The 56,928-nt window shown below is 41.2% G+C and carries 61 protein-coding genes, 2 pseudogenes and 2 other annotated features (1 of these 65 running past the window's edge); of the genes and pseudogenes, 19 read left to right on the plus strand and 44 right to left on the minus strand.

From position 1 onward, the window contains the following. A protein-coding gene (locus tag ACFX4H_RS07805) for a YlaF family protein (protein WP_034314013.1) crosses the window boundary here: on the plus strand, window positions 1–67 show its final stretch. Its footprint begins 116 nt before the window's first position; 67 of the gene's 183 nt are visible here — the last part of the coding sequence; its start codon lies off the left edge, out of view; it ends in the stop codon at window positions 65–67. A gap of 89 nt (window positions 68–156) precedes the next feature. Here ACFX4H_RS07805 and ACFX4H_RS07810 read toward each other — a convergent pair whose 3' ends face one another. Beyond that, complete coding sequence (locus tag ACFX4H_RS07810; RefSeq protein ID WP_034314016.1) at window positions 157–960, minus strand: inositol monophosphatase family protein; 804 nt, start codon at window positions 958–960, stop codon at window positions 157–159. Between the two features lie 394 nt (window positions 961–1,354). Continuing rightward, window positions 1,355–1,552 carry a hypothetical protein gene (locus ACFX4H_RS07815; RefSeq protein WP_034314018.1) on the minus strand — a complete coding sequence of 66 codons (198 nt, stop codon included), beginning with the start codon at window positions 1,550–1,552 and terminating at the stop codon, window positions 1,355–1,357. Window positions 1,553–1,746: 194 nt separating this feature from the next. Here ACFX4H_RS07815 and ACFX4H_RS07820 point away from each other — a divergent pair, with 194 nt between their 5' ends. Continuing rightward, entirely contained in the window at window positions 1,747–2,367 is a 621-nt protein-coding gene (locus tag ACFX4H_RS07820; protein ID WP_096338294.1) for a YktB family protein, read from the plus strand. Window positions 2,368–2,681: 314 nt separating this feature from the next. On the opposite strand, the gene trpA is transcribed toward ACFX4H_RS07820, so the two are convergent. From trpA to ACFX4H_RS07865, 9 genes are all read right to left on the minus strand, one after another. Beyond that, the gene (trpA, locus tag ACFX4H_RS07825) at window positions 2,682–3,461 is read right to left on the minus strand and encodes a tryptophan synthase subunit alpha (RefSeq protein WP_377434867.1); all 780 of its coding nucleotides are present in this window, start codon (window positions 3,459–3,461) and stop codon (window positions 2,682–2,684) included. After that, window positions 3,454–4,659: a tryptophan synthase subunit beta gene (gene trpB / locus ACFX4H_RS07830; RefSeq protein WP_249597853.1), complete on the minus strand. Its 1,206-nt coding sequence runs from the start codon at window positions 4,657–4,659 to the stop codon at window positions 3,454–3,456. Before trpB ends, trpA begins: the two co-directional genes overlap by 8 nt. A 4-nt stretch (window positions 4,660–4,663) precedes the next feature. After that, the gene (locus ACFX4H_RS07835; RefSeq protein ID WP_034314026.1) at window positions 4,664–5,278 is read right to left on the minus strand and encodes a phosphoribosylanthranilate isomerase; all 615 of its coding nucleotides are present in this window, start codon (window positions 5,276–5,278) and stop codon (window positions 4,664–4,666) included. A gap of 10 nt (window positions 5,279–5,288) precedes the next feature. After that, window positions 5,289–6,065 carry an indole-3-glycerol phosphate synthase TrpC gene (gene trpC / locus ACFX4H_RS07840; protein WP_034314029.1) on the minus strand — a complete coding sequence of 259 codons (777 nt, stop codon included), beginning with the start codon at window positions 6,063–6,065 and terminating at the stop codon, window positions 5,289–5,291. Next, the gene (gene trpD, locus ACFX4H_RS07845; RefSeq protein WP_034314032.1) at window positions 6,065–7,087 is read right to left on the minus strand and encodes an anthranilate phosphoribosyltransferase; all 1,023 of its coding nucleotides are present in this window, start codon (window positions 7,085–7,087) and stop codon (window positions 6,065–6,067) included. Before trpD ends, trpC begins: the two co-directional genes overlap by 1 nt. 27 nt (window positions 7,088–7,114) lie before the next feature. Next, window positions 7,115–7,720 (minus strand): anthranilate synthase component II, encoded by a 606-nt coding sequence (locus tag ACFX4H_RS07850; protein WP_241637079.1) that lies wholly within the window; start codon window positions 7,718–7,720, stop codon window positions 7,115–7,117. After that, window positions 7,717–9,111, minus strand: a complete 1,395-nt coding sequence (trpE, locus tag ACFX4H_RS07855) for an anthranilate synthase component I (protein WP_241637080.1) — start codon at window positions 9,109–9,111, stop codon at window positions 7,717–7,719. The genes ACFX4H_RS07850 and trpE overlap by 4 nt, the downstream gene beginning before the upstream one ends. Before the next feature lie 163 nt (window positions 9,112–9,274). Further along, window positions 9,275–9,510, minus strand: a binding site (T-box leader). Between the two features lie 35 nt (window positions 9,511–9,545). Beyond that, window positions 9,546–9,776, minus strand: a binding site (T-box leader). A gap of 69 nt (window positions 9,777–9,845) precedes the next feature. Further along, window positions 9,846–10,121, minus strand: coding sequence for a UPF0223 family protein (locus ACFX4H_RS07860; protein WP_048687073.1), 276 nt, complete (start codon window positions 10,119–10,121; stop codon window positions 9,846–9,848). A gap of 57 nt (window positions 10,122–10,178) precedes the next feature. After that, on the minus strand, window positions 10,179–11,138 hold the full coding sequence (locus ACFX4H_RS07865) for an NAD(P)H-dependent flavin oxidoreductase (protein ID WP_063591715.1): 960 nt from the start codon (window positions 11,136–11,138) through the stop codon (window positions 10,179–10,181). A 411-nt stretch (window positions 11,139–11,549) separates the two neighbouring features. Between ACFX4H_RS07865 and ACFX4H_RS07870 the strand changes: the two genes are divergently transcribed. Then, the gene (locus ACFX4H_RS07870) at window positions 11,550–13,007 is read left to right on the plus strand and encodes an aminotransferase class I/II-fold pyridoxal phosphate-dependent enzyme (RefSeq protein ID WP_063576939.1); all 1,458 of its coding nucleotides are present in this window, start codon (window positions 11,550–11,552) and stop codon (window positions 13,005–13,007) included. A gap of 142 nt (window positions 13,008–13,149) precedes the next feature. Here the strand turns inward: ACFX4H_RS07870 and ACFX4H_RS07875 are convergent, their stop codons facing one another. Then, window positions 13,150–13,275 (minus strand): GapA-binding peptide SR1P, encoded by a 126-nt coding sequence (locus ACFX4H_RS07875; protein ID WP_081108747.1) that lies wholly within the window; start codon window positions 13,273–13,275, stop codon window positions 13,150–13,152. A gap of 589 nt (window positions 13,276–13,864) precedes the next feature. On the opposite strand from ACFX4H_RS07875, the gene ACFX4H_RS07880 reads away from it, so the two are divergent. Then, window positions 13,865–14,299, plus strand: a complete 435-nt coding sequence (locus ACFX4H_RS07880; RefSeq protein ID WP_095389975.1) for a DUF1885 family protein — start codon at window positions 13,865–13,867, stop codon at window positions 14,297–14,299. Window positions 14,300–14,325: 26 nt separating this feature from the next. Here ACFX4H_RS07880 and ACFX4H_RS07885 read toward each other — a convergent pair whose 3' ends face one another. From ACFX4H_RS07885 to ACFX4H_RS07915, 7 genes are all read right to left on the minus strand, one after another. Beyond that, entirely contained in the window at window positions 14,326–15,153 is an 828-nt protein-coding gene (locus ACFX4H_RS07885) for a polysaccharide deacetylase family protein (RefSeq protein WP_034314052.1), read from the minus strand. 44 nt (window positions 15,154–15,197) lie between these two features. After that, window positions 15,198–15,455, minus strand: coding sequence for a hypothetical protein (locus tag ACFX4H_RS07890; protein WP_377434869.1), 258 nt, complete (start codon window positions 15,453–15,455; stop codon window positions 15,198–15,200). Window positions 15,456–15,727: 272 nt separating this feature from the next. Further along, window positions 15,728–17,140, minus strand: coding sequence for a dihydrolipoyl dehydrogenase (gene lpdA, locus ACFX4H_RS07895; RefSeq protein WP_053534295.1), 1,413 nt, complete (start codon window positions 17,138–17,140; stop codon window positions 15,728–15,730). Window positions 17,141–17,143: 3 nt separating this feature from the next. Then, window positions 17,144–18,502 carry a dihydrolipoamide acetyltransferase family protein gene (locus ACFX4H_RS07900; RefSeq protein ID WP_249597856.1) on the minus strand — a complete coding sequence of 453 codons (1,359 nt, stop codon included), beginning with the start codon at window positions 18,500–18,502 and terminating at the stop codon, window positions 17,144–17,146. Window positions 18,503–18,622: 120 nt separating this feature from the next. Beyond that, window positions 18,623–19,600 carry an alpha-ketoacid dehydrogenase subunit beta gene (locus ACFX4H_RS07905; RefSeq protein WP_034314063.1) on the minus strand — a complete coding sequence of 326 codons (978 nt, stop codon included), beginning with the start codon at window positions 19,598–19,600 and terminating at the stop codon, window positions 18,623–18,625. 3 nt (window positions 19,601–19,603) lie between these two features. After that, window positions 19,604–20,719: a pyruvate dehydrogenase (acetyl-transferring) E1 component subunit alpha gene (pdhA, locus tag ACFX4H_RS07910; RefSeq protein WP_202317073.1), complete on the minus strand. Its 1,116-nt coding sequence runs from the start codon at window positions 20,717–20,719 to the stop codon at window positions 19,604–19,606. Window positions 20,720–21,364: 645 nt separating this feature from the next. After that, a complete protein-coding gene (locus ACFX4H_RS07915; RefSeq protein ID WP_034314066.1) occupies window positions 21,365–22,027 on the minus strand; it encodes a YkyA family protein in 663 nt (220 codons plus the stop codon). Between the two features lie 210 nt (window positions 22,028–22,237). Here ACFX4H_RS07915 and ACFX4H_RS07920 point away from each other — a divergent pair, with 210 nt between their 5' ends. Together ACFX4H_RS07920 and def are read left to right on the plus strand one after the other, a co-directional pair. Beyond that, the gene (locus tag ACFX4H_RS07920; protein ID WP_063576945.1) at window positions 22,238–22,393 is read left to right on the plus strand and encodes a YjcZ family sporulation protein; all 156 of its coding nucleotides are present in this window, start codon (window positions 22,238–22,240) and stop codon (window positions 22,391–22,393) included. 237 nt (window positions 22,394–22,630) lie between these two features. Further along, window positions 22,631–23,185 carry a peptide deformylase gene (gene def / locus ACFX4H_RS07925; RefSeq protein WP_034314067.1) on the plus strand — a complete coding sequence of 185 codons (555 nt, stop codon included), beginning with the start codon at window positions 22,631–22,633 and terminating at the stop codon, window positions 23,183–23,185. 47 nt (window positions 23,186–23,232) lie between these two features. Here the strand turns inward: def and ACFX4H_RS07930 are convergent, their stop codons facing one another. Continuing rightward, window positions 23,233–24,000, minus strand: coding sequence for a Cof-type HAD-IIB family hydrolase (locus tag ACFX4H_RS07930; RefSeq protein WP_034314068.1), 768 nt, complete (start codon window positions 23,998–24,000; stop codon window positions 23,233–23,235). 886 nt (window positions 24,001–24,886) lie between these two features. On the opposite strand from ACFX4H_RS07930, the gene ACFX4H_RS07935 reads away from it, so the two are divergent. Together ACFX4H_RS07935 and rnjA are read left to right on the plus strand one after the other, a co-directional pair. Further along, entirely contained in the window at window positions 24,887–25,096 is a 210-nt protein-coding gene (locus ACFX4H_RS07935) for a DNA-dependent RNA polymerase subunit epsilon (protein ID WP_034314070.1), read from the plus strand. A 3-nt stretch (window positions 25,097–25,099) separates the two neighbouring features. Next, window positions 25,100–26,770, plus strand: coding sequence for a ribonuclease J1 (gene rnjA, locus ACFX4H_RS07940; protein ID WP_034314071.1), 1,671 nt, complete (start codon window positions 25,100–25,102; stop codon window positions 26,768–26,770). Window positions 26,771–27,185: 415 nt separating this feature from the next. On the opposite strand, the gene ACFX4H_RS07945 is transcribed toward rnjA, so the two are convergent. From ACFX4H_RS07945 to ACFX4H_RS07960, 4 genes are all read right to left on the minus strand, one after another. Next, window positions 27,186–27,845, minus strand: coding sequence for a potassium channel family protein (locus ACFX4H_RS07945; RefSeq protein WP_034314073.1), 660 nt, complete (start codon window positions 27,843–27,845; stop codon window positions 27,186–27,188). 61 nt (window positions 27,846–27,906) lie between these two features. Then, window positions 27,907–29,031, minus strand: a complete 1,125-nt coding sequence (locus ACFX4H_RS07950; protein WP_377435283.1) for an N-acetyldiaminopimelate deacetylase — start codon at window positions 29,029–29,031, stop codon at window positions 27,907–27,909. A gap of 75 nt (window positions 29,032–29,106) precedes the next feature. After that, on the minus strand, window positions 29,107–29,817 hold the full coding sequence (dapD, locus tag ACFX4H_RS07955; protein WP_191928534.1) for a 2,3,4,5-tetrahydropyridine-2,6-dicarboxylate N-acetyltransferase: 711 nt from the start codon (window positions 29,815–29,817) through the stop codon (window positions 29,107–29,109). A gap of 124 nt (window positions 29,818–29,941) precedes the next feature. After that, complete coding sequence (locus ACFX4H_RS07960; RefSeq protein WP_034314080.1) at window positions 29,942–30,826, minus strand: transcriptional regulator CcpC; 885 nt, start codon at window positions 30,824–30,826, stop codon at window positions 29,942–29,944. Between the two features lie 113 nt (window positions 30,827–30,939). Between ACFX4H_RS07960 and ACFX4H_RS07965 the strand changes: the two genes are divergently transcribed. Both ACFX4H_RS07965 and ACFX4H_RS07970 read left to right on the plus strand, forming a co-directional pair. Then, window positions 30,940–31,230, plus strand: a complete 291-nt coding sequence (locus ACFX4H_RS07965; protein WP_377434870.1) for a TSUP family transporter — start codon at window positions 30,940–30,942, stop codon at window positions 31,228–31,230. Continuing rightward, window positions 31,227–31,490: a hypothetical protein gene (locus ACFX4H_RS07970; protein WP_377434871.1), complete on the plus strand. Its 264-nt coding sequence runs from the start codon at window positions 31,227–31,229 to the stop codon at window positions 31,488–31,490. The genes ACFX4H_RS07965 and ACFX4H_RS07970 overlap by 4 nt, the downstream gene beginning before the upstream one ends. A 213-nt stretch (window positions 31,491–31,703) precedes the next feature. Here ACFX4H_RS07970 and ACFX4H_RS07975 read toward each other — a convergent pair whose 3' ends face one another. The 4 genes from ACFX4H_RS07975 to ACFX4H_RS07990 all read right to left on the minus strand — a co-directional run bounded on the left by ACFX4H_RS07975 (window position 31,704) and on the right by ACFX4H_RS07990 (window position 34,402). Continuing rightward, window positions 31,704–33,218: an MDR family MFS transporter gene (locus ACFX4H_RS07975; RefSeq protein ID WP_377434872.1), complete on the minus strand. Its 1,515-nt coding sequence runs from the start codon at window positions 33,216–33,218 to the stop codon at window positions 31,704–31,706. A gap of 120 nt (window positions 33,219–33,338) precedes the next feature. Then, on the minus strand, window positions 33,339–33,779 hold the full coding sequence (gene cbpB / locus ACFX4H_RS07980; protein ID WP_034314084.1) for a cyclic-di-AMP-binding protein CbpB: 441 nt from the start codon (window positions 33,777–33,779) through the stop codon (window positions 33,339–33,341). 120 nt (window positions 33,780–33,899) lie between these two features. After that, complete coding sequence (locus ACFX4H_RS07985) at window positions 33,900–34,046, minus strand: hypothetical protein (RefSeq protein WP_094246583.1); 147 nt, start codon at window positions 34,044–34,046, stop codon at window positions 33,900–33,902. A 116-nt stretch (window positions 34,047–34,162) separates the two neighbouring features. Then, window positions 34,163–34,402, minus strand: coding sequence for a YkuJ family protein (locus tag ACFX4H_RS07990; protein WP_034314086.1), 240 nt, complete (start codon window positions 34,400–34,402; stop codon window positions 34,163–34,165). Window positions 34,403–34,585: 183 nt separating this feature from the next. On the opposite strand from ACFX4H_RS07990, the gene ACFX4H_RS07995 reads away from it, so the two are divergent. Beyond that, window positions 34,586–35,545, plus strand: a complete 960-nt coding sequence (locus tag ACFX4H_RS07995) for an MBL fold metallo-hydrolase (RefSeq protein ID WP_377434874.1) — start codon at window positions 34,586–34,588, stop codon at window positions 35,543–35,545. 89 nt (window positions 35,546–35,634) lie between these two features. After that, a complete protein-coding gene (locus ACFX4H_RS08000) occupies window positions 35,635–35,868 on the plus strand; it encodes a glutaredoxin family protein (RefSeq protein ID WP_034314090.1) in 234 nt (77 codons plus the stop codon). Window positions 35,869–35,938: 70 nt separating this feature from the next. On the opposite strand, the gene ACFX4H_RS08005 is transcribed toward ACFX4H_RS08000, so the two are convergent. The 3 genes from ACFX4H_RS08005 to ACFX4H_RS08015 all read right to left on the minus strand — a co-directional run bounded on the left by ACFX4H_RS08005 (window position 35,939) and on the right by ACFX4H_RS08015 (window position 38,109). Beyond that, a complete protein-coding gene (locus tag ACFX4H_RS08005) occupies window positions 35,939–36,418 on the minus strand; it encodes a DUF3993 domain-containing protein (protein WP_249597861.1) in 480 nt (159 codons plus the stop codon). Between the two features lie 183 nt (window positions 36,419–36,601). Beyond that, the gene (locus tag ACFX4H_RS08010) at window positions 36,602–36,829 is read right to left on the minus strand and encodes a hypothetical protein (protein ID WP_034314096.1); all 228 of its coding nucleotides are present in this window, start codon (window positions 36,827–36,829) and stop codon (window positions 36,602–36,604) included. A 74-nt stretch (window positions 36,830–36,903) separates the two neighbouring features. Further along, the gene (locus tag ACFX4H_RS08015; protein ID WP_241637086.1) at window positions 36,904–38,109 is read right to left on the minus strand and encodes an EAL domain-containing protein; all 1,206 of its coding nucleotides are present in this window, start codon (window positions 38,107–38,109) and stop codon (window positions 36,904–36,906) included. Between the two features lie 465 nt (window positions 38,110–38,574). Here ACFX4H_RS08015 and ACFX4H_RS08020 point away from each other — a divergent pair. After that, a pseudogene (locus tag ACFX4H_RS08020) lies at window positions 38,575–38,705 on the plus strand (transposase); the annotation flags it as partial. 41 nt (window positions 38,706–38,746) lie between these two features. Here ACFX4H_RS08020 and ACFX4H_RS08025 read toward each other — a convergent pair. Then, on the minus strand, window positions 38,747–40,606 hold the full coding sequence (locus tag ACFX4H_RS08025; protein WP_052137473.1) for an SLC13 family permease: 1,860 nt from the start codon (window positions 40,604–40,606) through the stop codon (window positions 38,747–38,749). A gap of 160 nt (window positions 40,607–40,766) precedes the next feature. Here ACFX4H_RS08025 and ACFX4H_RS08030 point away from each other — a divergent pair, with 160 nt between their 5' ends. Beyond that, on the plus strand, window positions 40,767–41,630 hold the full coding sequence (locus ACFX4H_RS08030; RefSeq protein ID WP_034314103.1) for a metallophosphoesterase: 864 nt from the start codon (window positions 40,767–40,769) through the stop codon (window positions 41,628–41,630). Between the two features lie 171 nt (window positions 41,631–41,801). On the opposite strand, the gene crcB is transcribed toward ACFX4H_RS08030, so the two are convergent. Both crcB and ACFX4H_RS08040 read right to left on the minus strand, forming a co-directional pair. Then, window positions 41,802–42,164, minus strand: a complete 363-nt coding sequence (gene crcB, locus ACFX4H_RS08035) for a fluoride efflux transporter CrcB (protein ID WP_084737991.1) — start codon at window positions 42,162–42,164, stop codon at window positions 41,802–41,804. Then, a complete protein-coding gene (locus tag ACFX4H_RS08040; protein ID WP_034314107.1) occupies window positions 42,161–42,541 on the minus strand; it encodes a fluoride efflux transporter FluC in 381 nt (126 codons plus the stop codon). Before ACFX4H_RS08040 ends, crcB begins: the two co-directional genes overlap by 4 nt. A gap of 162 nt (window positions 42,542–42,703) precedes the next feature. Between ACFX4H_RS08040 and ACFX4H_RS08045 the strand changes: the two genes are divergently transcribed. Continuing rightward, window positions 42,704–43,015 (plus strand): hypothetical protein, encoded by a 312-nt coding sequence (locus ACFX4H_RS08045; protein WP_370028936.1) that lies wholly within the window; start codon window positions 42,704–42,706, stop codon window positions 43,013–43,015. A 291-nt stretch (window positions 43,016–43,306) separates the two neighbouring features. Then, window positions 43,307–43,813 (plus strand): YkyB family protein, encoded by a 507-nt coding sequence (locus tag ACFX4H_RS08050; protein WP_052137475.1) that lies wholly within the window; start codon window positions 43,307–43,309, stop codon window positions 43,811–43,813. Between the two features lie 55 nt (window positions 43,814–43,868). Here the strand turns inward: ACFX4H_RS08050 and ACFX4H_RS08055 are convergent, their stop codons facing one another. After that, a complete protein-coding gene (locus ACFX4H_RS08055) occupies window positions 43,869–44,774 on the minus strand; it encodes a chemotaxis protein (protein WP_241637087.1) in 906 nt (301 codons plus the stop codon). A gap of 552 nt (window positions 44,775–45,326) precedes the next feature. Next, window positions 45,327–46,310, minus strand: a complete 984-nt coding sequence (gene corA, locus ACFX4H_RS08060; protein WP_174878746.1) for a magnesium/cobalt transporter CorA — start codon at window positions 46,308–46,310, stop codon at window positions 45,327–45,329. 148 nt (window positions 46,311–46,458) lie between these two features. On the opposite strand from corA, the gene ACFX4H_RS08065 reads away from it, so the two are divergent. After that, window positions 46,459–47,607, plus strand: coding sequence for an aminotransferase A (locus ACFX4H_RS08065; protein ID WP_377434876.1), 1,149 nt, complete (start codon window positions 46,459–46,461; stop codon window positions 47,605–47,607). A gap of 100 nt (window positions 47,608–47,707) precedes the next feature. Here ACFX4H_RS08065 and ACFX4H_RS08070 read toward each other — a convergent pair whose 3' ends face one another. From ACFX4H_RS08070 to ACFX4H_RS08100, 7 genes and pseudogenes are all read right to left on the minus strand, one after another. After that, entirely contained in the window at window positions 47,708–48,073 is a 366-nt protein-coding gene (locus ACFX4H_RS08070; RefSeq protein WP_034314117.1) for a hypothetical protein, read from the minus strand. 65 nt (window positions 48,074–48,138) lie between these two features. Further along, a pseudogene (locus tag ACFX4H_RS08075) lies at window positions 48,139–49,026 on the minus strand (NAD(P)-dependent oxidoreductase); the annotation flags it as partial. A 22-nt stretch (window positions 49,027–49,048) separates the two neighbouring features. Continuing rightward, the gene (locus ACFX4H_RS08080; RefSeq protein WP_034314122.1) at window positions 49,049–49,834 is read right to left on the minus strand and encodes an SDR family oxidoreductase; all 786 of its coding nucleotides are present in this window, start codon (window positions 49,832–49,834) and stop codon (window positions 49,049–49,051) included. A gap of 308 nt (window positions 49,835–50,142) precedes the next feature. Further along, window positions 50,143–51,861 carry a phosphoenolpyruvate--protein phosphotransferase gene (gene ptsP / locus ACFX4H_RS08085; protein WP_048678209.1) on the minus strand — a complete coding sequence of 573 codons (1,719 nt, stop codon included), beginning with the start codon at window positions 51,859–51,861 and terminating at the stop codon, window positions 50,143–50,145. Next, on the minus strand, window positions 51,861–52,127 hold the full coding sequence (locus tag ACFX4H_RS08090; RefSeq protein ID WP_034314127.1) for a phosphocarrier protein HPr: 267 nt from the start codon (window positions 52,125–52,127) through the stop codon (window positions 51,861–51,863). Before ACFX4H_RS08090 ends, ptsP begins: the two co-directional genes overlap by 1 nt. A gap of 202 nt (window positions 52,128–52,329) precedes the next feature. Beyond that, window positions 52,330–53,115 (minus strand): ABC transporter permease, encoded by a 786-nt coding sequence (locus ACFX4H_RS08095; protein ID WP_249597868.1) that lies wholly within the window; start codon window positions 53,113–53,115, stop codon window positions 52,330–52,332. Beyond that, a complete protein-coding gene (locus tag ACFX4H_RS08100) occupies window positions 53,115–53,744 on the minus strand; it encodes an ABC transporter ATP-binding protein (RefSeq protein ID WP_377435285.1) in 630 nt (209 codons plus the stop codon). The genes ACFX4H_RS08095 and ACFX4H_RS08100 overlap by 1 nt, the downstream gene beginning before the upstream one ends. A 179-nt stretch (window positions 53,745–53,923) precedes the next feature. Here ACFX4H_RS08100 and ACFX4H_RS08105 point away from each other — a divergent pair, with 179 nt between their 5' ends. Next, complete coding sequence (locus ACFX4H_RS08105) at window positions 53,924–54,742, plus strand: thermonuclease family protein (RefSeq protein ID WP_328136976.1); 819 nt, start codon at window positions 53,924–53,926, stop codon at window positions 54,740–54,742. A 1,174-nt stretch (window positions 54,743–55,916) separates the two neighbouring features. Beyond that, complete coding sequence (locus tag ACFX4H_RS08110) at window positions 55,917–56,411, plus strand: sigma-70 family RNA polymerase sigma factor (RefSeq protein WP_034314136.1); 495 nt, start codon at window positions 55,917–55,919, stop codon at window positions 56,409–56,411. 47 nt (window positions 56,412–56,458) lie between these two features. Here the strand turns inward: ACFX4H_RS08110 and ACFX4H_RS08115 are convergent, their stop codons facing one another. Beyond that, the gene (locus ACFX4H_RS08115) at window positions 56,459–56,653 is read right to left on the minus strand and encodes a hypothetical protein (protein ID WP_241637093.1); all 195 of its coding nucleotides are present in this window, start codon (window positions 56,651–56,653) and stop codon (window positions 56,459–56,461) included. Between the last annotated feature and the right edge of the window lie 275 nt (window positions 56,654–56,928).

Consider the following 56,928-nt stretch of genomic DNA (forward strand, 5'->3'; position numbering starts at 1 on the left):
TCTTTGCGGAATCATGGGGTTCGGTTTCACCCAGAAGAAGAAATTACGTGAAGCCGGGAAGTTATAATATAAAAAACTCGCTGACAGACAGCGAGTTTTTTTTTGTTAATAATTTCTATCCGAGACTTTTATCATGGCCGCAATCAGTCCTTGATACTAACGGCTGGAGTTTCCTGATAAGTATTTGTCAAATACTTCTTTGTGTAGCCCTGGTTTTGATACGAAAAGCGAGTCGCCTTTTAAAAAATCCAATTTGTCACCTTTAACATTACTAACTTCCCCGCCCACTTCCTCGACCAGTAAAACTCCCCCGGCAAAGTCCCAAGGCATGAGTCTCATGGTTATGTATGCATCAATCCTTCCAGCGGCCACGAATGCCAGCTCCAACGCTGCCGAACCATAAGAACGTGTTCCTCGTGCATCCCGGACCAGCGGTGCCAAAAGACTAGGGTCGATCCTCCGGTTTTCCGTTACCCAGCTTGCATTAATGGAAATGATCGCTTTGTTTACCGATGCCTCTTCAAGAGATGGGAGCCTTTGATCATTCAGAAATGCTCCTTGTCCCTTAATCGCATGATATAATTCATCACTAAAAACATCATAAACCATGCCAATCTTTCCGATGCCATCCACATAAACCCCAAGAGAAATCGCAAAATTCCTCTGTTGATGAATGAAGTTCAAAGTTCCATCAATTGGATCGATGATCCACACCGTACCTTTTAGGTCTTTAATATCATTGCCCATTCCCTCTTCACCAAAAATGCGGTGTTCTGGAAAAGCTTCGCCGATTTTTTCGCAAAAAAACTTTTCTATCCCCTTATCCATATTAGTTACCAAATCATTCGGATTCGTTTTCATTTCAATATTCAACTTGGTTTTGAAGGACGCCCTTAGCCTATTACCGGCTTCTTTCATCCATAACTTCGCATATGTATCCATTTCCTTGACCGATGCCATTATAATATCCCCGTCCTTTATGATCAGAAACTACATTAAAATGATCCTCTTTTAAAGATTAAAGCAAATATAGCTTGCCTTCAAGCTTTTAACATCTTAAATTTTCCATTTTTTTAACTGATGAGGAAAGAAGTTTCCTTGACTGCCCATCCATTAATCGTAATCATGATTTAGCCAGCAAGAATATTCTCCTTTAATTGACGTTCCCCTTCCTTATTAAATGGACTCGAGACCAAATGAAATTCCACCTTATATATATTGGACATTTAATGAAAAACGGACACATTATTTTTTAATAAAATAAAGTGTCCGTTCATCTATAATAAAATTCCTTGTATTGAAATTGATTCATTTCCTTAATTCATTCTCCTTCAAGGTCTCTGCAGCCAATCATTTACAAGGCTTTCAGTTTCAACAATTCCAAGCGGATGCGTTCTAGTCTTTGCTTGCATTGTGACCTCTTTTGGTCATTCTCTTCACCGATTGCTTCAAAAAGGGTTGCTAATTCATAGTCCATTTCCATTCTTAACACTGCAGCTCTATGTCTTTCAACTTCTTTAGCTTTTAATGCTTGGTTCATGACTTGTTTCATAATTAACATTCTCCCTTCGTTAATTAACGTAATTTTCTGAATTTATATTATCATATGACTTCCTACCTCAAATAGCAACTAATTTGTGCTATAACCTATAAGGAATTTTACATTGCCAACCCGAATCGTATTTTTTAAATTTTACTTTTACTTATGCTACAATATGTGCAGATATTACGGTAGGAGAGATGAAAATGAATATAGCAAGTTTTACAGCAGATGATTTTGATGTTTTTAAAATTGATGGATTGGAACCGCGCATGGATGCTTTAAAAGAACGGATCCAGCCTAAATTACAAGCCCTAGGAGAGCACTTTTCTCAAAAGCTCTCAGTTATGACCGGCGATGAAATGCACCCTCACGTTGCAAAGCATGCTAGACGGACAGTGAATCCCCCTAATGATACATGGGTTGCTTTTGCTGCCAATAGCAGAGGTTATAAAATGATGCCGCATTTCCAAATCGGGTTATGGGAAACGCATATGTTCATCTGGTATGCCGTCATTTACGAAGCCCCTAATAAAATGGAAATCGGAAAGCATCTGGAGCAGCAGGCAGACCGATTGGTGAATAGCATTCCCTCCCATTATGTTTGGTCAATGGACCATACAAAACCTGATGTCATCCCTCATGATGGTCTTGGAGTAGATGATTTGAATTCAATGTTCACCCGTTTGCAAACGGTAAAGAAAGCCGAAATCCTATGCGGTATAAAAATTTCCCGTGATGACGCGATTAAGTTAAAAGATGATGATTTCATTGAAACCATTCAAGATGCGTTTGAACATCTTTTACCCTTATACCAATTAAATTAAACACATTGATTCCTATTCGGATCCAACAAAAACTGGATAATATAAAAGGAGAGCCTTAAAGCTCTCCTCAGACTGTAGACAAACTCGATCATCTATTGGGTTTGTCTACGGTTTTTTTAGGTTTTTAAAAATTTGTTGACCGTTGCCTCCAGGCACTCGCTTTCCACGAGCGATCCGGCGCTTTTGCACCTGCGGGGTCTCCACTGATACACGCTTTTCCGCCAAAGTCTCGTACACCCGCCCCAATCAACTATGTTTTAAGATAGAACTCCTTTTGCCTATAAACTAAGGGCAGCCTGGGAGTCTCTCCATCCCTATTTTTGCACTAAGCCTTTGCTTGCTTGAATCAAGTCTCTAATTCGGTCTTCCTTGCCTGTCTCGAAGCATTCGATTATCTTGCTGCCGACAATGACTCCATCGCAGTATTGTATGGCATCACAGACATGTTCTGGAGTCGATATGCCGAACCCGGCAAGAACGGGAACCGGACTTATCTCTTTCACCTTCTTTAAATAGCCTCCAAGTTCTTCTCCGAAGGCGTCACGGGCACCTGTGATGCCTTTGACTGTAACTGCGTAGATGAAGCCCTCCGCCCCTGCGGTTATCTCAGTGATACGCTCTTGCGAAGACGTGAGTGTCACAAGTCGGATAAGAACGATCCCTGCAGTTTTGATTGATGAAAAGATGGCTTCTTCTTCAAGCGGTAAATCGGGGATGATGCACCCGGAAATTCCTGCTTGAAGACAGTCAGTCGTAAACTCTTTAAGTCCATATGCCAGGATTGAATTCGTATATCCCATTAAAATAATGGGGATGTTCACATCATTTTTGATTTCCATTACTTTTTTCAGGACATCTTTTAAAGTTGTTCCATTTTTCAAAGAACGGATTCCAGCTTGTTGGATAACGGGTCCATCAGCGACAGGGTCAGAGAAAGGTATTCCTAGTTCAACGGCAGTTGCCCCGCTGTTTTCAAGGAAAAGAAGCTGGCTCTTTAACCGATCAAGACCTCCATCACCTGCCATGATATATGGTATGAATGCTTTTTCCTGCTTTGTTTGGCATTCTTCAAGCGCATTTGTTAATTTATTCATGTTCACTACCCCCCATCAATGATTGGACCGTTTCAACATCTTTATCACCACGGCCGGACAGGCAAATCACCAGTCCTGTTCCTTTCTCCATTTCTTTAGCAAGCTTTAAACCATAGGAAATGGCATGTGAACTTTCTAAAGCAGGGATGATCCCTTCCTCCCTTGACAGCATCGCTAGGGCTTCCAAGGCTTCATCATCGGTTACTGAAGTATATTCCACCCGATTCGTATCTTTTAAGTAACTATGTTCAGGCCCTACCCCTGGATAATCCAGCCCTGCCGAAATAGAATGTGCCTCCTGGATCTGACCGTCCTCGTTCTGCAAAACATACATGAATGCCCCGTGGAGCACCCCAGGTTTCCCTTTCGTCAAACTTGAAGCATGTAACGGTGTATTAAGTCCATGCCCTGCCGCTTCCACTCCGAATAATTTTACCGTTTCATCCTCAATGAAGGGATAAAACATCCCCATTGCATTACTTCCTCCGCCTATGCATGCGACTACTGCATCCGGTAGGGAATGAACCGCCTCAGAATATTGACGTTTAGTTTCATTCCCTATCACACTTTGAAAATCACGGACAATAACGGGGAATGGGTGAGGACCAAGAACTGATCCCATTATATAATGGGTGTCATCCACATTAGCCACCCAATATCGTAACGCTTCATTTACTGCATCCTTCAGTGTCCCGCTTCCTTGTGAAACAGATATGACTTTGGCTCCCAAAAGCTCCATCCTGAATACATTCAATTTCTGTCTCCTGATATCTTCTTCTCCCATAAAGATGATGCATTCTAACTTCAGCAAAGCACACACAGTCGCCGTTGCAACCCCGTGCTGTCCTGCACCCGTTTCGGCAATCACTTTTTTCTTGCCCATTTTCTGAGTAAGCAAAGCCTGGCCGATCGTATTATTTATTTTGTGGGCTCCGGTATGATTCAAGTCTTCGCGCTTCAGATAAATATCTGCACCGCCAGCCAGTTTCGTTAAGTTCTCCGCAAAATAAAGAGGTGTTTCCCGACCGATATATTGTTTCAGGTAATAACTTAGCTGCCTTTGGAATTCTGGATCATTTTTAGATTGTTCATATACTTCTTCAAGCTCCGTAATCGCCGCCATTAAAGTTTCTGGAACGAAGCGGCCTCCATATGCTCCAAAATGTCCAGTTTTATCAGGCTGTGTATAAGTGTTCATTTATTCATTCCTCTTTTCCGGCTGTATTTTTTGCCTCATTGATAAATGCTTTCATTTTTACAGCATCTTTTAATCCATTTGTTTCAACACCGCTTGCTACGTCAACTGCGAATGGTGAAACGGCATTAATCGCTTTTCCGACATTTTCCGGAGTCAGCCCACCTGCCAGAATTACCTTCTCGAGTGGCAGTTCCGCTTTTCGAATCATGTCCCAATCCAAAGTCAATCCCTTGCCCGATGCGCTCTTAGGAAGATCGACCAATAGATAATCCGCTGGGTATTCATGCAGGTTTTCAAGGTCTTTCTCTGAATGGACGGCAAAGGCCTTGATCACCGGCAGGGGCATTCTGCGGGCAAAGCTGGCAGACTCGTTACCATGAAGCTGTATATAATCCAATCCCGCAATTTCAGCACTTTTTATCACTTCTTGTTCAGTTTGATTGGCAAACACTCCGACCTTTTTAACATGACCAGCTAGATTCGCTCCGAAATCTCCTACTATCTCCGGCTCAACCTTCCTGCTGCTCTCGGCAAAAATGAAACCAATGAAGTCTGCCCCGGAACTAACAGCAGTCTGAGCAGCTGCCAAAGTCTTTATCCCACAGATTTTCACTAACATATTAATCTCCTTATATACTCATTTGCAGTTCGGCCATCTTGTGCGGAAGATTTGATGCAGTCATGAGTGTCTCCCCGACCAAAACCGCTTTTGCGCCAGCATCCTTCACACGCATCACGTCTTCTTTTGTTTTAATCCCACTTTCACTGATAATGATATGGCGTTTGGGATCAAGTAACTTCGCCAGTCGTTCCGTTACAGCCAAATCCACTTTGAAGGTCTTTAAATTCCGATTGTTAATCCCTATGAGCTCTGCATTCAGCTCTAGAGCACGTTCCAGTTCGGCTTCATCATGGACTTCCGTTAATACTTCAAGCCCTTTCTTTTTTGCATATTGATATAATTCATGAAGGCGTTCTTTAGAAAGTGCTGCCACAATCAATAGAATGATAGTCGCACCTGCTCTATGGGCCCGATCGATTTGGATTTCATCGATGATGAAATCTTTGCACAACCTGGGAATTTGTATAGCCTCGCTTACGTTTCTCAAATCTGCAATGGATCCTTTAAAGAAAACCTCATCCGTCAATACGGATATCGCTGCAGCTCCGCCACTTTCATATGAAAGGGCCTGCTCGATCGGATTTACATTGATTTTAATGTCCCCCTTTGAAGGGGAAGCCCGTTTTATTTCCGCGATGACCGCCATCGATTTAGCCGTTTTCAAATTTTCCACCAAAGATGGTCTGACTATGTTGATCATGACCGAATCATCTAAGGCCCTTTCTTTTAATTTTGCGACTTCCACCTTTTTCTGTTCGATGATTTTCGTTAAGATATTTTCCATTACATGACCACCTTATTTCTATTGCCATAAGCAATCAGATTTTCTAACTTTGCAAGAGCCGATCCGCTATCAATGCTTTCTTTGGCCATGGAGATTCCTTTTTTGATCGTTGCTGCCGTACCATGTGCGTATAATCCCAATCCGGCATTCAATAAAACGGTATCACGATATGCACCTTTTTCCCCTTTGAGAAGCCTAAGCATGATATCGGCATTTTGTTTGGCGTCACCGCCACGGATGGCATCATTTCCGTAAACAGGCAGATCCACTTCTTCAGGATGAAGCGTAAATCGGATAATATCACCTTGCTCCAAAAGGACGAGTGAGTTTTCACCCTGCAGGCTCGCTTCATCCATGAACCCGGCACCATTTATCACGACTGCGCGTTTCCTGCCCAATTTATGCAGGACTTCCGCAAAAAGCTCGAGCATATCGCGTCGATTGATTCCCATTAATTGCGTGTCGAGTTGGACTGGATTTGTCAGAGGACCGATAAGATTAAATATCGTCGGGATTTTCAGTTCTTTTCTCACTTTCATTATCCTTGCAATATTAGGGTGAACAGATGGGGCAAATAAGAATGTGATCCCATTTTCCTCCAACAGTTCCTTTAACATGTCAGGCTCCAAGTACAAATTAACGCCTAATGCTTCCAAGACATCCGCACTTCCCGTTTTGCTTGAAATGCTGCGATTTCCATGTTTGGCAACCTTGACACCGGCCCCAGCAAGCACGAAGGCCGATGCTGTGCTTATATTGAAGCTTTGTGACCCATCTCCTCCCGTTCCGCAATTATCCATTACATTAAGGGAGCTTGTTTGTACACTTCTTGCTTCTTTTCTCATGACTCTGACAAGGCTTGCTATTTCACCTGCCGTTTCCCCTTTGGCTTTTAAGGCAATGATGAATGCTGCCATCTCGCTTTCGGAGATATCTTTAGAAAATAACGATTGGGCTGCTCTGCTCATCTCTTCTTCCGTCAATGTTTGACGCTCTGCTAACTTCGCTAAATACTCCTTCACCGCTAACTCCCCCAGTCGTTTTTTGTTTTATAGAATGGATTGTTCCTTCTCTGATTGAAAGGTACCGGCAATCTCATAAAATCGATGTAATAATTCCTTGCCGATTTTCGTCCCTATTGATTCAGGGTGGAACTGTAAACCGTAGAGAGGGAATTCCTGATGTTTAAGGGCCATGATTTCCCCATCATCCAGTGCCACTGCCGTCACAGTCAGTTCTTCTGGCAAACTCGCCCTTTCAACCACAAGGGAATGGTAGCGCATTACCGGGAATTGTAAGTCCTGTTTGGCAAAAACACCTGTTCCATCGTGTTCGATTACCGATGTTTTCCCATGCATGATTTGTTTCGCCCCAACAACATTCGCTCCAAAAACCGCCCCAATGGCCTGGTGCCCCAAACAAATGCCTAATAGCGGAACCTTCTCATGAAAATTGCGGATGATCTCCATACTGATTCCAGCATCTTCGGGCCTGCCCGGTCCCGGGGAAATGACGATTGCCATTGGATTCAGTTCCTCAATTTCCGCAAGGGTGATTTCGTCATTCCTTTTTACTACGATTTCTTTTTCCACTTCACCTAAATATTGATAAAGGTTGTAAGTAAACGAGTCATAATTATCAATTAATAAAATCATCTAGTGTGAACCTCCATTAAAGCGCGTGCTTTATTTTGTGTTTCTTCATATTCCGTCTTTGGATCTGAATCATATACGATTCCTGCCCCTGCCTGTACATAGGCCTTACCATCTTTAATGATCATCGTCCGAATGGCTAAAGCCATATCAAGATCCCCTCCAAAACCTATGTAGCCTATCGAGCCCGAATACATCCCCCGTTTACAATTTTCCAGTTCATTGATCAGCTCCATTGCCCTGATTTTAGGAGCACCTGAAACTGTTCCGGCAGGAAGGCAGACCGTCAGTGCATCTAAACTCGTGTACCCTTCCCTAAGCTTTCCGCTAACCTTCGAAGCAATATGCATGACATGCTGATATCTTTGAATTTCCATTTCCTCGGTAAGGTGGATTGAACCGATTTCGCAAACCCTGCCAAGATCATTTCTACCTAAATCAACAAGCATCTTATGCTCGGCAAGTTCCTTCTCATCCATCAGCAGGCTTTTTTCGAAGCCCTTATCTTCTTCATCCGTTTTCCCTCTAGGCCTTGTGCCGGCAATGGGATTAACATGAACCGTTCCTGATGAAACACTGATTAAGCTTTCTGGAGAAGACCCAATGATTGTATAGTCACCAAATTCAATATAAAACATATAAGGAGAGGGGTTGGCTAATCGCAAACGACGATAAGCATCGAAAGGCTCCCCATCAAAGTCCGCTTTAAACCTTTGTGATAAAACGACTTGGAACACTTCACCAGCTATGATAGCCGATTTAGCTTCAAGGACCATTTTCTCGAATTCATCCTGACTGAAATTCGATTTGAATTCCAAATATTCCGACGATATTTCCTTTGACGGCTTGCTTGCCTGATTTATTTTATCCTTCATTCCCAATAAACTTTTTTCACTATCCTCTTCAGCAGTCAAAAGATGGATCTTCTGCAGAACATGATCGAATATATACAGTTCTTTATAAAAAAGAAAGTGAGCATCAGGCATTTGCAATGAATCAGGAGGAACCGGACCAATATTTTCATAAAGACGAATGATATCATAGCCCATATATCCGATTGCGCCACCGTTAAATGGCGGAAGATGTGTGGGAACCTCTTCTATTTCCACTAATAATTCTTTTTTTAGAAACTCGATGATATTGATGTCCTTAACGATTTGATCACCTGTTTCAATGTCTTTCACATTTACTCGGTCAGCAAGCGATGTCACCTCCAAATAAGGTTTTGAACCTAGATATGAGTAGCGGCCGTTGTCATGATGCGAATTCGAACTTTCCAATAAAAACTTCTGGTCACCATCTAATTTCTGAAATATGGCAATGGGTGTATGGATATCCCCTTCAATTGTATCCATTTTGAAACGGAGTATTTTTTTTTCATCCAAATTATTCATCTCTTGATTCCCTCCCGATTCTTATGAGCTCTTATATTCCCCCGGAGGGAAAACCCTTTTGGCCAAATGACCAGGTCTTCATTTCCTCTGGATATTTTTCTTTAAAAGGTAAATATATTGAAATTCCAATAAAAAAATCCCCTGCAAACACAAATATGTGTCTGCAGAGGACGGTATACCGCGGTGCCACCTCAAGTTGGAAAAATGCATCATTTTTCCCTCTCAAGCAAGAATTGAATTCTTGCGATTACCCTTTAACGGTGGCAGCCGAGTTTCCCTACTTATTTTCAAGAAACCACTCATAAGTCCATTCATCTTCTTATATCGTACCGGTTTCCACCTATTCCGGCTCTCTGTGACGCATCTAAAAAGATTACTACTCTCATTCATAGATTTAATTATCATTTTCAAAAAAACGCAAAAAGGGCCCTCATCCAAAGGACGAGGAACCCGTGGTACCACCTTAATTAGCTAAATTAGCTCACTTTACGGCATTAACATGCCTATCTCCATTAACGATGAGATAATCGCCAAAGCCTACTCCGTTCATCCGTTTCGGTTTGGGGCTCGGAAGTCCATTCGCTTAATTTCGTTCACCAGTTTTCAGCAACCACTGGCTCTCTGCAGAACATCATTAAGGTACTCTTCTTCGTCACTGCCTTTATCTTTTTCTTGATTATTATGTTAAAACAATCTTTTCAGTAAGTCAATGGAGTTTTCGAAAAATTATATTTTTAATGTTTCATTTTTATCCATTCCCCGTCATCGATTCCTTTTGCCTTCTTAATGACAAGATAGGCTGAATAGGTGCTGACTGACTCGAACTCATCCGTATACTTTTTTTCATCCGCCTTACCGGGGACTATTTCCTTGAATCTTCGGTAAGCTTTCATGAATTCTTCCTTTTGTATCTTATTTTCATAAGCCTTTTCTACTGCTTCAAAGAATTTAATCACATCTACGATTTCGTCAGTAGACCAATCAAGATCCATTGGATATTGATAATCCATATCCTAAACACGCTCCTTCTAGATAGTTTTTCATGTTGTCCGGCGGACCATGCATCATCAGTCTGCCCATTTTGACCGAATTGCTTCCGCCTGGTCGATAATCCGACTGAATAGTTCAGCAGTCGATGGTACATCATGAATCAGCCCCATCACTTGTCCAGCCCAGGCAAAGCCTTCACCTTCGACTCCGTCATGAATATAACGCTGATTCGCTTTTCCACTTATGTATTCCTTCAATTGTTCATATCCGCCGTTTTCTTTTTCAATATCAAGAATCTTATCGGTCCAGCTGTTTGCAATTACCCTGGCTGGTGCACCAATGGACCGCTTGATGATAACGGTATCATTTTCCGTGCCGGAAACCAAGGCATTTTTATATAATTCATGTGCATGAACACACTCCTTGACAGCTATGAAACGTGTTCCCATCTCGATTCCTTCGGCACCAAGCGCCAACGCTGCCATCAAACCGCGTCCATCGCCAAAACCACCAGACGCGATGACTGGAATTTTAACGGAGTCCACAACTTGAGGAATTAACACGGAGGTTCCAATATCATCACGCCCTAAATGTCCTCCGCCCTCCTGACCAACTACCATCACTGCATCTGCACCAAGCTGTTCAGCCTTCATTGCCTGCCTTCTTGCAGCAACAAGCACCAGTTTTTTCACTTGAGTGCCTTTAACGTAATCAAGAAAAGGGCCAGGGTTGCCGCCGGTTACGGAAACAGCTGCAATTCCCTCTTTCAAGGCTGCTTCAAGCATGTGTTCATAAGGCCTCCCATGCTGGCCGATCGCAAAGTTCACACCAAACGGTTTATCCGTCAATGATTTTGTTTTTCTTATTTCTTCTATCAGCTGCTCCGGGGTGTCCAAGGACATGGCCGTCACCTGCCCTAGCCCGCCTGCATTCGACACTGCCGCAGCTAGGTCGGCATATGCTAAATGGGCCAATCCCCCCTGTACAATTGGGTATTGAATACCTAACAAATCGGTCACACGCGTTTCCCACTTCAAACTCCTCATCTCCCTTTTCATTTGCTGGGTTGTTTATTTAGCTGAATCCAAATCATTAGCTTCATTATGGCAAATATTGTTTACCCGTTCAATTTTTAACTCACACATACAATATAAAAAAAGAAGAATTCTTGAGTAAATCAAGTTAATACTAGGAAAATGGATAGTTATAAACTGCTGATAATTTTATTGGTCTCCTTAAAGACAAAGACATATATAAATTGTTTAAGTCAGGACATTAAATCACTCTAGGCATTTATTATAAGACGTGCTATAATTCATATGTTTTATGTCTATCCACAAGCTTACTAACCATACGAATGGAATCGGAGAAACATACGATCATTAATAGAAAGGGAGTAAAACCTCCCATATTTCGTACCTATTTTACTGAAAAGGGGCCACAAAGAATTGTCACAGAATGAAACACCCTTATACACTGCCTTATTGCAGCATGCAAAAAGAAATCCCGTTCAATTTCATATTCCAGGTCATAAAAAAGGAAAAGGAATGGACGCTGATTTCCGTAATTTCATTGGAGAAAATGCATTATCGATAGATTTAATCAATATCGCCCCACTCGATGATCTCCATCAGCCAAAGGGGATCATCAAACAAGCTCAGGATCTTGCCGCCGAAGCTTTTGGGGCAGATCACACATTCTTTTCCGTTCAAGGAACAAGTGGAGCAATCATGACGATGGTCATGACAGTCTGCGGACCTGGGGACAAAATCATCGTCCCAAGGAATGTACATAAATCCGTAATGTCTGCCATTGTATTTTCCGGAGCTGTTCCCATTTTCATCAATCCTGAAATAGACAAAGATTTGGGCATTTCTCACGGAATCACCGTTGATGCCGTTGAAAAAACTTTAAGGGAACATAGCGATGCAAAAGGATTGCTTGTCATCAATCCCACCTATTTCGGCATTTCGGCTGATTTGCAAAAAATAGTGGAAGTTGCCCATTCCCACCAAATCCCAGTACTCGTAGATGAAGCACATGGTGTCCATATACACTTCCATGAAGACTTGCCGATGTCAGCCATGCAGGCTGGAGCGGATATGGCTGCTACTAGTGTTCATAAACTGGGCGGTTCACTAACGGGGAGTTCCATATTGAATGTTAAGACTGGATTGGTTTCCGCAAATCGTGTTCAAGCCATATTGAGCATGCTCACAACCACCTCAACCTCCTATATCCTTCTGGCTTCCCTGGATACGGCTAGAAGACAACTTGCGACAGTAGGCAGGGAAATGATCGATGAAGCGATCAATCTTGCAGGGTATATCCGTGAGGCCGTTAATGAGATACCTTATCTTTACTGTGTCGGCAGCGAAATTCTCGAGAGCGAGGCAGCCTTTAGTTATGATCCGACAAAATTGATCATCTCCATCAAGGAATTGAATATTACCGGATACGACGTTGAGAAATGGCTTCGTGAAAAGCATAATATCGAAGTGGAACTTTCCGACTTGTACAATATCCTTTGCCTGATAACACCTGGAGACACAAAAACAGAAGCGGACCTGCTGATCGCTGCCCTTAGAGACTTAGCGGATGAGTTTAAGGAAATGGCGGCTGAACATGAAAAGATCGAAGTCCTGCTTCCTGATACACCACCGCTGGCTTTATCACCCAGGGAGGCATTTTATGCAGAAACCGAAGTGGTTCCCATTGAGGAATCTGTCGGCAAAATAAGCGCTGAATTCATCATGGTTTACCCGCCTGGAATTCCGATCTTCATTCCAGGAGAATTGATTACAGAAGATAATATCAATTACATCCGGAAAAACATCGAGGCTGGACTTCCGGTTCAAGGCCCTGAGGACCCAGAAATAAAACATTTACGCATCATAAAAAATTGATTATCCCATCAAACCAGAGCAGAGTACTGCTCTGGTTTTTTTAACCTTTTATTATTAAGCACTGGCTTCTATAAAAAGGGTGCTCCAGGTTACAACCCTGAAACACCCTTACATTCTATTAATCTTGAAATCTTTTTTCCATTTATTTTTCAGAGGCAGCTGTATCACAGCATTGGCAGTTGTGATTGTGTGTGTATAATACACTTACTTTCTCATCTTCAAAATGTTCAATCGTGCTATTGCAAGTTTGACATACGATAGTTCCCATTTTTACAACCCCTTCCCCTATATTGTATGCATTATTGATATAATGTAACCGCTTTAAATGAATTATAATATAACACATTTATTATTTCAAGCTAAAAAGTATAACATATATACTTTTTCCCACTTAATGAACGATCATGTTGAAAGAAATGGATTCCAATCGTTCGTTAGACTGATTCTTTTTTTTAGGCTCTTTTCATAAAGATTGTTGTTTTTAAAACGAAACTATTTAAGGTTGATTGGAGCGGAAGTGCGAGACTCCTGCGGGAGCAGCGGGACAGGTGAGACCCCACAGGCGTTTACGCCGAGGAGGCTCACCGCCCGCCCCGCGGAAAGCGAGCATCTGGAGGGGAATTCAACCACACCCACTACTTGGTAAATAGCAACAAAGTATGCGAAAACAGCCTTTTTTAAAACACGGGAATTTATTTATAAACAAAGGGCCCTGGACTCAGTGCATCACACTCCTTGCTTTGGCATGGCAAGGTAAAAAAGGAATTTCGCCTTTTCATTTACATATAGATAGGTATATAATACATCCATAAAATGTTAAAATATTCTTACATCTTATCGATTGAAGGGGGATCCACATGTCTGAAAATGCCTATATCAAACTCGTTCCTGAGTCCGTGAAAGGAACTGTAACCATCGAAGACGTGAAAGAATTGCTGAACTATTATCAAATGATCACAGCGAAAACCGGAAAGCAATTGGATTGGGACTATGATAAGAAAGCATTTCCTTATGAAATGAAAGTACCGGAAAGAATGAAGGATAAGGCCATATATCTCCAAGCCAAAGAAGATCGATATCACATGATATTGATAGGAGTTGACCAAGAAGTAGTAAAGGATGAAGATGGATCAGATCGGATACAATCCTATATCCAATTCACCCTCCCTGAAACAGCAACTTTCGGTGATAAGGGAAAAGCTAATGAATTGTGCAAATTCCTTGCAAAGAAATTACGGGCGCAGCTGCATCTCTTCAATAAACGGGTGATGTATTATTATCCAAGGAAATAAAAAAACCTGCGAATGCCGAAATTGGCTCATGCAGGCGTTTCAATTAATTTCGGATCAAGGAATTCATAGCCTTTCTTTTGAAAACCTTTCACGATATCCTCTATCGCTTCACTCGTCCATTTCCGGTCATGCATCAGTAAGTTCGCCCCATTTCCCAGATAAGGGCTGTTCAACATGATTTCCGTTAAAGCCTTTTTATCCTGATACTCTTTTTCCCAGTCATAGCCGTAAGTCCAATTCATGACCAACATTTTTTCTTTCTCAGCGACTTTTTTTGAATGCTCGGTATTCGAACCAAATGGCGCCCTGAAGTACTTGGGGCGTACCCCTATTATTCCCTCAACCAAATTGTTCAATTTTACGATTTCCCGCTCTTGTTCCTTTTCGTTCAACTCTTTTAAGTTCACATGGGAATACGTATGATTTCCTATGGAAAAACCCATTTCATGAATTTCTTTCAGCATCGCTTTATTTTCATCATTTTCAAGAAAGTGACCGTTCACGAAAAATATCGCAGGTACTTCAAGTCGCTTCAGGGTTTGGGCGATTGCCAGGGAATATTTATCAGGTGCATCATCAAATGTCAACAGCACAACTTTCGGATTTGCATCCCCAATCGGTTTAAATGACCAATTCTCTTTATCCACCCGATATTCTGCCTTTACATTCCCTTCGTCAATCGTTTGTGACGTTTCTGTTTCCAAATCTTTCTCTTGCTGACTTTCATCTTGTACCGTTGTCGTCGTTTCGACACTTTTTTCACTCTCATTTTCAGTTTGATCGGAACTCGGATCATTACAAGCCATCAATAAAAATGATACTAATGTAAATAATGCCACTACTTTGTTAAACATGATACCTCCGTGGTTTTATATGTCATCGAAGCTTACGTAAAAAATCAATATACGGGTACCAGTGTTTCCAAAAGGATTTGCAAAATCCCGTAACATAATAGACTTATCACGGTAACAAACATGGTTCGTCTATTGGATTTTAAAATCATTTTACCAATGTAAATGGCTAGATAAGAAAAGACCAGAAACATGAATACTTTGAAAACGAATCGATCGTTAACAGACAGCCATTCAACTAATGTATACCCGCTCCAAACGATTAGTTGAAAGAGGATTACCAGATAATTTTTCAAGTGATCCACCCCATTTTAATATGAATATATCAGCCATTATCTTTTTATTGGCAAAAAATATTCTTTAACAAATCGCTCATCTTATTTTTTATCCTTTATGGCCTTTTTCAAACCCTTTCAAGGAAAAAAGTAAGAAGTCCTTTTTATAGCTTATGCCCTTTTTGTCCATTTCATTTAACTAGTAAGAAGAAATTCATGAATGGGGAGTCATCCTTCATTTTTTTAATTCGGCCAATAAAAAAAGCGTACTGCATTTAGCAGTACGCTTTTATATATCTCAATTACTTAATGATGTGGATAGGAGTTCCAAGGGCAACTTCAGCAGCTTCCATTGTGATTTCCCCTAAAGTTGGATGTGCATGGATTGTCATCGCAATATCTTCGGCAGTCATACCTGCTTCGATAGCCAAACCTAGTTCTGCAATCATATCAGAAGCGTTTGGTCCTGCAATTTGTGCTCCAATAACCAATCCGTCTTCTTTGCGAGTGATAAGCTTCACAAATCCGTCCGTATTATTTAAGGAAAGAGCACGTCCATTTGCAGCGAATGGGAATTTAGAAGCAAGCGCTTCGATTCCAGCTTCCTTCGCTTCTTTTTCATTATAACCGACAGAAGCAAGTTCCGGTTCAGAGAATACAACAGCCGGAATAGCAAGATAGTCGATTTCAGATGAATGTCCAGCAATGGCTTCAGCTGCAATTTTACCTTCATAAGAAGCTTTATGAGCTAACTGAGGTCCAGAAACGATATCACCGATTGCGTAGATGTTTTTCACGCTAGTACGGCATTGTTTATCCGTTTCGATCAAACCGCGGTCAGTCATTTTGATTCCGACTTGTTCCAGGCCGATTTCAGCAGTGTTTGGACGACGTCCAACTGTTACTAAAACGTAATCGGCTTCAACTTTTTTCTCTTCGCCTTTTACTTCATAAGTAACGGTTACACCTGTATCAGTTTCTTCCACGCCTTTAGCATTTGCTTTAGTAACAATTTCAGCACCTTTGTTTTTAAGGTTACGCTTAACAAGTGCTGCCATTTGTTTTTCAAAGCCTGCAGAAAGGATTTCTTCTGTACCTTCAAGGATCGTCACTTTAGTGCCAAAGCTAGCGAATGCTCCGCCAAGCTCAGTTCCGATGTAACCTCCGCCGATTACCACGATCGAACTTGGAACTTCTTCCAAAGCAAGAGCGCCAGTTGAATTAAGTACGCGTTTCGTATATTTAAATGACGGAATCTCGATTGGCGATGAACCAGTAGCGATGATTGCGTTTTTAAATGTATATGTTTGGGCTGAGTCATCATTCATAACACGGATGCTGTTTTCATCAACGAAATAAGCTTCGCCAGTTACAACATCAACATTATTGCCTTTTAACAGGCTGCTTACACCGCCAGTTAATTTTTTTACAACAGTACCTTTCCAAGCTTGTACTTTAGAAAAATCAACAGTAACTTTTTCTGCAAAGATACCCATATCTTCTGAATGCTGAGCTTCATGGAAACGGTGTCCAGCCGAAATTAAAGCTTTCGATGGAATACAGCCTACATTCAAACAAACTCCGCCGATTGTTCCTTTTTCAACGACCGTTACTTTCTGTCCAAGCTGTGCTGCGCGAATTGCGGCAACATATCCCCCTGGGCCTGAACCGATTACTAAAGTATCTGTTTCGATTGGAAAATCTCCTACTACCATTGTTTACGCCTCCATTAACAATAATTCTGGGTCGTTCAATAACTTTTTGATATGATTCAATGCATGTTGAGCTGTTGCTCCATCAATCATGCGGTGATCAAAGCTCAGTGATAATGCCAGAACTGGAGCGGCGATAATTTCCCCGTCGCGTACAATTGCTTTTTCGGCAATGCGTCCAATCCCTAGAATGGCAACTTCTGGATGATTGATAACAGGTGTGAACCATTGACCGCCTGCGGAACCGATATTCGTAATGGAGCAAGAAGCACCTTTCATTTCGTTAGGAGCCAATTTGCCGTCACGGGCTTTCGTCGCTAATTCGTTAATTTCTTGTGAAATAGCGAAAGTTGATTTACGATCTGCATCTTTTACAACTGGAACGAGCAGTCCTTTGTCTGTGTCTGCCGCAATTCCGATATTGTAATAGTGTTTATGGATAATCTCACTAGCTTCATCATCAAATGATGTGTTAAGCATAGGGAATTCACGCAATGCACTTGTTAACGCTTTAACAACATAAGGTAGGAATGTAAGCTTGATTCCTTTTTGTGCAGCAATTTCCTTGAATTTCTTACGGTGAGCAACCAATAGCGTCACATCGACTTCATCCATTAATGTAACATGCGGAGCCGTCTGCTTGGACTTAACCATTGCTTTTGCGATTGCTTTTCTCATACCGCTCATTTTCTCACGAGTTTCAGGATATTGCCCTTCTGGAATTGAAACTTTTTGTTTTTCGGTTGTTTCCGTATCATTTTGTTGTGAAGCTTCACTTTGAGCTGCTGGTTGCTGTGGAGCGGTTTTGCCGTTTTTGAAAGCATCAATGTCTTCCTTCATGATGCGGCCGTTATCCCCAGAACCAGTGATCTCACGAATATTTACCCCTTGTTCGCGTGCATATTTCCTGACAGAAGGCATGGCGATAATACGGCGTGAAGGATCTGCCTCAACCTGTGGTTGTGCTCCTGCGCCCGTTACTCCGCTATTTTCTTGAACCGGAGCAGTCTCTTTCTTGACTTCCTGTCCAGCTTCAGCAGTTGCTTGAACCTGGGCCTCCGTATTCTTCTCGCCTTCTGCCTTCGCTTCTTCTCCATGATCCCCTTTAAACTGAAGATTTTCATAACCTGGAGCATCGAATGTTACAAGTACATCGCCAACAACGGCAACCGTTCCTTCTTGAACAAGGATTTCTTCAACGGTACCTTCCACCGGTGATGGTATTTCAACAACGGCCTTATCGTTTTGAACCTCGCAAAGCACGTCATCTTCTTGTATCTTATCTCCTGGTTTTACAAACCATTTCACTATTTCACCTTCGTGTATACCTTCTCCGATATCAGGGAGTCTAAATTGGAATGCCACTGAGTTCAACCTCCTATATTAAATCATACTTAGTGCTTTGAATAAAGTCCTTTATCTTGCATTACCGTTAATGCAAAATCACTTTCCCGAGCAGGACATTCATTCCATTACTTAAGATTGTTAAAACTTCAAGACTTTAGTCGCCGTTTCAATAATGTCTTTATAATTAGGGAGCCATACTGTTTCAGCTTGTGAAAACGGGAATACCGTATCAGCTGCCGCCACGCGCAGTACTGGAGCATCCAAGCTCAAAATGGCACGTTCGTTAATTTCCGCTACGACATTCGCTGCTATACCAGCTTGCTTTTGTGCTTCTTGAACAACGATAGCGCGTCCTGTTTTTTCTACAGAAGCAATGATTGTATCGATATCCAATGGTGATACAGTCCGTAAGTCGACCACTTCGACGGAATGACCATCCTTAGCCAATTCCTCAGCTGCCTTGATGGATTCCTGCACCATCGCACCATAAGTAATAATGGATAAATCCGTTCCTTCTCTTTTCACATCCGCTTTTCCTAATGGAATTGTGTATTCTTCTTCAGGAACTTCCTGACGGAAAGAACGGTACAATTTCATGTGCTCAAGGAAAATGACAGGGTCATTATCACGAATCGCTGAAATCAATAAGCCTTTTGCATCGTAAGGAGTGGATGGGATAACTACCTTTAACCCTGGTTGCTGGGCCATTAAACCTTCTAAGCTATCAGCATGCATTTCCGGAGTATGAACTCCGCCCCCAAAAGGTGAGCGAATTGTAACCGGTGCACTGTAACGTCCGCCTGAACGGTAGCGCATACGAGCAAGCTGACCGCTTACGGAATCCATTACTTCATATACAAACCCAAAGAATTGAATTTCAGGAACAGGACGGAAACCTTGTAAAGAAAGACCGACCGCTAATCCACCGATTCCAGATTCAGCAAGAGGTGTATCGAATACACGATCTTCACCGAATTCTTTTTGAAGATTTTCCGTTGCACGGAAAACTCCTCCATTAAGACCTACATCTTCCCCAAAAACGAGTACATTCTCGTCATTTTTAAGTTCTGTACGTAATGCTTCTGTAATTGCTTGAATCATCGTCAATTGAGCCATGGCTTACTTCGACTCCTTCTCTTTATAAATTTCATATTGTTCTTTTAAGTTATAAGGCATTTCTTCATACATATTTTCAATTAGGTCTGTAACCTTTTGTTTAGGTTCTGCATCAGCCAATTTGATTGCTTCTTTAATATCGTCTTTGGCTTTCTCTATCGTTTCGTTTTCTAATTCTTCATTCCAAAGTTTTTTGCTTTCCAGGAACTTGCGGAAACGAACCAATGGATCTTTCAGTTCCCACTCGTTATCCATTTCGGAAGTACGGTAACGTGTCGGGTCATCCCCAGCCATCGTATGTGGTCCATAACGGTAAGTTAATGTTTCAATCAATGTAGGGCCTTCACCATTGATTGCACGTTCACGCGCTTCTTTAACGGCTGTATAAACGGCCAACGCATCCATACCATCAACCTGGATTCCAGGAATACCTGCAGCCACACCCTTTTGGGCCAATGTTTTCGATGCTGACTGCAAATCAACTGGTGTAGAGATTGCGAAACGGTTATTTTGCACGATGAAGATAGCTGGCGCTTTAAAGGCACCTGCAAAGTTAATTCCCTCATAGAAGTCACCTTGTGAGGTTCCACCGTCACCCGTATATGTAATGGCAACAGCTTTTTTTCCGCGTTTCTTCAACCCAAGAGCAACTCCGGCAGCTTGGATATATTGAGCGCCGATTATGATTTGAGGAGAAATTACATTGACGTCTTCAGGAATTTGATTTCCCTTAAAATGACCCCGGGAGAATAAGAATGCTTGCCAAAGCGGCAGTCCATGCCAAACGATTTGCGGAACATCACGATAACCAGGCAAAATGAAATCTTCTTTTTCCAAAGCATACTGGGAAGCGATTTGGGAAGCTTCTTGACCGGCAGTCGGTGCATAGAAACCTAATCTGCCTTGACGGTTCAGTGATATGGAACGTTGATCCAAGATGCGTGTATAAACCATACGGCGCATTAATTCTTGCAATTGTTCATCACTTAAATCAGGCATAGCCGCTTCATTCACGACTTCTCCCTCTTCATTTAAAATTTGAAAAGTTTCAAATTGTTCTTCTACTTTCTTAAGCTGATCCTGAACATTAATTTTAGCTTGTTTAGTTTTTTGAGCCATTTGGCACCTCATCCTTTCATTAAAAAGGTTTGCTATTATTATTCTATAAAGCAAAAATAGTTTGCTTTTTAGTTTCTGCAACAATACATTCTTTTATTTTTCCCTTAAGACCAATCCTCAAACGTGGATATGCTTAATATGTCTCAATCTTATTCTGTACCATAAAAAAAATCAAGGAAAATGATACAAGAATTTTTATAGATTAAGTTTACAAGATGAATTAACATCAAGTCAATCACTTGGAGTTCCTAATAATTTTGATTTAATAGAATTTCCAATACTCATACTTCTTCTCTGTATTAGTTTTCAATTTACAACTGTACTATTAAATTTCCCTTATTTATCAATTTAAGGATGGCCAAGGATAACATTTCAATTCCCCAGCATATCCCATCGATTCCAAAACCGCTTTAACTAAAGGCATTTGAGCCTGTAAAATAATATACCGAAAAAACATTCAAACGCTTTCATCTAAGTCTGCTGTTAGATTTTTAATTATCGTTTTTTTTTAGTACAGGTATGAAAATTTCACATCAGGCTGGTTGCACAAAAAAAAGACCATTCTAAAATTTTTTTATTCCAAAAAGAACTGGATTGAAAAAAATAGGGGCTGTGAGTGAGGATCACAGCCCATCATTATTTATATTAATTTGTTGAATCCGCCATTTCTATGCCGGAACTATCATAAAAACTTTCTTTTTTTTGATTTGATTTTTCCGTTAATGCATTAAATTCCTCATTTGCTTTCAAAACTTTTGTATAAGAGGTATTTATTTTCTCGATTTGCACTTGTAATTCATCCATTTTCAAATCCTCTTTTTTGAAAAGCTCATATAATTCACGATCATAAGCTAGACTTTGTTGATAGGCATCATATAAATCATCATAGGTGCTATAGCGCTCACTCATGATCTTTTTCATTTCAGTCGCTTCTTTTTTTATCTTTTCATCCTCTATTTTCCCGATTTGTTCATCTATTTGATTGAATTGTTCTTTTGAGGATTGCATACTGCTTTGTTCCTTTTCAATTATTTTTTCCCTTTCGTCGATATTCTTGGTTGCTTCATCTGAAAGCTCGACGATCTGTTCATAATCATCCAATCCAAGTTTAATGATTTTCTCATATTTTTCTTTTTCTTTTTTCTCCAAATCATTAAGCGGCTCTTGATTCTCGGTGAAATCACTTTCCTTTTCTGCAGTTTTCTCCAGGATTTTGTGGATTCTTTCTTCCGGTGAACCATTAAAACAACCAGTCAAGGTCACAAAAGAAAGAAGTAAGATAACAAGTGGACCAAAACGTTTCAACATAGACAACTCCTTCTGATAGTTCTTCGAAGATTCATGTTCCTCAATTCATTCTTAAGCCGCAGACATTTGTTACAATCATATTCCGAGCAGGTTTTTTTCATTACTGGGCGCTAGCCTACACCCTTTAAACCATACTGCATAGGCTGTAGGGACCGTTTCAAATTTGAATGGTCAGCATTTTAATAAATACAAAAACGGAGGTATGAAATTATGTATGGAGGTTTCAACCAAGAATGTTGTTATCCGGTTTCCGCTGCACCCAGCTATGGATATGGCGATGGTGGAGGCTGCGGCTTTGGAAGCGGCTTTGCCCTGATCATTGTCCTGTTCATTCTGTTAATCATCGTCGGCGCGTGCTTATGCTAACCAGGTAATTACTATTACCTTTACCCGAAAATGTTAACGATTTACCCTGATTCACAAAAAATGATAATATTTTTTAAATAGACCAACATGCAAATAAAATAATGGCAGGGATAGGAAATCATCGACTTGATTCCATCCCCTCCATTTTTCTTTCATTAAACCATTCATTAACTTTCAGCCTTTTTTTTGTTAAAATAACCTATACATATTATAAGAATTTTTATGGGGTGAAAGATTATGCTTACCATGGATGATTTTGTTAATGAAGACGATCCAATCTTAAGGCAAGTCGCGGTAGAGGTTCCGCTTCCGGCATCAAATGAAGATAAGCAACTTTTAGCCAGCTTGATGGAGTATGTCCAAAACAGCCAGAAACCTGATATTGCTGCTCTATACGGGTTAAGGGCAGGAATTGGCTTGGCTGCACCACAGGTTAATGTTTCAAAAAGGATGATTGCGGTTCATTTAAAAGAAAAGGATGATCAACTTTATAGCTATGCACTTTTCAACCCTAAACTCGTTAGCCATTCAGTCGAAAAAGCATACTTGACATCCGGAGAAGGCTGTCTTTCCGTAAATCGTCCCGTTTCCGGCTATGTGCCACGTTATGCCCGAATAACGGTTGCGGGTACGGACCTGGAAGGAAAACCGGTTCAACTCCGCCTGAAAGGCATCGCAGCCATTTGCTTTCAACATGAAATCGACCACCTTAATGGTATCATGTTTTATGATCATATCAATGCCGAAGACCCCTATGCCATCCCGGAAAATTCAATTGCGGTGGAAAGGTAACGTAATAAGCAAAACCCCCGTCTGTTGGTTGACAGGGGTTTTACTTTTTATATCAGTTCAAGTTCCTTCAAACCAAAAAGTATGCCATCATCATCGACATCCTTCGTTACAAAGTCGGCCTCTTGCTTCACAAGCTGACCGGCATTCCCCATAGCCACGCCATATCCCGCTACTTTTAACATCTCTATATCGTTTAAGCCATCTCCAAAGGCGTAAACATCCTCAAGAGCAAACCCGACTTTTTCCATTAATATTTTAATGCCTTCAGCCTTTGAACCCCCGAATGGAAGTACATCCGTCGAATACTCATGCCATCTAATGAAGTGAAAATCATCATATTTCCCAACAAAGTTCCCTTCTTCAGCTTCCGAACAGAATAATAAGGCTTGGTATATATCATGGTCCTCATAAAAATCCGCCACATGTTCAGGGTGGGGAAACTTAAGGCTGCTCAATGCTTCTTCAATTCTGCTATGATGTGGAACACTCGATTTCATTGTCTCCTCATTCATGAACACGATCGGTATTTCATTTTTTTCAGCATGTTCATGAAGGCGTTTTATCTCAGGTATGCTCAAAGGGTTTTTATAAACGACTTTCCCTTCAAAAACAACGTATTGTCCATTGAAACTTACGAATGTATCGATGCCAAGCTCTTCCCTTAAAGACTCGAACATGAACGGAGCCCTTCCTGTGGCAATCGCTACAAAAACCCCGCTATCCTGCAGTTGCTTAATGGCTTCTTTTGTTGAAGCAGGTAACTTTTTTTCATGATCAAGCAATGTTCCGTCAATATCAAAAAATACGATTTTCACTTGCGATTCACTTCCAATTCATTCATTTTTTCCTTTTTAATATGTAACCATTTAATAATTGTCATCAAGATAAGTCAAGTAACTCTATCGGCCCCAACTCAAAGTAACGTTTTTTATTCAAGAATGGGCATATACTATTCTTAATAGAAACCAACTCAGGCTTTCCAGATTACACTTCTCCCATCCTTCTGCCTCTTAAATCCCAGTTGCTTGTTTGAAAGAGCCTTTTTTTTCAAAAATGGGCCATGTACCTGTAAAGACGTATTTACATTATTGAATAATCCTATACAATAATAATTAAGGGAGCGTGATCGCCATGTTAAAAAAGCTTCGTAAAAAGCTTGTTAAACAGTGGAATGATCTTTTAAGAAAAAAATCTATCGCATGATTTGCCACTCATTCCTGCCTTGGCCGTCATCCATATGCGAATTTTTTTCGGACAGCCCTTCAAAAACTTGCGGAGGGCTTCTTCCTTGTTGTAAAGTTCTTGTTAGGCATTCTTTCTATCTTGGCTTTTATATGGTCTGGTGAATACATATTTCAATCAAAATATGAGTCGCTGTGTTTTCATGAAACGCTGCACACAGTTGTACTGTATTAATTTAGAAAGAAATCGTTTACGAAAAAAAAGATCCCATGATTTAAGTTTTACACATGGCAAAAACGGATAGGATATAAGATAGAGGAAGCTACAATTGGATTGATACCAGATTCGGCCATCTATTTTTTTATATACTTTTAGACATTGGTATATTTAATTCATCAAACCCCTTCCGTTTTTATGGCGGAGCTGGGTTTATTTTTACATGATGTTGAAAAACATGAAAAAATTGTTGTTTTTATATATAATGAAAAAAGCAATGCAAACAAGTGAGGAGAGATTAAAATGGTTTTTAAGGTATACTATCAAGTAACCATATCAGAGGTTCCCATCAGGGAGAATACTAAAACAATGTTTGTCGAAGGTGAATCCGTTCGTGACGTTCGTTTAAAATTAAAAAAAGAACCTTATAACGTAGAAATCGTACTACCCGTAACCGGAGCATATTTAGAATATGAAAAACAAAATGAAGATTACAAAGTATTGGAGCTATAATTTATGAAATTCGTAAAAAACGATCAAACAGCTGTATTCGCCCTGGGCGGTTTAGGCGAAATCGGTAAGAACACATATGCTGTTCAGTTTCAAGATGAAATCATCATCATTGATGCTGGAATTAAATTTCCTGAAGATGAACTCCTCGGTATTGACTATGTGATTCCAGATTACAGCTATTTAGAGAAAAATGTAGATAAAATCAAAGGTGTCTTCATTACCCATGGTCATGAAGACCACATTGGCGGGATTCCTTATTTACTTAGAAAAGTGAATGTCCCTGTATACGGCGGGAAGCTTGCACTTGGACTGCTTCGTAATAAATTGGAAGAACACGGCCTTTTACGCCAGACAACCATGATTGAAATCAGTGAAGATGAAGTGATCAAGTTCCGGAAAACGTCCGTCTCTTTCTTCCGTACAACTCACAGTATCCCTGACTCATATGGAATCGTCGTAAAAACCCCACCTGGACAAATTGTCCATACTGGTGATTTTAAATTCGACTTCACCCCAGTGGGTGAGCCTGCAAACCTGACCAAGATGGCTGAAATCGGTAAAGAAGGTGTATTGTGCTTACTCTCGGATAGCACAAATAGTGAAGTGCAGAACTTTACTATGTCCGAAAGCCGTGTCGGTGATACCATTCAAGACATTTTCCGCAAGGTTGACGGCAGGATTATTTTTGCAACGTTTGCATCGAACATCCATCGCCTTCAGCAAGTTGTGGAAGCAGCCGTGGCCAACGGCCGTAAAATAGCCGTATTTGGCCGAAGCATGGATTCAGCCATATCAATCGGACAAGATCTTGGTTATATCGTTGCGCCTAAAGATACATTTATTGATGTACAGCAATTGAATCGTATGCCTGCGAATAAAGTAACCATCCTTTGTACAGGCAGCCAAGGTGAACCAATGGCAGCACTGTCGCGCATAGCGAACGGCACTCACCGTCAAATTCAAATCATCCCTGGTGATACGGTAGTATTTTCATCTTCACCCATCCCAGGTAACACAATCAGTGTTTCCAGAACGATCAATCAATTATATCGTGCAGGAGCAGACGTCATTTCAGGTCCTCTGAATGACATTCATACTTCAGGACATGGCGGACAGCAGGAACAAAAGCTTATGCTCCGTTTGATAAAACCAAAATTCTTCATGCCAATCCACGGTGAATACCGTATGCAAAAACTGCATGCCCGCCATGCAGTCGATTGCGGCGTTCCGGAAGAAAATTGCTTTATCATGGATAATGGTGAAGTTCTTTCCTTAAGTGAGAACACAGCTCAAATCGCTGGTAAAATCCCTTCAGGTTCGGTTTATATCGATGGAAGCGGCATTGGGGATATCGGTAATATCGTTCTCCGTGATCGTCGGATTCTTTCCGAGGAAGGCCTTGTCGTTGTTGTTGTCAGCATCAATATGAAGGAATTCAAAATTGCATCCGGCCCTGACATCATCTCACGCGGATTTGTTTATATGAGAGAATCAGGAGACCTTATCAGCGATGCTCAATCCTTGATCACAAAGCATTTAAATAAGGTGATGGATCGCAAAACTACTCAATGGTCTGAAATCAAAAATGAAATTACAGACACTCTATCTCCATTCCTATATGAAAAAACGAAACGCCGTCCGATGATCCTGCCGATCATCATGGAAGTGCAATAAATAATAGAAGCCCAGCCATCATTTGGCTGGGCTTTTTTTGTTCAGGTTTGTAAATCCCCCACCTTGAATTCCACTCCAGGCACTCACTTTCCCCGACGCCTTAGAAGCCTGTGGAGTCTCCCTTACACGTCTCCCGCAGGATCTCGAATACCCGCTCCAATCAATTTTGTTTTAAAAGTTAGATAGAACTCCTTTTGTCACGGTCTTTCTTGTTTTAAAAATGGAAAGCTTCCGAAAGTAAACTGATAAGAAGCATGTATTTGTTGATTCCACACTTTCGAAGTACCGGAAACACAAGTTTATCATGTACGCAAAAATAAAAAAGGAATTGAGAAATTGTCAATGCAGGCTATTCTCTATAACTCCTTAAGATCCAAAAACAAAAAGCGCTGCTCGATTTTAGCAGGACGCTTACTTATTCCACAATTTTTTTTTCAAAGCGATTGATGTCCGAATCCGCGCCGATGACGATCAATATATCACCTTTATGTATTAAATCGCTCGCCTGTGGGGAAACATTAATTTCGTTCCCTCTTTTGATTGCGACTATATTCAGTCCATAGTGGGCACGGATATCAAGGTCAATTATCGAGTTTCCATTCATCTTTTGGCTTGCAACAATTTCGACGATGGAGTGTTCATCAGAAAGCTCCAAATAATCGAGAATATTATTGGAGACGATATTATGGGCAATCCTTCTCCCCATATCCCGCTCGGGGTGCACGACAAAGTCTGCCCCGATTTTACGAAGAACCTTCTCGTGATAATCATTTTGCGCTTTAACCGTAACATTTCCGACACCCAATTCCTTAAGCATGAGAGTCGTCAATATACTGGCTTGAATATTCTCGCCAATCGCTACAATGACGTGATCAAAATTTCGAATCCCTATATTCCTTAGTACATTTTCATCTGTCGTATCCCCTACTACGGCATGTGAAGCTATTCTGGCAAATTCATTCACTCGATCTTCGTCGGCATCGATAGCCAGAACCCCTAATCCTTCTTCAGCTAATGTCTTGACTATGCTGCCGCCAAAACGGCCAAGTCCAATCACCGCAAATTCTTTTTTCACAATAAGCCCTCCAACGTCATTCGTTCTTTCTTTAGAGCATGTTCTGCACTGAAAATCATTTTTATGCTTCGCTTCCTTTAAACGTTATATAATCCGTTAAGTGATCGATCGCGAGTTCAATGGCTTTTTCGTCTGGGCTTAACTTGGCGTGATGCAATCCGTATTCCGATGAAACCCCCAGCCAGAACATGAATCCTGGAATCTCCTTTAACATATAACCAAAATCTTCGCCAGTCATTGCTTCAGTACATTCATGCAAATGAACAGCAGTTGACTTCTCTGTGAAATCCATGAACTCCCGGGTCAACCGCTCTTCATTATATACCTGATGATACATCGCGCCATAGTCGATTTCAGCCAAGCACTCATATCCTACTTGTATACCATCCACAAGCGCTTTTATCCTAGACTTGACCTTTACCATCGATTCGGGGTTAAGAGTGCGTATTGTGCCCTCTAACCGCGCTGTCTCCGCAATAATGTTTTGAACGGTGCCTCCAGTAATCTTCCCAACTGTAATGACAGCTGAATCTAGCGGATTGACATTCCTGGAAACGATTGTTTGAAGTTGCCCTACAAGCGAGCAGGCCGCAATGACCATATCATTTGTTTCGTGCGGATAGGCTGCATGTCCTCCTTTCCCCCTCAAATCGATGAATAATTCAGATGTATTGGCAAATAGAAGCCCTTCTTTAACGGCAATCGTCCCAACTGGATACTCCGGAGCAATATGTAAAGCAAGGATCATATCAGGCTTCCATTTTTTCATCGTTTCCGATTTAAGCATTGGTTCAGCTCCGCCAGGACCCTCTTCTGCAGGCTGGAAGATGAATAGCAAGTCATCATCGATCGGATTTTCCGTGAAATATGTCAATAATCCCAAACTTATGCTCATATGAAAATCATGACCGCAGGCATGCATATATTCCTCGTGGTTGGATGCAAACGGCAATCCGGTTTCCTCTTTTATCGGCAAACCGTCTATATCAGCCCTGTAGCCAATGGTTTTTCGCGGGTTCATTCCCTTCACTTTCACGAATATCCCAGTTCGCCATGTTTCTATTTCCATTCGCTCCTGGGCCAGATTCGTTATGTAATTCAGTAGGTATTGCTGCGTCTTGAATTCTTTGAACCCTATCTCCGGTATTTGATGCAGATCACGCCGGATCTTGGCAAAAGGGTTTATTTTCACATTATTCCCTCCCTATACAGAAAGCGTGGATATAGTTATCCACGCTTCAGGCAATATTCACTAAAGAAATTAAAGTTGACGAAGTTCTTGCATGATTTCTGTTTTTGATTTTGTTTTTTCGTCAATTTGTTTAATGACCCTCGCCGGGATACCAGCAGCCACGGAATATGGAGGAACGTCTTTCGTTACGACGGCACCAGCAGCGACAACGGAACCTTCTCCGATTTTGACACCTTCCAGTACGACCGCATTGGCTCCGATCAATACATCATCTTCCAAAATGACCGGCTGTGCGGAAGGCGGCTCGATGACACCTGCTAAAACGGCACCAGCACCCACGTGACAGTTTTTGCCCACTGTTGCACGTCCGCCCAGTATTGCGTTCATGTCGATCATTGTACCTTCACCGATGACAGATCCAATATTGATTGATGCACCCATCATGATGACTGCGTTATCTCCAATGGAAACTTGGTCACGGATTATTGCGCCTGGCTCGATACGGGCTTTGATTCCTTTTAGATCCAATAAAGGAATGGCAGAGTTACGACGATCATTTTCAACTACATAATCCTCGATTTTTGTTCCTGCTGCATTGATCGCTTCTTCGATTTCAGACCACTCACCGAATACAACCCCTGTATTTCCTGTTATGAAAGTTTTAGAAGCTGGACCAAAATCCAGGCCTTCTAAATCGCCTTTGACATATACCTTTACAGGTGTGGATTTTTTACTATTCGAGATAAAAGAAATAATTTCGTTTGCATCCATTTTATTCATTCCGGGTAAACCTCCTAAATATGTATCATTACTCGTTTTAAATTTACCAGACAACAGCCGGCAAGACAAGTTGAATGTCACTCATATATATTATTCTGCCCTATTGACATTTTCGTCAGCGGACCTATAACATTCCTTGGTCGCGAATATGCTCTTTAACCACTTCCGTGAATGCCTGGACTTGCTTCAACTGGAAGGCAGATTCATAGCCGCAAAGCCATGTATCACGTTCGATTGAGTGGTTATGCCCATCCAATAGAGGGATTTTAAATACATTCGTATCTTTATCATGTAAAGTGATGGCTGGCAGGATCGCATATCCAATACCATTAAACACCATTTGTTTGCATGTTTCGATTTGATCAACGACTATGGTGTTTTTTGGTGTCGTTTGAAATTGCCGATGCCACCAATCTTGGATTTCCTGATAATAATTCGAATCGCTTTTAAACTGAATGAATGGACGGTCCGTTTCGAACACTTGATTCAGTTCCTTCATTTCAGTATCCACCAAATACAGCATATCCGTGAATAAATGCTGTTTTACGCCTTTCCAATCCGGTGCTCCCCTTATGATGCCAATATGCACTTGCCCTTCATACAAAGACTTTAAAATCTCACTGCTCCAGCCAGTGATCAAGGAAATTTTTGCATACGGATATTTTCGGACGAACTTTTTCAATACTTGCGGCAGCCAATTTTGACCGACAATCGAGGCACAGGCTATTTTCAAAGTGCCATATACTTCATGGTCCATGGCTTGAATACTTTCCCTGACCTTCTCTTCTTTTTCTATAACCTCATTGGCCAAACGAATTACCGCTTCACCTGCAGGCGTCAGTGACAGCCCTTTTTGTGAACGCAGAAACAGTTTCGAGCCCCAATCCTTTTCTATTGATTGTAAACGCTGGGATAAAGCCGGCTGGGAAACGAACAACCGCTCAGCTGCTTTTCTCATATTCATTTCCTGAGCAAGCACTGATAATAAATGAAATTCTGAAAATGACATACACACCAACCTCTTGATAATTAATTCTTATCATGCTGATTTAATTTATTTAAATTTTATTATCAACAAAGTCCGCTTATAATACAAGAGAAAAGGAACGGAGTGAATATCCTTTGACGATCATTTTATTGTTTGCCATCAGTTTTGCAGCATCCTTTGTCGGGACATTGGCCGGGAGCGGCGGCCTCATCGGCATGCCGTCCCTTCTTTTGTTAGGTCTACCCATTCACCAGGTTATTGGATCAGTCAAATTTCCCAATATGTTTTCTTCTTTTTCTAGCTTTTATATTTTACTCAAGAAAAAGCAGCTAAAATTGAAGGATGCCCTCCAGTTAATCCCATTTGCCCTTTTTGGTGGCTTATGCGCGGTCTGCTTGCTAATTCATTCTCCGAGAAGGCAATGAATTTGTTAGCCATCTGCCTTTTGACTGTCGCTTTGATCATGAATTTCATCAAAAAAGCACAACCTTCCGATGAATCGGATTGGCATCTCCCAAAAAAAGTTTATCCATCCCTATTCGGAATCAGTGTCTATGACGGAATGTTCGGACCGGGACCCTTTTTAAGAAATGGCGCCACCTACCTTCAATCCCTGGCCTTTACTAGATTCCAAACTTTCATTAGCTGTACAGCTGCATTCATTACCTATTTCATGGGCCGGTAACATTGCATGGGGGATTGCCATTTATTACACGCTCGGTTCCCTGATCGGATCACGGCTGGCCTTGCGTGTGGCTCAAAAAATCTCCACTTGACAGTTGAGATTCATTTTACATTCGGTCACGATCGCATTATTGATTCAATTGGTCATCAGAGTTGCATTTCCTTAAAACAAAGGCAAACTACATTAACGAGTCTGCCTTTTTCCTATGCCTTCTTATTCTTCCTTATTCTTTCTTAGTCTCGTTAGAAACAGGAAGCTGATTACAGAGAAGACTAGAACAATGAGATAAATCGTCTGTAAAGACAATGTAAGTCCTTCCTGTAAAACATTTACCACATTTTCAGGAAGCGACGTGCGTTCTTCACTGTTCAACAATTTATTTGCCGTATCTATCGTCACTCCCGATCCGGCCGGCGCATGCTCATTCAGATAAGCGTGAAGTCTCATATTCATGATTCCTCCAAGTAATGCAGCACCTACAGTATTTCCTAAATTACGCATGAACATATTGGAAGCCGTCGCAATGCCCCTTCGTTCCCAGCTGACGTTTTTTTGAATGACGACAATGAATGAAGTAGAAGTCAAGCCCATGCCTACACCGACAAAGAAGGATCCCATTGCGGCAATAATGGGCCCAGCTTCCGGCTTCATCCATACTAGGATCAGACTCCCAAGGATCAATGAGCCCCCTCCAAGAAGGGAGGTTGATTTAAATCCTATTTTCAACAATAACTTGCCTGACACCATAGATGCGATTGGCCAGCCAATTGACATGGCTGTCAATGTAAAACCAGCTACCGTAGGCGAGCGCTCCATCACGCCCTGAACGAATGTGGGGAGGAAACTTGATAATCCAATCATCATCACCCCTGTCGTCAAGGATACTAGGTTCGCAATCAGAATGGAACGCTCCTGCCAGATTTCAAATGGCATCATCGGTTCGGCTGCTTTCTTTTCCTGAAGAATGAATAGGATAAAGGTGATGATGGCCACTAATGCCAAGGATATGACAGGAGCTGAAGTCCATGACCATTTCACCCCTCCTTCTACGAGCAGCACCATAAGAGTTGATATGGACAATGTCAATAGCGTTGCACCTAGGTAATCGATATCACGTTTTTTCTTTTCGATATTTTCATGAAGGAATAACCAAATTCCAATAAAAGATAGTACGCCCAAAGGAATATTGACCCAAAAGACAAGTTTCCAAGTCAGGGATTCAACGAGCAAGCCGCCCAATGCTGGTCCCATTACCGCTGAAATGCCCCAAACGCTCGAAAGATACCCTTGAACGCGTGCCCTCTCTTCATTTTTATAGATATCACCAATAATTGTCGAGGCTACAGGTGCTACAGCTCCCGCCCCAAAACCTTGTACAAAGCGATAAATGATGAGTTCCGTCATTGAATTGGAAAAGCCGCAAAGAAGGGAGCCGATTAAAAAGACAACGATTCCAAATAATAAGACGGGTTTTCTCCCGAGTATGTCCGATAGCTTTCCGTAGATTAAAACTGTTACGGCGTTCATTAACAAATAGCCTGAAAACACCCAGCTGTATAGTGAAAAACCACCTAAATCACTTACAATGGCCGGCATTGCCGTCGAAACGATCGTTCCTTCAATAGCATTCATAAACATCGCTAACATGATGGCAGCCAATATGAAGGGACGTTTCAATTTTTTATTCTGCACGTTTGCACTATCCATTGCATGGCCCAATTTTTGCATCCTCTCCTAATAGATCCTACCTGTTAATAGCCTTCACCACTAACTGGATCAAATATGTAAAAAAACAAGAAAACTCGCCAACTGGCGAGTCTTGGGGTTAACCGTCATTTTATGCCTTGCTTATTTATCAGGTGTATTTTGTTTAAATACTTTTTTCAAGATTGCCCTTCTTGTTAAGATGCCTTCAAATACATGTTCGTCATTCTCCACACAGACAAACGGATGATCAATCAACAATTCCACACCCTTGGTCAATGTATCTTCAATATGCAGGCGAGGTATTTCTATATTCATTATTTCGGAAACTTTTTTATGCTCAAGATTATCAAATTCAATTCGTTCCAGTCCCAAGATTGAATCGAGAATGACTGGTGTGCTAATTAAACCATGCAGTTTATACATCGGATCTAACACAGGAATGGCCGTATAACCGCTCTTTGTTAATACCAATAGTGCATGTTCTAAGTTATTGGTTACCTGCACGTGGGCCACGCGTTCAGAAGAAATCATTAAGTCTTTAACGCTGGATTCCAATAAATCCCCATCATGAGTACCGATCATGTTAAAACCCCTTACCATATGTTTTTATATACAGCTCTTTCTATAGTTTAACATATGTAAGCAGAAAAGGCTCATTCCTAGACCAATAAAATCCCAATTGGCGGGATTCGCGAGAGACCCTTAGCCCTTACTAGTTTTGATGTTAACCTGTTTAAAACCGCATTCCGGGCATTGATAAATCACATTTTGGTTGGATTGCGCCGTTAATACATTTTCCATTTCCCTTTCCTCGCCGCATTCCGGGCATATTACCATCGGATTTTTCATTTACATCCCTCCAACTAATAAGATGTCGTAAAAATAACTACTTCATTCAGTAAAAATTGACCGGTTTTTCACAATAAAAAAGCCGCTTCCAATGGAAGGCGGCTTTTTGTGTTTTTTTAAGATTGAAGAAGATCAAAGATTTCAATGGTAATCATATCAATATTATCAAATTGATATTTTGATGATTTCCCTTTATCACTGTATACTTCAAGCTCGAACATTTCTGTTTTGCTGAAATATGTAACCTGGCACTTTTTCACACCATCTATTTCAAAAAAACGTTGAGCAGATTCAGATTCCTTCGCTTGCTCTTGAAGACTTTTCAATCTGGTAAGGATGCCCTGTAATTGAGACATACTCCCTCTCCTTTCTGAATAAAACCTTTTCGATAGGTTTCACTATACCATACTTTTCTATCCAGTAGCCACGCGGAAATAAATTCAGAATAATTTAAAACTTCATTCTTTACATGGCACTATTAACAGAATAAAATAAGGAATGGATTTTGTACATGAAAAATTTTCTGGGGGTAGATTCTGTTGCAAAACATTAGTGAGCTTGGTTTTCGAATTTCATTAATTGATGGTTTTGATTTGGATAGAAGAAATCGTACAGGAACATATGTAATTGCCGATGAGGACATCACCTTAGTCGAAACTTCCGCCAGCCCTTCCATCCCCCACTTAATGAAGGGGCTCGAACATTTGGGAATCGCCCTCGAAGATATTACATATATCATTCTTACCCATATTCATTTGGACCATGCAGGTGGAGCTGGACTTTTTTTACAGCATTGTCCGAATGCCAAAGTGATCGTCCACCCAAAAGGAGCAAGGCATCTAGAAGATCCAACTCGTTTGATCGCTGGGGCTAAAGCAGTCTATGGTGAAGAATTCAACAAGCTTTTCGATCCGATATTACCCATACCTTTTAAAAAAATGCTGATTAAACAAGATAGGGAATCCCTAAAATTAAGTGATACTTCCACGTTGACCTTTTATGACACGCCAGGACACGCGAACCATCATTTAAGCATATACGATTCGGTTTCAAAAGGGATGTTTTCAGGTGACACCGTAGGCATCTTTTATCGTGAACTCGATGAAGAAGGTTTGGAATTTTACTTACCGTCCACATCGCCAAACCAATTTAATCCCGACGCGATGCTTGCTGCAGCGGAATTGTATGAAAGCATTGGCGTCGAACGTATATATTTTGGCCATTACGGCGTATCGGAAAACCCTAAGGAAGTATATAAACAACTTCATTACTGGCTGCCTAAATTTGTGGAGACTGCCAAATCGGCATATAGGGAATATGCTAGCTTCGAGGATCAAGTGACAGCAACCAGTAAAAATATTTTCACGGAAGTCGCTGTTCATTTAGGCGAAAAAGGAATCACTGCTGATCATCCAGTTTTTGAAATCATTGCCATGGACTTGAACGTTTGTTCCATGGGATTGATAGACTATCTTGTAAAACAGGAGAAAGATCGGTAAAACGATCCTTGAGGTTTATCCCTATTCAAATGTCTTGGCATTCTCTATAATGAAAAAGTACCTTACTAAAGCATATATGGAGGAATGAAATGAAAGACGTTACACTCTATACCCAACCTGATTGCCCTCCCTGCAAAATCATGAAAATGTTCTTTGATGATAATAATATAGTATACAAAGAAAAAGATATTAAAGCAGATGGGCATGCACGTAAAGAACTAACCAATAAATATGGGGCTTATTCCACACCAACGGTCGTCATCGATGGGAAAGCCATTATTGGTTTTGAATTGGACGAAATAAAAAAGGAATTGAATATATAATAAAAAGTCTAGAGAAGGCTGTGGCCTTCTCTAGACTTTTTCATTTCAGCTTCCTTTAAAATCCCCAATTCTATTTTCTGTTTTCATACTTTACATCCTTTACCTTCCAAGCGCCATTTTCCTTTTTCAAAGTAACTGCTTCTACATGTTTTTCCATCGATACAGGTCCGTCCCCATTGTCCTGGAATTCTTCCCGAACATAAATGACATCACCTTTTTTCCCATATACAATTTCCGTATTCTTATCGTAACTGAAGAAAGGGATATAATACGGAGCGAAATCTGAACCAAATGCGGTATAACCGCCATCGACTTTCACTACATTCGCTTGGACGAACTTCTCGATGAAATCACCAGTGAAATGTTTTTCCAACTTCCCTTCAATCGCTTCCTTGGAACGTACTTCCTCACTGATCGAAACCTGATTCTCCATGGCATCATGTATTAAAGATAGTACTTCCTCTCTATGTAAGCCCTCCGCTGAAGCAGTGACCCCCCCACTTAAAAGTAAAAGGACGCTGGCAAGACATGCAACTAAATATTTACTCATTACAATCATCTCCTCGTTATAGAATTTCTCCTAATGATTCGGATTTTTTGCCTTTGTCTTTCAATACCCGTCCAGATCAAAGCCAAACTACAAAATCACATTCTCCGTTAGACCTTGAAACCATCGCCCATTTTTCACAAATAAAAAAGAAGATTTCATGAAATTGAAATCTTCTTCTTACAACTATCGAAAAGCATAGTAAAAAATAAAGCCGGCTACCAAAATCGTCCCAATAAAAAGAGAAACGAATATCGGGTTCTTTAAATAAGGATGTTCCTTAACTGAATCATCGATAGTCGAATCATAACTGGCTTTCACTTTCTGTGCCCTTGCTACAGAATAAGTATAAAAGAGCAGATATAACGCCATGACTGTAACGATTATGATTAGAATCCAGATGTAAGTGCTCAAAATATGTCTCCTCCAAGCGCATCATTTCTGCTTATCGTTACACATTTAAAGCGATTATATTCATGAATCGTTTTTTATAATAGTGCTTCATTTTCATATAAATAACTATAAGAAAGATCACAGAAAATATATTCCTTATTATTCAGTGGATAGGAAAAGGTCCGAATGGTTTCCCCCGTTTCAATATCACTGTATAAATCGGATAACCTTCCTTTTTTCTCGTTACGCATCTTTACAATATTTTCGAGGAAATAAGGTCTCCAGCTCCAATTTTTATTCATATAACTCGGTTGGACCATCCATTGCCCGTCCTTATGGAGGATATTGGGGGATTTTTGATACCCCTCTTCATCACATATATATAGACGAAAACATATTGAATCCAATTTTTTCGCCAAAACTCCGAGAAACTCTTCATGGGAGCCGGCCCGCTTATGCTGTTTTAAGAAGTTTTGCATATTCTCGTTGAATTGCAAAGTCTTTTGATAAACGGCTTCAAGCTTCTTGGTCTCTAAAGAAATGAAGGACTGGCATTCTTGATGGAATTTTTCACGAAGTAAATCTTTATTAATGAATTCCCCTTCCGGTTTCGCCAAGAAATATCCTTGATAATATCGTCCCCCATTCTTCCATGCAAAGCGAAGCTGGTATTCGGACTCAATGTTCTCAAATAGTAAGTTGGCGCCGATTTTACGTGCTAGCATGCTTAAAGAAAACAGGATGACCTGATAGGCATCCCCACCTGAGATGCGAAGCTGGTCCAGGTTAACTTTTAAAATATTCGGAGAAATCTGTGCGATTCGGTCGAGTTGCGTATCTTGTCCTAAATGATCTAAAGCTATCTTAATCCCATATGTTTTAAAGTAAGCAAGCACATGCTGCAGAGGATCTAAGTTTTCCGGACTGATCGTGTCTGATAATTCCAACACGATCCGGTGCATTTCCTCCGGTTGAAAATGACGGTGTAAAATCTCCATGAATTCTTCGCCATGATCCAGCATAAGCAAATTAGGATCTCTGTTGATAAAGATAAGAAAATCTTCACCATAGTCTTTTATTCTCTCCAAGGCAATTTCAAGTACGTAATTATCCACTTCCACCCTATACTCTTCCGGCACTGCAGAATCGTGAAAAAATGGGCCAAGGCTTTTATATTCAGATTGTTCCTCATAGCGCCCTAGAATTTCATACCCGATTACCTGATGTTGATCTGCACTGAAAATCGGTTGAAAGAATGGTGTCACCCTGTCTAAATTCTTTAATATCTTTTCTGTATCCATGATGCATCTTCCCCCTAATTACGAAAACACCAATATGCCAAAATTATACCATTAGTTTCTTGCATTGATAATAAATAATTTTAATTCCTACTGCATAACTCTTTTTTCAATACACTAAAATTCCCCATTCATCCTATCCATTTGAAAAGAAACACATTGAAAAGGCATTGTCCGGAACAATGCCTACCATTTTTTATGGTTAGTAAATGAACGCTGATTTCCTCTCCAGGCACTCGCTTTCCGCGGGCGGTCCGGGAGCCTCCTCGGCGTCTTTGCGCCTGCGGGGTCTCCCCTGGCCTCGCTTTTCCCGCAGGAGTCTCGAACACCCGCTCCAATCAACTTTGTTTAACTTTTGATAGAACCCTTTGCCTAAAGTCTTCATGGTTTTAAATAGAATTAATAAAACTAGATATGACAGGATGCATATCTGTGTCATCATCAAGATATAAAACCTATATATGCTAACGTAAAGAAACGATTGAGCTTGTATCCGCAGATGCAAAAGAAAAGCATGGTATGCATTGAATACTTTAAGGGGACTTAAAAAATTGTCGATTGCTGCGATGCTTACTTTCGCTGCGATTAATTTAAAGAAACAGAAGGCATTGCCCATAAACGGACAATGCCTTTTGACTTATCAGAAAGGGAAGAACCATGGTATCGTGATCACCATGATAACGCCAATGAAAATCTGTATGGATATCCCGATCATGATAAAATCTTTATGCTTGTAATCACCTGCCGTCATGACAAGCGCGTTGGTAGTGGCAACCCTTGGAGTGGATAACGCCAAGCTGCCAGCAACGGCAAGGCATAGAAACACAGGAAGTGGATCGATTCCTTGATTAACCGCAGATGTCAGGGCGATGGGCGTCATGATAACCGTCGCGGCTCCATACGGGATGAATTGGCTCAGGATCAGTGTCAGGAGGTAAAAGACCGCTAAAATGCCGTGTGCTCCGATATTACTGAATAAAACGGCCAGCCAATCACTTATCATTCTCACTCCACCCGTATTATCCAATGCAGCCGTAATTCCGAACATGGCAGCTATCAATAGCACAGGTTCCCAGTTAATCTTTTGGTAAGCATCCTCCATCGAACGGACACAGCCAGTAACCACCATCAACAATGCAGCCGTCAATACCGACAGTACAGCAGGGACGGATTCCATCGATAAAAGAATGACCATCAAAGCAGTGATTCCCAAGGCAATCCACGCTTTGCCCTTGGAATTCACCGGAGAGCCATCTTCCGATGTACTCCCAATAACGATGACATCCTGCAAATCCGAGGAAATCCTTTCAATGTTCTCCCATTCTCCATGTATCAGGATTGCATCCCCCGGTTTCAGGCGTTCCGTTCCGACATCCGCTTGAATATATTCGCCATTCCGATTGATTGCCAGTACATTACATTGGTATTTCTCACGAAAATGGACATCTATTAAAGTTTGATTTTCATAATCCGAGTTCGGGACGATCAATATTTCCGTCAATCCAAATCTACTGCTAAGAAAATGTTTCTTTATTTGTTCGGTATTAAAATGTTTAAATTCCAGTTCAAAGTTAAGTGCCAATCTCTCAACTGCCTCTTCTTCTCCAAACACCAAAATGATATCTTCAGGGTGAAGAACCTCATCCGCCCTGGCTGAAATCGTCTGCTGCCTTTGCAACAGCGGCAGTTGCTTATCCTTTGGCTTCCGCTGGATTTCAATTAAAGTCAATTCATACTGAATAGGGAGCTGGAGGTCCGACAGCCTTTCCCCAACAATATCGGAAGTAGCGGGTATATGCAGATAATGCAATCGGTCATATACTTTGTACATGCCGGCAAGCTCCCCTGCCGACAGTCCCTTTACACTATTGTTCGCTGCAATGGTCTTCTCGGGAAGCAACAGGCGTCCGAGTGTCAACATGAAGAATAACCCTGCTGCAAAGGCGACTAAGCCCACAGGTGTAAAGTCAAAAAATGATAAATTCCCTATTCCATTTTGCCGTAATACATCAGCGACGATCATATTGGAGGGAGTACCCGTAAGTGTTAATAGCCCTCCAATACTGCTTGCATAGGCAAGGGGCAATAAATACCTTGTCGGACTTGTTTTTTGTTGTAAGGCCATACTCATGACGAGCGGTAGCAGTATGGAAACAATTCCAGTTCCGCTTAAAAAAGCACTTAATATTCCTGCTGTCAGCATGACGATAAGCAGCGATTTCCATTCACTGCCCCCACATAAACCCAACAACTTATTTCCTGCCTTTTCCACGATTCCTGTATTTAACAGGCCGGCACCGACTATAAATAGCCCAGCCAGCATGATGACCACTTGATTCGCAAAACCGGCCACTAGTTCATCCAATGATAGAATCCCCAGTAACCCAAGAATGGATAGCGCACTAAGTGCAATTAAATCTGCTCGAAATTTTCCTTGTATAAAAAGCGCAATCGCGCATAGAAGTATAATCAGTGTAATAAACATTGGTTCGGTCATCATGTTACCTCCGTATAGATGTTCAATTTCAAACCGGATACGGTTTCATCAAACCCCAGTTTACATGTTTTTCATAAGCTTATAGAAGATATTTTCTTCAATTTATGTATATTGTTTGTTAGTATGAGGAAGTAACATTTTTATATTAGATAGGTTGATTAATTTGAATAAACCCATTTCCAGAAGAACATTCTTAAAGAAAAGTCTTGGTACTTTGGCTACCTTAACCGGTTTAGGTATTGGCGGAAACTTTTATGCCCATAATTTGGAACCGAAATGGTTGGAAACCAAGCATAAAATCATCAGCAATCCGCTTATCCCAAAAGGTTTTCATGGCATGAAAATGGTCCAATTCAGCGATACGCATTTAGGCTTTCAATTTCAGCTTAAGGATTTACAAGCAATTGTCAATAAGATTAACGAACTGGACCCTGATGTTATTTTATTTACTGGAGATTTAATGGACCAGCCTAATAAATACAAGGCTCACAAAAAAATCCCTCTCGTTTTGAATCAGCTCAAAGCGCCGCTTGGAAAATTCAGCATCTACGGTAACCATGATCATGGGGGATATGGCTCAGAAATTTACAGCGATATCATGGAAAAATCCCATTTTACCATGTTGCAAAATACCTCAGCTAAGATAACCTTATTAACGGCTGAAGAAATAATCATTGCCGGTGTTGATGATGCCATGCTAGGAAAGCCGGATTTTGAAAAGGCCCTTTTCGGCATCCCGAAGGAAGTGTTCACCATCATGCTTTCACATGCCCCTGACCTTGCCGACATATCAAGGACTTACGACATCCAGTATCAAATAAGCGGACACAGTCATGGAGGTCAAGTGCAAATTCCCTTCGCCGGTGCCCTGGTAACTCCCCCATACGCTGAAAAGTACCGGGAAGGCACGTATGAAATCGATTCATTAACGTTACATGTTAATAGAGGCCTTGGCACTACCCGTCTCCCCTACCGTTTTCTTTCACGTCCGGAGTTAACTGTTTACGAATTCCAAGCCGAAAGATGATAGAAAAAGAACACAGGGGAAAACCGCCGCACTTATTAACAAAACCTGTGCGGATAAAACAACTTGTAGCCATGAATCATTTGTAATCGACTCCTATGAATTATAGCATTAGATGTATATCTGAGAAAACCAGGTTTTTTTTACCAGTACCCATGGTAATTGCCATAAAGGTTATACCATACTTAAATAGCCACATAGGAAAGTGCCGATACAACCTAAAACAGACACCGTTATATAGATAAGGCAATCTATATAACGGTGTTTTCTTATAAGTTCAAGTGTTTCCATACTGAATGTTGAAAAGGTCGTAAAGGCGCCAAGGAAACCTATCGTCAGAAAAACCTGCAATGATAAAGCCCAGCTTTCTTTCTGTGGCAACACCATTCCCAGCCCAAAGGATCCTATAAGATTAATCAGTAAAATGCTAACGGGTATCGAGACGGCTGGCAATAGCCTATTAAAAATAATCTGGAAGACATATCTAGAAGCTGCCCCAAAAAAGCCTCCTATAAAAACTGAAAGAACCTCAATCAAAGAGTCTCACCTCTCCGTTTTTCAAACAGGCCCAGTCCAAGGAAACCAGCGGCCAAACCAAATAAAAGCGTGGCTCCAAGATACATTCCCGCCAATGGCAGAGAAGTCTGCAGGAGATTCACCACTTCTTGAGAAAATGTGGACATCGTGGTAAAACCGCCGCAAAACCCGCTGCCCAGCGCAAAAAAAACAAACGATTTCTTTTTTGAGGCGAAATACCCATTTATCATTCCAAGTAAAAAGCTGCCTACTATATTTATTAAGAGGGTTCCAAGCGGGAAGAAAGAATGGCCGGCAGACAAGATTACGCAATAACGCAATATCGCTCCAGCCGCTCCTCCAAAACCGACTGCAAAAATGCTTTTAAACCGTTCCATCCAGGTCACCCCAAATTTTTATCATAAGTAGCTTCATTATAACAGATTAAGATGAAACAGGCTCTTTTCTTTAAAAAATCCATACTATGTAAAGAATTTGAGAAAAGGAGGCTAATTATGCAAACACAGTATTTACCTTACTACCACTATCCACAGACCATAATGCTGCAGAACGATTACAGAAATGCATATGGGAATGAATATGGACCTGAATATTGGAATGACGAGCGCTTCTTTCCTTTCTTTCCGCTATTGGCTCCTGTAGCTTTTGTTGCAGGATTGGCAATTGGACCGTTGCTATTCAATAACCGTCCACCTGTCTATCCTCCATATCCTCCTCCATACCCGCCCGCCTACCCTCCTTACCCTGCTTATCCAGCGTACCCTCCCTATCAAGGCTTTCAGGGTTACCAGCAACAACAATTTGGCGCACAGGCTGGGGTATCTGAAAATATCAATATCTACACTCAATAAGAGTTGGACAGAAGGCGACATAAACGCCTTCTTTTTCTTGGACCAAAAGGGAGTCGGATTGAATTTTACTTCCCTATATATTTTGAAGTGGTATAATATGAAAATGAATAGATGGTAAAGTGTTGGGAAATGATGGTCATACCCTAGAGATGTACATGCTTAATTTTTTCACTATTTTCTGCCTAGTTGCACATACGTCCCTATTTCAACCAATATATAAAACAGGTTTTTCCTGAAGGAAGTCTGTATGTAACGTCCTTCTAACCTTATTAAGAAAAGGAGTTTCCACTAATGAACCAAACGAAAGGACATTCTGAAAGGGATGAGTTTTCGATAAACTCCCTTGCCCAAGCCGTGTTTATTGTCAATAAACATGCAAAGACTGCATTGGAGCCAAAGAATTTATATAATTTAAAACGGCTCGCATTAAGCAAGCTTATGCAAGAAGGAAAAGCGAAGAAGATTGGACTTCATTTCTCTGATAACCCTCGCTTTGCAGCACAGCAATCCGACGTCATTGTCGAATGCGGATCATATGTTTTTCATTTACCTCCCACTAAGGAAGATTTGAAAAAACTACCCCACCTCGGCAGCCGGGCAGCCTCCATACGGAACCCTAAAGCCGCCTTGTCATTATCAAAGGCCAAACAGATCCTGCAATCTTACGTTGGACAAGCAGGTGAAAAACAACCGAACACAACCAATACCGAGAAAAGGGCTCACGGGCGCAAGTCGGTCAAGCAACCTTTTCACAATCCATTCCCATCCTCCTTTTTAGGAAAAGGTTCCAAGTATTGATCATTGATAAATCAAAAGGGCCGTGAGGTAATGCCTCATCGGCCCTTTTTCACATTCATAATACCAATCTGTCTATCAACTTTATAAGCTCTGCAATTTCAGGCTTGCTGATTTGCGCGTCAGCCCCTACGACTTGACCTTTATGACGCAGGCTGTCAGTAATCAAAGAAGAGAAAATAATCACCGGCAGTCCAGCGAGTTCCCCGTTTTCCTTTATTCTTTTAGTCAAATGATGCCCATCCATCTGAGGCATCTCAATATCGGTGATCACCAGTTGCACTTCATCTTCAACCACTTTGCCTGATTCAATCAAATTCTCAAGATAATTAATTGCATCAAGTCCATTCTCATAAAACTCCAAGTACTTGAATCCTGCTTCTGACAATGTATCGAACAGCAGCTTTCTCAGTAATGGTGAATCTTCAGCAATCAGGATTCTCTTGTCAGAATTTTGCCGGATACCAAGCTTTTTTACCTGTTGGATGTTTATTCCTGATTCTGGATTGATTTCGACCACTATTTTTTCAAAATCGAGTAACAGTAACATTTCACTATTTAATTTTATTACTCCGATAATCTGACTTTCAAGGCCCTGATACATATCCGAAGGCTTTTCGATTTGGGACCAGGAAATACGGTGGATCTGTGTTACGGTATGGACATGGAAAACCACTTTTTGCTGATTGAATTCAGCCACTATGAATTTATCCTGCTCAGGAGATTCAGATGGCGGAAACCCTAAAGCATCCGCGACATTCACAACTGGCAGTACTTCTCCGCGAAGCTCTATGATCCCCTCCACATTTGGATGGGAATGAGGGACAAGCGTGATGGGGACAGGATTGATGATTTCCTTAACCTTAATTACGTTAATGCCGAATTTATTCTTTCCGAGACCGAATTCCACTATCTCAAGCTCATTCGTTCCACTTTCCAGTAATATTCCTTTATTTGCTTCCACGGTTTCATCCCGCCCTTCTGCTTTTTCATTTCAAAATTCCATAAATCATTAAACCGCTAGGAAAAATATCATGGTTTCATCAATGAACTCATACCTAATAATTCGGTTAAATATTTCTTTTGTTTAGAGCATGGATAAAAAAAATCCAGAAGTGATCATTTATTAAGGCTGTTTTCACATACTTTGTTGCTATTTACCAGGTAGTGAGTTGTGGTTGATTTCCCCTCCAGATGCTCGCTTTCCGCGGGGCGGGCGGTGAGCCTCCTCGGCGTAAACGCCTGTGGGGTCTCACCTGTCCCGCTGCTCCCGCAGGAGTCTCGCACTTCTGCTCCAATCAACCTTAAATAGTTTCGTTTTAAAAACATCAATCTTTACGAAAAGAGCTTTTATTAAAGCCCAAACAAAAAAGGGACCCATCTGAGTCCCCCTTATTCCAAGCTCATTTTCACCACTGTCATTCCGCCACCATATCGTTCGTAAGCCTATCACTTCGATATAAACCTCCGCCGCGCAAACAAAATAATGCATACTCACCAATTTCTCAACTGATTCTTATCTATTTCGCGACCTTTTCTTTGGATTGAGCCAACCTTTTTTTACAAAGAATAAAAACATCATCAAGGCAATACCGCCCATCGTTCCAAGAATGAGGAAATAGCCATAATGCCAATTTAATTCCGGCATATATTCAAAATTCATCCCATATACGCCCACTATGAAGGTCAGCGGCATGAAAATGGTAGTGATGACAGTCAATGTCATCATCGTTGAATTCATATTATTAGAGTTCACAGACAAATAGCTATCACGGATATCGGACGAAAAATCTCGATACGATTCAAGCATTTCAGTCAATTTAAGAAGATGATCGTACACATCATTAAAATATAGATGCTGATCTTTCAAGTAATTCAGACGTTCCGATGAAATCATTCTGTACAATAAATCACGCATCGGCAATATGGTCCGACGGAGCCTGGACATATCTGTACGTAAATCGAAAAGCTGATCCATCAATTCGTTAATCGTGTCATTTTCAGTATTTTCCTCAATGCTAGCCAATTCGCTTTCAATTTTATAAACAGGCGGGAAGAATTCATCGACGATCCTGTCAATTATCCTATGCATCAAGAAAAAGGGACTTTGCTTCAACATTTTATTACCGGCAATTTCTTCCCATACCTTTTCCAGTTCAAGCATATCTTCCTTATGAAAACTTACTATCCATTTTTCACCGACAAACATATCCAATTCCACTGCTTTAAATACCTTCTCCCTTAAAGCATGAATCACAAGAAATTGGTAGCCTTCATAAAAATCCATTTTGGGACGTTGATTAAAATCATCCAGGCAATCTTCAATTGCCAGCGGATGAAAGTGAAAATGATTGGTTAAAAGTTCGATTTCCTTGTTTGTGGGATTGGAAAAATCCACCCAGTACCACTCGATATCCGGATTATTCATTTCCGTTAGCGGTAAATCAAAACTGATTTCTTGATTAGAAGTAATTGCGCAAGTCCTTATCAAATGTATCAACCCTCAAAATTTTCTTATCATACATTATACCTTTATTTCATTAATCTCAAAAAGTTTTCTCCCCCTCCAAACTAAATGATAAAATAGGATGAATGAGTCAAACATAGTACATAAATTCATGTAGGTAGATAAGGGAGGATATTCATAGATGGAACATTTAATAAACCCTCTAGTAAAAGACGTACAAATATCAGGAATCCGCAAATTCTACAATATGGTCGCTGATATCGAAGGCACCATTTCCTTAACGATAGGACAGCCTGACTTTTCAACTCCAACGCATATTAAAGAAGCGGCAAAACAAGCCATCAATAATGACTATACCGTTTATACTCACAATGCCGGCTATCTGGAATTAAGGGAAGCCGCTTCAAATTATGTAAAAGACAAATACAAGCTTAACTATGATCCCGCGAATGAAGTGATCGTGACCTCTGGTGCCAGCGAAGGCATAGACATTGCCTTTCGGACGATCCTCATCCCAGGGAACGAAGTAATATTACCGGGTCCGGTATATCCGGGATACGAACCCATCATTAAGATGTGCGGCGCAACACCTGTTTATGCCGATACAACAAAAAATGGATTTCGTTTGACGGCAGATATACTTGAAAAGTACATAACTGAAAACACTCGGTGCATCGTTCTGCCCTATCCATCGAATCCGACCGGGGTTACATTAACTGCCGAAGAATTATTGGACATTGCCGAACTTGTTAGGGGCAAGGACATCTTCATATTGGCTGATGAGATATACAGTGAGCTGGTATTCGATCAGGAGCATGTTTCGATTGCCACTTTCTTAAAAGAACAAACCATCGTCTTGAACGGATTGTCCAAGTCCCATTCCATGACCGGGTGGAGGATTGGCCTTCTGTTTGCGCCTGCAGCCATCTCTCAGCATCTCCTGAAGGTTCACCAATACAATGTGACATGTGCCGCATCCATATCGCAGAGAGCTGCCTTGGAAGCATTGACGGCAGGCAGAAATGATGCAATACCCATGAAGACCGAGTATGCACGGAGACGGGAATACGTGTACAGTCGCTTACAAGCGATGAAACTGGAAATAGTCAAACCAAATGGTGCCTTTTACTTCTTTATAAAGCTGCCTGAAGGCTATGCCTCTTCCCTTGACTTTTGCCTTAAGCTTGTTCAACAGGAAAAAGTGGCAGTGGTCCCTGGAGATGCATTCTCTCCTCTTGGCGAAGGGTACTTCAGGATATCTTATGCCTATTCCATGGAGACCCTGGAAAAAGCCTTGGACCGTATTGAAGCTTTTTTAGCTAAAAAGTAATCGCAAAAAAATAGTGGCCTTCAATTGAATGGACAATTGAAGGCCACTTTCCAATTTTCAAGGATGTCAGGCTACCTAAGGTTTTTCACCTTGCCGCCAACTAATACAATCTTCGTAAAAAACGAATTTCCCGATATCCTTCTTCCTTATTTGTCGTGGTAAGGCTCACTTCAACGATGGAACCAAGTAAATCAGCCATCACTTCTTCAAATTCCTTTGCGGAGCGCGGCTTTGAAAAGCCTAAGCTCTTCAATTCGCGCATCAGTATCTGAAAACCGGCATTCGTTTCGATATGACTGAATTTCACCGGCAAGATTAGCGGACTTTCATTCATTAATTTCAGATCCCAACGAATGGGCTTTGTTTGATGAATGGTTTTTTCTCGTTTAAAACCTTCAATCCTTACAATATATCGGCCATCTTCCAATTCCTGGAATTTCATATTGATATCATCGAATTCGCCCATAGCTTTCACTCCTTTTTGTAAAGGCTGTCGCTATCAGCTTATTCATGATAAAGAAATGCTAGCACTTAATTATAATGTTTATATAATGCCTGTGTACCGCTATTTTCTTCGCCAGCTTCTGCCAGCCCCTCATACAGGGATTTGCTCAGGCTTAATCCAGGAACGTCCATTCCCATTCTTTCCGCTTCATCAAGTGCAATCTTCATATCCTTGATAAAATGCTTGATATAAAAACCAGGTTCAAAATCCCCTTCAACCATCCGCGGTACGAGATTGGACAATGACCAGCTCCCGGCAGACCCCGATGATATGCTTCTTAATACCCGGTCCGGATCCAACCCCGCCTTTTTGGCATAGGAAATCGCTTCAGTCACTCCGATCATATTGGATGCAATGGCAATTTGATTGCACATTTTCGTATGCTGTCCCGAACCAGCAGGGCCTTGATGGACAACATTGCTGCCAAGGATATCAAAAATGGGCCGGACCGCTTCAAATGCCTCACTAGACCCGCCGGCCATGATCGTGAGTTTTGCATCACGAGCACCGATATCTCCTCCGGAAACCGGTGCATCCAAGGATTCCATGCCCCTTTTCTTCGCTTCCTCTGCTATCTTCACTGCCAAAGTTGGAGTCGAGGTCGTCATATCGATTAAATAGGTTCCTTGTTTCCCGTTCTCGATAAGCCCATTATCCCCAAGATAGATTTCTTCCACATCACTAGGGTATCCCACCATGGAAATGATCACATTAGCTTTTTGCGCAATTTCCTTTGGAGCAGCTGCCCACTTCGCTCCCTGTGAAAGCAGTTCACTTGACTTATCTTTCGTCCTTGTATAAACAAATACCTCAAACCCCGCCTTAAGTAGATGTGCGGCCATGCTTTTTCCCATAACTCCTAAACCAATGAAGCCGATCACTTTGTTCGATTGCATCAATGCAGATTCCTCCCAATCATTTTGTTTAAAACAGAACTTAAATGGACTTTATCATTCCTCCGTCAACTAAATAGGACTGTCCCGTTATATATGTATTAGCACCTGAAACAAGGAAAGTAACGAACTTTGCAAATTCCTCGGGTTCCCCATAACGCCCAAGAGGGATTTTGTTAATGGATTGTTCAGTCATCTCCTCAGGAGTGACGCCTTGTTTCTCTGCATTCATCTTATCAAGGTGCTGAACACGATCCGTTGCGATTCTTCCTGGACCGACTGTATTGATCAAAATCCTGTCTGGTGCTAATTCTGAAGCTAACGTCTTCGACAAACCCACGATTGCCGTCCGGAATGTATTCGATAATATCAGTCCTGGAATCGGTTCCTTAATGGATGAAGAAGCAATATTAACGATTTTTCCGCCTTGTTTTTTTAAATGTGGCAAGCTTTCACGGATCGTCCTTATGAAGCTTAGTAAATTAAGTTCAAAAGATTGTTGCCATTCTTCATCATTGAAATCTGAAAAAGAACCTCCTGGAGGACCTCCTGCATTATTAATAAGAATATCGATACCGCCGAATTCTTCAGCGGTTTGCGCCACCAGGCTTTTAATATCTTCAGCTTTTGTTATATCCGTTACCTTATAAGAAACTTTACCCGTCCCAAGCTGTGATAATTCCCTTTGTACGGCGGCTAGCTTTTCTCCATCACGGCTGGCTAGCATGACATTTGCTCCTTCTTTAACCAATTCGGCTGCCATAGCCATCCCCAAACCTTGACTTGAAGCTAAAATCAAGGCATTTTTCTTTTCCAAATGAAATTCCATATTATATCTAACCTCCATCTTCTTAAAAATATAATTCCATTATATCGTTATAACCGTAAAGTGAAAAATCTGAATAATCATTCTTATGATTTTTTATTTGCAAAAAAATAGCCGGCTGGATAACCAACCGGCTTCAAAGGGGGAAATGAGAATGTCAGCTGCCCTAAAAGAGCTAAACAACTGTGCTTGCTTTTTATTTACCCCCATTTTGGTGCAATAAACCATTTTTTCTTTAAATTAAACAAGAATTACAGGACAGCACCCCATCCGAAGGTTCTAATGGATGGGGTGCTGTTTTCCTGATTTAATTATTTCTTCAAAGCGTTAACAACCGCTTCTTTCACATTATCATTCGTGTCCAGCCCTAGAACTTCCTGAGATAGTTTTTTCATCTCTTCAAGCGAAAGTTGGCTAATTAAAGAACGTGCTTTTAAAATCGAAGTGGCACTCATTGAGAATTCATCAAGGCCCAATCCGATTAAAATCGGGATGGCCACTTCATCTCCAGCCATTTCCCCGCACATTCCGGCCCATTTCCCTTCTTTATGAGCTGCATCTATGACCATTTTAACCAAGCGTAAAATCGCTGGATTGTATGGTTGATATAAATAAGATACTCTCTCATTCATTCGGTCAGCGGCCATCGTATACTGAATCAAGTCATTAGTGCCTATGCTGAAGAAATCGACTTCCTTAGCGAATATATCCGCCATCACTGCAGTTGAAGGGATTTCAACCATGATTCCGACTTCAATCTTTTCAGCAACTTGAATACCATTATCAAGCAATTCCTGCCTGACTTCAGCCAAGACGGCTTTAGCTTCGCGGAATTCAGCCAGTGTTGCAATCATCGGGAACATGATCTTCAAATCCCCGTAAATGCTTGCACGAAGCAGGGCACGGAGCTGGGTCCTGAAAATCTCCTGCTCATTTAAGCAAAGGCGAATCGCACGGTAGCCAAGGAAAGGGTTCATTTCCTTAGGAAGCTCTAAATAAGGCAACTCCTTGTCTCCGCCTATATCAAGCGTTCTGACGACTACAGGCTTCCCTGACATTCCTTCCAGCACAGCTTTATATGCCTCGAACTGTTCTTCTTCACTTGGAAAGTCATTTCTGCCCATATAAAGAAATTCCGTACGATATAAACCGATGCCTTCACCGCCATTTTGATGTACGCCCTCCAGATCTTTCGGCGTGCCAATATTGGCTGCCAATTCCACATGGTGGCCATCATTCGTAACGGTTTTTTCATGAACAAGTTTCGCCCACTCAGCTTTTTGCCTGGCATAGGCTTCCTGCTCCTCTTCGTAGCGTTTCACGAGTTCAGGAGTGGGATTGATGTGGACTTCACCCTTTAACCCGTCAATGATGACCAAGTCACCATTTTCAATGGAAGAGGTCACTGACTTCGCTCCAACGACTGCTGGAATTTCCAATGAACGGGCCATTATGGCTGAATGGGATGTACGTCCACCGATATCGGTCGTAAATCCTTTAACATATGCCGGATTCAACTGTGCTGTATCGGATGGAGTCAAATCCTCCGCAATGATGATCACTTCTTCAGCAATCATGCTCGGATTAGGAATATGAACACCTAAAAGATGTGACAGCACCCGTTTCGTGACGTCACGGATATCCGCTGCTCGTTCCTTCATGTATTCATTATCCATTTGTTCAAACATCGTAATGAACATGCTTGCGGTTTCATTTAAAGAAAACTCTGCGTTGACGTTTTCTGATTGTATTTTATCCTGAATTGGAGTGATAAGTTCCGGATCAGCCAAAACAAGCAGGTGCGCGTCAAAGATTGCGGCTTTATCGGCCCCTAGATCCTTTTCGGCTTTATCCCTGATTATTTCCAATTCATTTGTTGACTTTTGAATAGCTTCCTTAAAACGGGATATTTCAGCCCCGACATCTTCTATGCTTCTTTTTACAATCGATAAATCTGGCTCAGTCAGTCGATAGGCTTTAGCGATGGCTATTCCGTTTGAAGCTGCTATTCCACTAATCAAAGTGGACATTATTCTGCTAATCCTTCTCTGTTCAACGTTTCAGCAAGTGTGTTCAGTGCATCGTTTTCATCGCTTCCTTCAGCAGAAATCGTAATTTCCGCACCTTTGCCGATACCTAGGGACATTACACCCATAATGGACTTAAGGTTCACTTTTTTCTCTTTATATGCAAGGTTTATTTCTGAATCAAATTTTCCTGCAGCTTGTACAAGCAATGTTGCCGGACGAGCGTGAATTCCTGTTTCTGCAGTTACTGTAAATGTTTTTTCTACCATATAGATCAATCTCCTTTAAGATAAATTAACAAAAATAGGTTATGTAAGGGGTTTTCTCTATCCAAATGAAAAAAGAAATGCCCTTTTCCTTATCAGGATAGCATTATCATTCCCAACAAACAAACCAAAACTATTGGTACCTACAAAATAGTACAAAAATATAGATGGAACTGCAACTATTACTTTTCAGATTCTTCAATGATTAAATGGACAGCTGCGCATTTTTGGTGAAAAAAGCCCTGAAACTCAGCATAATGAAGAGGACCACCGTTAATGAAACACTTCCGAGAATTCCAATCAGAATCGCAATCTGGTACTCAATAGCAATTAGCGGGCTTATCCCCGACATGATTTGCCCTGTCATCATTCCTGGAAGGAAGATAATCCCCATCCCGAGCATATTGTTCAAAGTCGGGAGCACAGCCGAGTCGAATGCAGCATCCACATATTTCTTCACAGCCTTCGCTGGAGTCGCTCCAAGCATCAACATCGCTTCTACCTTTTCACGATTACCACTAATCCCATCATGGAGGTTTTTAAGCGCCAATGTCACTCCGGTCATGGCATTCCCCACAATCATCCCTGCAATTGGAATGAAGTACCTCGGCTCATACCATGGCGTGAAATGGATCACGACCACATTAAAATAAAACAAGGCAGCCATGGGACCTGACAACATACTTAAGATAACCATCCTCTTGATTTTCTTATTAAGAGTATGGGACACTTGCTTAAAAATATTATGGATGGAAAACAGGGCCATCGCACATAAAAATCCTAAAGAAAGTAACGGGTGGGGATTTTCAAAGATATATGTCAAAACATACCCTGCGAGAATGAGTTGGACAGTCATCCGCACCGTAGCGAGCATGATTTGCTTTTCCCGTGTAATCCCTCGCCATTTCACGATTATGAGCAGAATCACTACAAACACGTAGGCCGCACAAAGACGCCAGAACTCAATATCTATTATCCCATTCGACTCCATTAATAGTCACTCTCCTTCGCCTTTTTCAGAACGATCCTCTCTTCAGCACACATGTCCGCCAGCTGTTTTGAATGGGTTATCATGATGACCGTTCCTTTTTCCCGCTTCACTTTTTCTAAAAAACGGCCCATGACCGTCAGCTCGGCTTCCTCATCAAGAGCTGAAGTCGGCTCATCCAGTAAATACACCTCGGAGTTCAATAAAAGTAACCTCGCCAGTGCCAGTCGCTGTTTCTCCCCGCCAGAAAGATTTTCCGCACTCTCGTATAAGGACTTCTGCAACTGGACGGTTTCAAGTGCTTTAACCAATTCTTCTTTATCCTTTTTTTCCCGTTCTGTCAGTTCCAGGCCAATCTGAAGATTTTCTTCAATCGTACCCGGTAAAGTGAATGGTGCCTGAGAAAGCATTGTGACTTTACGCCGGAGCTCTATCGGGTTGAATTCATCCAGCAACTGATCCTGATAATAAATCGAACCGCTATCCGGGTCATCCATCCTGTTCAATAACCGTAGCAGCGAGGTTTTTCCAGCACCACTTTCCCCAGTCAAACAAGTAACCATACACGCCGGTATTTTCAAATCATCAATATTCAAAATCCCTTTATACTTAATATTTTCTAGCCTGAATATCATTTTACCCGCCTGCCTCCCTTACTCCACCATATCATTATAAGAAACTATCCTGATCTGGGGTAGCGATGCATGTAAAGATTTTCATTTTCTTTCGCATTTTTATAGGTTAGTATTATTCCTGCCGAATATATCCATGACGGACGTGGAAAACACCATAATAAATGGAGGGACTTATCATGAACGGAAATTCCTTTTTACATTCTTACCTGAATGTTTTTCTCCTTACTGCACTTTGCCTGATCACGTTGTCTGGCTGCCAGGCAGCTTCAGATAACGTGATCAATCAATCCAAACAGGAAAAATCACTTTCCAACGAAGACACCCGTTCCAGTGCTGATTCTTCAAATGAAGAAAAAGCCAAGACATTCACAGCCGAGGTCATCAAAGTTATTGACGGAGATACAGTAAAAATCAAAATGACTAATGGAAATGAAGAAACGGTCAGGCTCCTGTTGATAGATACTCCAGAAACCGTGCACCCATCCAAGCCCGTTCAGCCTTTTGGGCCTGAAGCAAGCAAGTTCGCCAAGGAACTCATGCCTTCGGGCTCTAAAGTGGAAGTAGAAACCGGCATAGGTGAAAGAGATAAATACGGCCGGCTGCTGGCCTATTTTTATGTAGATGGTAAAATGGTGAATAAACTCCTGCTGGAAAAAGGACTTGCAAGGATAGCCTATGTTTATGCACCGAACACGAAATACCTTGATGAATTGGAAAATATTCAAAAACAAGCCCAACAAGACGAAATCGGTATTTGGTCAATTGAAAACTATGCAACTTCAAAAGGGTTCGATGATTCGAAGTCAAAAGAAGCATCCGTGGAAAAGCCCACTGGGTCTTGCAATAACCCGCAAATTAAAGGGAATATAAATTCCAAAGGCAATAAAATTTATCACATTCCTTCGGGCCAATATTACGAAATAACTAAACCAGAAGAAATGTTTTGTACTGAAAAAGACGCACAGGATGCTGGATTCAGAAAATCGCAAAGTTAACAAATACATTGGTTTTATTAAAAAAAGATCGAGTTGATTTCAAAAATCCGCTCCCTTTCCGCCGACTGTCTGCCAAGCCTCCTCGGCATAAGCGCCTGCGGGGTCTCGGCCAGCCAGTTATTCGGCTGGAGTGTAGCAATTTCTCCATCCATTAATTAGTACAGGAAAAAAGACATGAAGGATATACTAGTCTTATATAGGGTTCGGAATAAGACGAGCCAGCTGTTTTTTCTTTAAAACACAAAGTTGATTGGAACGGAAGGACGAGACTCCTGCGGGAAAAGCGCGTCTAAGGGAGACCCCGCAGGCACGCCGAGGAGGCTCCCAGAACGCCCGCGGAAAGCGAGTGCCTGAAGTGGAAATCTAAATTTTATACCGCCTCAAAAAAACTGCGGACAAAAGGATTTCTATGTTTTAAAACAAAGTTGATTGGAATGGGTGTTCGAGACTCCTGCAGGAAAAGCGCGTCTAAGGGAGACCCCGCAGGCGAGCCGAGGAGGCTCCCTGACCGCCCGCGGAAAGCGAGTGCCTGAAGTGGAAATCTAAATTTTACACCACCTCAAAAAATCTGCGGACAAAAGGATTTCTATGTTTTAATTGGAACGGAAGGTACGAGACTCCTGCGGGAAAAGCGCGTCTAAGGGAGACCCCGCAGGCGAGCCGAGGAGGCTCCCTGACCGCCCGCGGAAAGCGAGTGCCTGAAGTGGAAATCTAAATTTTATACCGCCTCAAAAAATCTGCGGACAAAAGGATTTCTATGTTTTAAAACAAAGTTGATTGGAGCGGGTGTTCGAGACTCCTGCAGGAAAAGCGGTCTAAGGGGGACCCCCGCAGGCGTGCCGAGGAGGCTCCCAGATGATGAGGTGGAAATCAAAGTTGAACTATAAAATATATCCTTGTTTTAAATGAGGCCATTCCAAACTACCCTTGTCGACAAACGGAACATGATATCTCGGCACATCCAATCTTAGGATGTGTTTTTTCATTTCCCACACACTCAATACCTCCTTAATTATCCTTTTCTTACCAAAAAGGTTCTCTTTAGCTCCTTTTAAACCCACTTGTTATTACCGCCATTTTTCGGTTATGCCATTTGGCTTTATCCGATCGATTTATTTATGGTATAAGCACCCGGGAATAAAGGAAAGTGCACTTTCTAAAGGTGACTTGCTTAATGAAAGATTTCTCAGCGCTAACGGAAGAATTCACCCCGATGATCCATCATATTATCCGCTCACTTTCCATCTATAAAAATAAGGAAGAATATTTTCAAGTAGGCTTGATCGCTTTATGGGAGTCATTAGGGAATTTCAATGAGGAATACGGACAATTCTCCAACTATGCCTATACGGTAATCAAAGGCAAAATTCTGAACGAATTAAAGCATCATCATAAATATGAAATCCGTACCGAACCCTTTGATTCCTTCCTATTAGAGATGATTAAAGATCCTTTTTCAATGCATGAAGAGGCCTTTGCCATCGATAATATATTAACCTATACGGAAGGATTGACACTGAATCAGCAACGCTGGCTTTTACAGACATACCTTGAAAATAAAACCGTGACTGAAATAGCTGAGATATATCAAGTTACTGCTGCAGCCGTCAAATCATGGAGAAAGTCCGCCTTAAATAAATTAAGGAAACAATTGATTTTTCCATTATAAATAATTTGGGGTGGCTCAATCATGAGCCACCCCAAATTATACATCCATCAACTTCTCGCTTCTTCTAAATACGTATAAATTATCATTCCGTTATGTTGAGCATTCCCCCGAAAATGTTTAAAGTCATCCCTTTTAACAAGAACCTCACGAAAAGCTAAAAATTCTTCTTTTGTTATCCGGAACTCTTCCATTTCCCGATTTGCCAATTTATCGAGTACTTCTTTTGCTTCCTCTGCATTCATATATTATCCTCCTTAATTATCGAATGTTCCATCATTTTCAGACAGGAGAAATTCCGCTTTCATTTTAACATAAACTTGCCACTTAATATAAATCAGAATTTTTTGTTGCCCACTTACTACATTATTCTTTACGAATGCTTTAAAATAGTGCAAACTGTATATTAAAATATCATAATGTAAAATGATTGGCATTTTTTGTACATATAATTACATACTGGTACGCATAACTGCGTTTGCAAGATATACCAAATTATGCCACATCTTTACAACGCTCC

The organism is Peribacillus sp. YIM B13477, from assembly GCF_042787955.1.
In the GTDB taxonomy this organism is placed as follows: Bacteria; Bacillota; Bacilli; order Bacillales; family DSM-1321; genus Peribacillus; species Peribacillus frigoritolerans.

Excerpts from the sequence above, each read along its gene's own strand:
- ptsP (WP_048678209.1), bottom strand. The coding sequence starts at position 51,861 with ATGTCCACTTTGATTAGTGGAATAGCAGCTTCAAACGGAATAGCCATC.
- ACFX4H_RS07815 (WP_034314018.1), bottom strand. The coding sequence starts at position 1,552 with ATGAAACAAGTCATGAACCAAGCATTAAAAGCTAAAGAAGTTGAAAGA.
- ACFX4H_RS08000 (WP_034314090.1), top strand. The coding sequence starts at position 35,635 with ATGAAAGACGTTACACTCTATACCCAACCTGATTGCCCTCCCTGCAAA.
- ACFX4H_RS07850 (WP_241637079.1), bottom strand. The coding sequence starts at position 7,720 with ATGATTTTATTAATTGATAATTATGACTCGTTTACTTACAACCTTTAT.
- ACFX4H_RS07810 (WP_034314016.1), bottom strand. The coding sequence starts at position 960 with ATGGCATCGGTCAAGGAAATGGATACATATGCGAAGTTATGGATGAAA.
- ACFX4H_RS07915 (WP_034314066.1), bottom strand. The coding sequence starts at position 22,027 with ATGTTGAAACGTTTTGGTCCACTTGTTATCTTACTTCTTTCTTTTGTG.
- ACFX4H_RS08045 (WP_370028936.1), top strand. The coding sequence starts at position 42,704 with ATGCTGCAGAACGATTACAGAAATGCATATGGGAATGAATATGGACCT.
- ACFX4H_RS08025 (WP_052137473.1), bottom strand. The coding sequence starts at position 40,606 with ATGATGACCGAACCAATGTTTATTACACTGATTATACTTCTATGCGCG.
- ACFX4H_RS07935 (WP_034314070.1), top strand. The coding sequence starts at position 24,887 with ATGGTTTTTAAGGTATACTATCAAGTAACCATATCAGAGGTTCCCATC.
- rnjA (WP_034314071.1), top strand. The coding sequence starts at position 25,100 with ATGAAATTCGTAAAAAACGATCAAACAGCTGTATTCGCCCTGGGCGGT.
- ACFX4H_RS08110 (WP_034314136.1), top strand. The coding sequence starts at position 55,917 with ATGAAAGATTTCTCAGCGCTAACGGAAGAATTCACCCCGATGATCCAT.
- trpC (WP_034314029.1), bottom strand. The coding sequence starts at position 6,065 with ATGGAAAATATCTTAACGAAAATCATCGAACAGAAAAAGGTGGAAGTC.
- def (WP_034314067.1), top strand. The coding sequence starts at position 22,631 with ATGCTTACCATGGATGATTTTGTTAATGAAGACGATCCAATCTTAAGG.
- ACFX4H_RS07990 (WP_034314086.1), bottom strand. The coding sequence starts at position 34,402 with ATGTCTCAATTACAGGGCATCCTTACCAGATTGAAAAGTCTTCAAGAG.
- dapD (WP_191928534.1), bottom strand. The coding sequence starts at position 29,817 with ATGAATAAAATGGATGCAAACGAAATTATTTCTTTTATCTCGAATAGT.
- ACFX4H_RS08105 (WP_328136976.1), top strand. The coding sequence starts at position 53,924 with ATGAACGGAAATTCCTTTTTACATTCTTACCTGAATGTTTTTCTCCTT.
- ACFX4H_RS07875 (WP_081108747.1), bottom strand. The coding sequence starts at position 13,275 with ATGGGAACTATCGTATGTCAAACTTGCAATAGCACGATTGAACATTTT.
- ACFX4H_RS08050 (WP_052137475.1), top strand. The coding sequence starts at position 43,307 with ATGAACCAAACGAAAGGACATTCTGAAAGGGATGAGTTTTCGATAAAC.
- ACFX4H_RS07835 (WP_034314026.1), bottom strand. The coding sequence starts at position 5,278 with ATGTTAGTGAAAATCTGTGGGATAAAGACTTTGGCAGCTGCTCAGACT.
- ACFX4H_RS08090 (WP_034314127.1), bottom strand. The coding sequence starts at position 52,127 with ATGGTAGAAAAAACATTTACAGTAACTGCAGAAACAGGAATTCACGCT.
- ACFX4H_RS08115 (WP_241637093.1), bottom strand. The coding sequence starts at position 56,653 with ATGAATGCAGAGGAAGCAAAAGAAGTACTCGATAAATTGGCAAATCGG.
- ACFX4H_RS08065 (WP_377434876.1), top strand. The coding sequence starts at position 46,459 with ATGGAACATTTAATAAACCCTCTAGTAAAAGACGTACAAATATCAGGA.
- ACFX4H_RS07970 (WP_377434871.1), top strand. The coding sequence starts at position 31,227 with ATGAATTTGTTAGCCATCTGCCTTTTGACTGTCGCTTTGATCATGAAT.
- ACFX4H_RS08040 (WP_034314107.1), bottom strand. The coding sequence starts at position 42,541 with ATGGAACGGTTTAAAAGCATTTTTGCAGTCGGTTTTGGAGGAGCGGCT.
- trpA (WP_377434867.1), bottom strand. The coding sequence starts at position 3,461 with ATGAATAAATTAACAAATGCGCTTGAAGAATGCCAAACAAAGCAGGAA.
- ACFX4H_RS08015 (WP_241637086.1), bottom strand. The coding sequence starts at position 38,109 with ATGGATACAGAAAAGATATTAAAGAATTTAGACAGGGTGACACCATTC.
- ACFX4H_RS07880 (WP_095389975.1), top strand. The coding sequence starts at position 13,865 with ATGTCTGAAAATGCCTATATCAAACTCGTTCCTGAGTCCGTGAAAGGA.
- ACFX4H_RS08005 (WP_249597861.1), bottom strand. The coding sequence starts at position 36,418 with ATGAGTAAATATTTAGTTGCATGTCTTGCCAGCGTCCTTTTACTTTTA.
- cbpB (WP_034314084.1), bottom strand. The coding sequence starts at position 33,779 with ATGATCGGTACTCATGATGGGGATTTATTGGAATCCAGCGTTAAAGAC.
- pdhA (WP_202317073.1), bottom strand. The coding sequence starts at position 20,719 with ATGGCTCAAAAAACTAAACAAGCTAAAATTAATGTTCAGGATCAGCTT.
- ACFX4H_RS07985 (WP_094246583.1), bottom strand. The coding sequence starts at position 34,046 with ATGAAAAATCCGATGGTAATATGCCCGGAATGCGGCGAGGAAAGGGAA.
- ACFX4H_RS07820 (WP_096338294.1), top strand. The coding sequence starts at position 1,747 with ATGAATATAGCAAGTTTTACAGCAGATGATTTTGATGTTTTTAAAATT.
- ACFX4H_RS07905 (WP_034314063.1), bottom strand. The coding sequence starts at position 19,600 with ATGGCTCAATTGACGATGATTCAAGCAATTACAGAAGCATTACGTACA.
- ACFX4H_RS08095 (WP_249597868.1), bottom strand. The coding sequence starts at position 53,115 with ATGGAGTCGAATGGGATAATAGATATTGAGTTCTGGCGTCTTTGTGCG.
- ACFX4H_RS07860 (WP_048687073.1), bottom strand. The coding sequence starts at position 10,121 with ATGGATTATCAATATCCAATGGATCTTGATTGGTCTACTGACGAAATC.
- ACFX4H_RS07975 (WP_377434872.1), bottom strand. The coding sequence starts at position 33,218 with ATGCAAAAATTGGGCCATGCAATGGATAGTGCAAACGTGCAGAATAAA.
- lpdA (WP_053534295.1), bottom strand. The coding sequence starts at position 17,140 with ATGGTAGTAGGAGATTTTCCAATCGAAACAGATACTTTAGTAATCGGT.
- ACFX4H_RS08080 (WP_034314122.1), bottom strand. The coding sequence starts at position 49,834 with ATGGAATTTCATTTGGAAAAGAAAAATGCCTTGATTTTAGCTTCAAGT.
- ACFX4H_RS07960 (WP_034314080.1), bottom strand. The coding sequence starts at position 30,826 with ATGTCATTTTCAGAATTTCATTTATTATCAGTGCTTGCTCAGGAAATG.
- ACFX4H_RS07920 (WP_063576945.1), top strand. The coding sequence starts at position 22,238 with ATGTATGGAGGTTTCAACCAAGAATGTTGTTATCCGGTTTCCGCTGCA.
- ACFX4H_RS07885 (WP_034314052.1), bottom strand. The coding sequence starts at position 15,153 with ATGTTTAACAAAGTAGTGGCATTATTTACATTAGTATCATTTTTATTG.
- ACFX4H_RS08070 (WP_034314117.1), bottom strand. The coding sequence starts at position 48,073 with ATGGGCGAATTCGATGATATCAATATGAAATTCCAGGAATTGGAAGAT.
- trpE (WP_241637080.1), bottom strand. The coding sequence starts at position 9,111 with ATGAATAATTTGGATGAAAAAAAAATACTCCGTTTCAAAATGGATACA.
- trpB (WP_249597853.1), bottom strand. The coding sequence starts at position 4,659 with ATGAACACTTATACACAGCCTGATAAAACTGGACATTTTGGAGCATAT.